Annotated in this window: 42 protein-coding genes, 1 tRNA gene and 1 pseudogene (1 of these 44 running past the window's edge); 23 read left to right on the forward strand and 21 right to left on the reverse strand. The window is 59.9% G+C overall.

What is annotated here, in order from left to right:
* Window positions 1–825 precede the first annotated feature (825 nt).
* Complete coding sequence (locus tag B5G09_RS11225; RefSeq protein WP_087311743.1) at window positions 826–1,665, forward strand: hypothetical protein; 840 nt, start codon at window positions 826–828, stop codon at window positions 1,663–1,665.
* Window positions 1,666–1,729: 64 nt separating this feature from the next.
* Here the strand turns inward: B5G09_RS11225 and B5G09_RS11230 are convergent, their stop codons facing one another.
* Together B5G09_RS11230 and B5G09_RS11235 are read right to left on the reverse strand one after the other, a co-directional pair.
* The gene (locus B5G09_RS11230; RefSeq protein WP_087405222.1) at window positions 1,730–2,941 is read right to left on the reverse strand and encodes a site-specific integrase; all 1,212 of its coding nucleotides are present in this window, start codon (window positions 2,939–2,941) and stop codon (window positions 1,730–1,732) included.
* Window positions 2,942–3,104: 163 nt separating this feature from the next.
* Window positions 3,105–3,180, reverse strand: a tRNA-Lys gene (locus B5G09_RS11235).
* 249 nt (window positions 3,181–3,429) lie between these two features.
* Between B5G09_RS11235 and B5G09_RS11240 the strand changes: the two genes are divergently transcribed.
* The 9 genes from B5G09_RS11240 (at window position 3,430) to hutI (ending at window position 17,387) form a co-directional block, all read left to right on the forward strand.
* The gene (locus B5G09_RS11240) at window positions 3,430–4,620 is read left to right on the forward strand and encodes a saccharopine dehydrogenase family protein (protein WP_087311028.1); all 1,191 of its coding nucleotides are present in this window, start codon (window positions 3,430–3,432) and stop codon (window positions 4,618–4,620) included.
* A gap of 212 nt (window positions 4,621–4,832) precedes the next feature.
* A complete protein-coding gene (locus B5G09_RS11245) occupies window positions 4,833–5,390 on the forward strand; it encodes a cysteine dioxygenase (RefSeq protein ID WP_087405223.1) in 558 nt (185 codons plus the stop codon).
* Between the two features lie 367 nt (window positions 5,391–5,757).
* Window positions 5,758–6,897, forward strand: coding sequence for a carboxynorspermidine decarboxylase (gene nspC / locus B5G09_RS11250; RefSeq protein WP_087405224.1), 1,140 nt, complete (start codon window positions 5,758–5,760; stop codon window positions 6,895–6,897).
* Between the two features lie 36 nt (window positions 6,898–6,933).
* On the forward strand, window positions 6,934–8,250 hold the full coding sequence (locus B5G09_RS11255; protein ID WP_087405225.1) for a cysteate synthase: 1,317 nt from the start codon (window positions 6,934–6,936) through the stop codon (window positions 8,248–8,250).
* Window positions 8,251–8,444: 194 nt separating this feature from the next.
* Complete coding sequence (locus tag B5G09_RS11260; protein WP_087405226.1) at window positions 8,445–10,457, forward strand: TonB-dependent receptor; 2,013 nt, start codon at window positions 8,445–8,447, stop codon at window positions 10,455–10,457.
* 207 nt (window positions 10,458–10,664) lie between these two features.
* Complete coding sequence (gene ftcD / locus B5G09_RS11265) at window positions 10,665–12,365, forward strand: glutamate formimidoyltransferase (RefSeq protein ID WP_087405227.1); 1,701 nt, start codon at window positions 10,665–10,667, stop codon at window positions 12,363–12,365.
* Window positions 12,366–12,618: 253 nt separating this feature from the next.
* The gene (locus tag B5G09_RS11270) at window positions 12,619–14,640 is read left to right on the forward strand and encodes a urocanate hydratase (RefSeq protein WP_087405228.1); all 2,022 of its coding nucleotides are present in this window, start codon (window positions 12,619–12,621) and stop codon (window positions 14,638–14,640) included.
* Window positions 14,641–14,655: 15 nt separating this feature from the next.
* Window positions 14,656–16,140: a histidine ammonia-lyase gene (gene hutH, locus B5G09_RS11275; protein ID WP_087405229.1), complete on the forward strand. Its 1,485-nt coding sequence runs from the start codon at window positions 14,656–14,658 to the stop codon at window positions 16,138–16,140.
* Window positions 16,137–17,387, forward strand: a complete 1,251-nt coding sequence (gene hutI, locus B5G09_RS11280; RefSeq protein WP_087405230.1) for an imidazolonepropionase — start codon at window positions 16,137–16,139, stop codon at window positions 17,385–17,387. Before hutH ends, hutI begins: the two co-directional genes overlap by 4 nt.
* 179 nt (window positions 17,388–17,566) lie before the next feature.
* Here the strand turns inward: hutI and B5G09_RS11285 are convergent, their stop codons facing one another.
* The 3 genes from B5G09_RS11285 to B5G09_RS11295 form a co-directional block, all read right to left on the reverse strand.
* Window positions 17,567–18,397: an endonuclease/exonuclease/phosphatase family protein gene (locus B5G09_RS11285; RefSeq protein ID WP_087405231.1), complete on the reverse strand. Its 831-nt coding sequence runs from the start codon at window positions 18,395–18,397 to the stop codon at window positions 17,567–17,569.
* Between the two features lie 15 nt (window positions 18,398–18,412).
* On the reverse strand, window positions 18,413–19,663 hold the full coding sequence (locus B5G09_RS11290; protein ID WP_087405232.1) for an MFS transporter: 1,251 nt from the start codon (window positions 19,661–19,663) through the stop codon (window positions 18,413–18,415).
* 69 nt (window positions 19,664–19,732) lie between these two features.
* Window positions 19,733–20,308, reverse strand: a complete 576-nt coding sequence (locus B5G09_RS11295) for a helix-turn-helix domain-containing protein (protein WP_241147649.1) — start codon at window positions 20,306–20,308, stop codon at window positions 19,733–19,735.
* On the opposite strand from B5G09_RS11295, the gene B5G09_RS14390 reads away from it, so the two are divergent.
* The 7 genes and pseudogenes from B5G09_RS14390 to B5G09_RS11320 all read left to right on the forward strand — a co-directional run bounded on the left by B5G09_RS14390 (window position 20,291) and on the right by B5G09_RS11320 (window position 26,372).
* Entirely contained in the window at window positions 20,291–20,677 is a 387-nt protein-coding gene (locus tag B5G09_RS14390) for a hypothetical protein (protein WP_241147650.1), read from the forward strand. The two genes, B5G09_RS11295 and B5G09_RS14390, sit on opposite strands and share 18 nt — an antisense overlap.
* Before the next feature lie 50 nt (window positions 20,678–20,727).
* On the forward strand, window positions 20,728–20,937 hold the full coding sequence (locus tag B5G09_RS14395; protein ID WP_241147651.1) for a hypothetical protein: 210 nt from the start codon (window positions 20,728–20,730) through the stop codon (window positions 20,935–20,937).
* The gene (locus B5G09_RS14400) at window positions 20,934–21,179 is read left to right on the forward strand and encodes a hypothetical protein (RefSeq protein ID WP_241147652.1); all 246 of its coding nucleotides are present in this window, start codon (window positions 20,934–20,936) and stop codon (window positions 21,177–21,179) included. Before B5G09_RS14395 ends, B5G09_RS14400 begins: the two co-directional genes overlap by 4 nt.
* Window positions 21,176–22,978, forward strand: a pseudogene (locus B5G09_RS14555) (efflux RND transporter permease subunit). Before B5G09_RS14400 ends, B5G09_RS14555 begins: the two are co-directional and overlap by 4 nt.
* Before the next feature lie 2 nt (window positions 22,979–22,980).
* Complete coding sequence (locus B5G09_RS11310) at window positions 22,981–24,279, forward strand: TolC family protein (RefSeq protein WP_087405234.1); 1,299 nt, start codon at window positions 22,981–22,983, stop codon at window positions 24,277–24,279.
* Between the two features lie 108 nt (window positions 24,280–24,387).
* On the forward strand, window positions 24,388–24,948 hold the full coding sequence (locus B5G09_RS11315) for a helix-turn-helix domain-containing protein (protein ID WP_241147654.1): 561 nt from the start codon (window positions 24,388–24,390) through the stop codon (window positions 24,946–24,948).
* 197 nt (window positions 24,949–25,145) lie between these two features.
* Window positions 25,146–26,372 (forward strand): permease, encoded by a 1,227-nt coding sequence (locus B5G09_RS11320; protein ID WP_241147655.1) that lies wholly within the window; start codon window positions 25,146–25,148, stop codon window positions 26,370–26,372.
* Between the two features lie 181 nt (window positions 26,373–26,553).
* On the opposite strand, the gene B5G09_RS11325 is transcribed toward B5G09_RS11320, so the two are convergent.
* The 5 genes from B5G09_RS11325 to B5G09_RS11345 all read right to left on the reverse strand — a co-directional run bounded on the left by B5G09_RS11325 (window position 26,554) and on the right by B5G09_RS11345 (window position 33,692).
* Window positions 26,554–28,605, reverse strand: coding sequence for a family 20 glycosylhydrolase (locus B5G09_RS11325; protein ID WP_087405236.1), 2,052 nt, complete (start codon window positions 28,603–28,605; stop codon window positions 26,554–26,556).
* A 286-nt stretch (window positions 28,606–28,891) separates the two neighbouring features.
* Window positions 28,892–29,794, reverse strand: coding sequence for a hypothetical protein (locus B5G09_RS11330; RefSeq protein ID WP_087405237.1), 903 nt, complete (start codon window positions 29,792–29,794; stop codon window positions 28,892–28,894).
* Complete coding sequence (gene ppk1 / locus B5G09_RS11335; RefSeq protein WP_087405238.1) at window positions 29,794–31,848, reverse strand: polyphosphate kinase 1; 2,055 nt, start codon at window positions 31,846–31,848, stop codon at window positions 29,794–29,796. Before ppk1 ends, B5G09_RS11330 begins: the two co-directional genes overlap by 1 nt.
* Before the next feature lie 9 nt (window positions 31,849–31,857).
* Window positions 31,858–32,937 (reverse strand): glycosyltransferase family protein, encoded by a 1,080-nt coding sequence (locus B5G09_RS11340; protein WP_087405239.1) that lies wholly within the window; start codon window positions 32,935–32,937, stop codon window positions 31,858–31,860.
* Entirely contained in the window at window positions 32,937–33,692 is a 756-nt protein-coding gene (locus B5G09_RS11345) for a UDP-2,3-diacylglucosamine diphosphatase (protein WP_087311042.1), read from the reverse strand. Before B5G09_RS11345 ends, B5G09_RS11340 begins: the two co-directional genes overlap by 1 nt.
* A gap of 308 nt (window positions 33,693–34,000) precedes the next feature.
* On the opposite strand from B5G09_RS11345, the gene ftsH reads away from it, so the two are divergent.
* The 3 genes from ftsH (at window position 34,001) to B5G09_RS11360 (ending at window position 37,840) form a co-directional block, all read left to right on the forward strand.
* Window positions 34,001–35,869, forward strand: coding sequence for an ATP-dependent zinc metalloprotease FtsH (gene ftsH / locus B5G09_RS11350; protein ID WP_087405240.1), 1,869 nt, complete (start codon window positions 34,001–34,003; stop codon window positions 35,867–35,869).
* Window positions 35,870–35,980: 111 nt separating this feature from the next.
* Window positions 35,981–36,619, forward strand: a complete 639-nt coding sequence (locus B5G09_RS11355) for a nitroreductase family protein (protein WP_087405241.1) — start codon at window positions 35,981–35,983, stop codon at window positions 36,617–36,619.
* A gap of 141 nt (window positions 36,620–36,760) precedes the next feature.
* Window positions 36,761–37,840, forward strand: a complete 1,080-nt coding sequence (locus B5G09_RS11360; protein ID WP_087405242.1) for an alcohol dehydrogenase — start codon at window positions 36,761–36,763, stop codon at window positions 37,838–37,840.
* A gap of 118 nt (window positions 37,841–37,958) precedes the next feature.
* On the opposite strand, the gene B5G09_RS11365 is transcribed toward B5G09_RS11360, so the two are convergent.
* The 9 genes from B5G09_RS11365 to B5G09_RS11405 all read right to left on the reverse strand — a co-directional run bounded on the left by B5G09_RS11365 (window position 37,959) and on the right by B5G09_RS11405 (window position 49,996).
* Window positions 37,959–41,093, reverse strand: a complete 3,135-nt coding sequence (locus B5G09_RS11365; RefSeq protein ID WP_087405243.1) for a DUF4906 domain-containing protein — start codon at window positions 41,091–41,093, stop codon at window positions 37,959–37,961.
* Between the two features lie 10 nt (window positions 41,094–41,103).
* On the reverse strand, window positions 41,104–42,891 hold the full coding sequence (locus B5G09_RS11370; RefSeq protein WP_087405244.1) for a hypothetical protein: 1,788 nt from the start codon (window positions 42,889–42,891) through the stop codon (window positions 41,104–41,106).
* Window positions 42,892–42,916: 25 nt separating this feature from the next.
* The gene (locus tag B5G09_RS11375) at window positions 42,917–44,113 is read right to left on the reverse strand and encodes a fimbrillin family protein (RefSeq protein WP_087405245.1); all 1,197 of its coding nucleotides are present in this window, start codon (window positions 44,111–44,113) and stop codon (window positions 42,917–42,919) included.
* Between the two features lie 15 nt (window positions 44,114–44,128).
* Window positions 44,129–45,073 carry a fimbrillin family protein gene (locus tag B5G09_RS11380; RefSeq protein ID WP_087405246.1) on the reverse strand — a complete coding sequence of 315 codons (945 nt, stop codon included), beginning with the start codon at window positions 45,071–45,073 and terminating at the stop codon, window positions 44,129–44,131.
* An 84-nt stretch (window positions 45,074–45,157) separates the two neighbouring features.
* A complete protein-coding gene (locus B5G09_RS11385) occupies window positions 45,158–46,249 on the reverse strand; it encodes a fimbrillin family protein (protein ID WP_087405247.1) in 1,092 nt (363 codons plus the stop codon).
* 45 nt (window positions 46,250–46,294) lie between these two features.
* Complete coding sequence (locus B5G09_RS11390; protein ID WP_087405248.1) at window positions 46,295–47,341, reverse strand: DUF5119 domain-containing protein; 1,047 nt, start codon at window positions 47,339–47,341, stop codon at window positions 46,295–46,297.
* Window positions 47,338–48,435 (reverse strand): DUF3575 domain-containing protein, encoded by a 1,098-nt coding sequence (locus B5G09_RS11395; RefSeq protein WP_162608268.1) that lies wholly within the window; start codon window positions 48,433–48,435, stop codon window positions 47,338–47,340. Before B5G09_RS11395 ends, B5G09_RS11390 begins: the two co-directional genes overlap by 4 nt.
* 630 nt (window positions 48,436–49,065) lie before the next feature.
* Window positions 49,066–49,605, reverse strand: coding sequence for a flavodoxin family protein (locus B5G09_RS11400; RefSeq protein ID WP_087405250.1), 540 nt, complete (start codon window positions 49,603–49,605; stop codon window positions 49,066–49,068).
* Between the two features lie 7 nt (window positions 49,606–49,612).
* Window positions 49,613–49,996 carry a nuclear transport factor 2 family protein gene (locus tag B5G09_RS11405; protein ID WP_087405251.1) on the reverse strand — a complete coding sequence of 128 codons (384 nt, stop codon included), beginning with the start codon at window positions 49,994–49,996 and terminating at the stop codon, window positions 49,613–49,615.
* Between the two features lie 153 nt (window positions 49,997–50,149).
* On the opposite strand from B5G09_RS11405, the gene B5G09_RS11410 reads away from it, so the two are divergent.
* The 3 genes from B5G09_RS11410 to B5G09_RS11420 all read left to right on the forward strand — a co-directional run bounded on the left by B5G09_RS11410 (window position 50,150) and on the right by B5G09_RS11420 (window position 55,858).
* Window positions 50,150–50,506, forward strand: a complete 357-nt coding sequence (locus B5G09_RS11410; RefSeq protein WP_087311055.1) for a helix-turn-helix domain-containing protein — start codon at window positions 50,150–50,152, stop codon at window positions 50,504–50,506.
* Window positions 50,507–50,627: 121 nt separating this feature from the next.
* The gene (locus B5G09_RS11415; RefSeq protein WP_087405252.1) at window positions 50,628–54,938 is read left to right on the forward strand and encodes a CusA/CzcA family heavy metal efflux RND transporter; all 4,311 of its coding nucleotides are present in this window, start codon (window positions 50,628–50,630) and stop codon (window positions 54,936–54,938) included.
* An 11-nt stretch (window positions 54,939–54,949) separates the two neighbouring features.
* Window positions 54,950–55,858, forward strand: a complete 909-nt coding sequence (locus tag B5G09_RS11420) for an efflux RND transporter periplasmic adaptor subunit (protein WP_087405253.1) — start codon at window positions 54,950–54,952, stop codon at window positions 55,856–55,858.
* Between the two features lie 281 nt (window positions 55,859–56,139).
* Here the strand turns inward: B5G09_RS11420 and B5G09_RS11425 are convergent, their stop codons facing one another.
* Together B5G09_RS11425 and B5G09_RS11430 are read right to left on the reverse strand one after the other, a co-directional pair.
* Window positions 56,140–56,370, reverse strand: coding sequence for a hypothetical protein (locus B5G09_RS11425; protein WP_087405254.1), 231 nt, complete (start codon window positions 56,368–56,370; stop codon window positions 56,140–56,142).
* Window positions 56,371–56,707: 337 nt separating this feature from the next.
* Window positions 56,708–57,671, reverse strand: partial view of a glycoside hydrolase family 65 protein gene (locus B5G09_RS11430; protein ID WP_087405265.1) — the end only. 995 nt of this gene lie beyond the right edge of the window; only the last 964 of its 1,959 coding nucleotides appear in the window; its start codon lies beyond the right edge, outside the window — the gene reads right to left on this strand; its stop codon occupies window positions 56,708–56,710.

Raw genomic sequence — 57,671 nt, forward strand, 5'->3', positions numbered from 1 at the left:
AAAGTAAGAGAGTATGCTATCATTAAATGGAATATTCCAATAATGAGAAAACAGCAAACAAGTTTTCAACTCTCAAATCTTGCTATCCGTTTCTATTCTGCTTTCCATATTTTTTAATCCTGTAATTGTATTTATAAAGGAAATCTTCATTTCACACTCAAAAAATGTGGTAACCGATAAATGGAGAGCAGTTTCAATCACGAAAAATAGATTCACCACTTATTAAGATGAATACTTTTTTTAGCGATATTTTTTAACGCGCAAAAATGCGTGAATAAAAAAATGGGCAAAAAAGTTTTTCACCACACAAGTTGTGAGAAAAAAATTATCGCCAAAAATCGCGAATCGCTTTTTTGATGAAAAGTTTTTTGGCAAGAATAAATTATTCTCACTATTACATGGTGTGTCGTTAAAAGTGCCTGTTTTTAGTGAATGCACTTTTTAACGATTCCATATTTTTTGATTCTGAAACTATCTTATTAAAGGGAATGTTCATTTCGCACTCAAAAAATGTGGAAAGACAGCGCAAAGAAAAGGCAGACGAATCTGCCCTTATAGGAACTGCTCAATTTGTAGTGTGGGTTTCTTTACTGAATTGCTCTGCAAAGATATAAAATATTTAACCAAAAGTCAAGTAATTGACTGATATTTTTGGCATATAATCTGAATCAGCCCGTGTGTCGTTGATAACTCGCTATTTAATAGGATATAACGATTATATTTAGACCTTTGCCCTGCCACAAGGGTATTCTTTGCGGTCTGTAGTCTTTGGGCAAGGATTGCAGCCATAGCCCCTCTGCATAAAGGACAGAGTAAGTAAAGACCATGAAAAAGATGGTTATTTCAAAGGATGACGCCCAGCGTCAGTTTGCATTCGTTAAGGGAAACCGCCCTGTAAATGTCAAAATCGTGAAGCAGAAAGAAAAATCCATGAAAGCCTATGGGCAATTGACGCCTATCACGGTAACTGATGGCGAAAAGGTAATTCAGATGGGTGGCCGTCTGGTCGATTTGAAAGGGCGTGAAATTTCCAACGAGGATGCAGGAAAGTATTACGCCGTATTGGACGGTCAGCACCGATTGGTAGCTTATCAGAATTTAGAGTTGGATTTGAATGACCTTGTGATTTGCGAACCCCTCAATGCTGAATTATCCATTACGGAGGTCATTGCACAAATGAATATCTGCACCACCGTTTGGAAAAAATCGGATTACATGGCCGCACCTGCCATGATGCTCAAAGAAGCCAACGAAGTGTTCGATTTCGCCATGTTCCTGCATGGCAAGGCGTGTCCACTTTCCACAATTTCGTTGTGGTGTTTCGGCAAGAACACTCTGCAAGCTAAAGACTTGGTGGAGTGTCTTAATACGAAACAGTTGCCTAAAGTCTTTGAGGATGAAACGTGGTTTCGTTCCAGTAGCAGGTGGTATAAGGCTGCACAGGGAAAGTTTAAGGATAAATTCCTTATGAACAGATATTTAATCGACTTTATCATCAAGCAGCAGAATCCCGATGAGGATTTCGAACAGTTCACGGTGGAAATGGAGCAGAAAATCAATGCCTTAACACGCGACCAAGCTGACCAGATTATGAATCCTCGCAAAATGATAGGCGTGGCACGGGAGCAGTTGATTATGGATATGCTGACACAGTATCTCGGTTAAAAATGACAATTGTATAAGGTTTGTGGAGGTCGGGATTATTATTGGTTCCCGACCTCCTTTACCTTTACAATAAGTGTTGCATGGCCTCGTCAATTTGTGAGTTCTCGAATGAATCGAGGTAGATTTGCGTGGTCGAGAGATCGGAGTGTCCCAACGATTCGGAAATCAGAGCCACGCTTACCCCTGACCGTTTCAGGACGGTTGCGTATGTATGGCGGGCAACATAGGTCGTCAAAGGAACCTCCAATCCGATCAGTTTTCCCAGCACTTTCAATTCTCGATTGATTTTTGCCAGCACCTTATGCGTTCGATTGAAAATCTGTTGTGGTGTTCGATGGACATTGCGATTGAGAATCGGAAAGATATAGTCGTCTTTTGCATGCCCTGTCTTGCTGTACTTCTGGATAATCTGCAAGGCGTTCGGCACCAGCTGGAAGGATAACAGCTTCTGGGTCTTGTGTCGGGAGTAGTAGATTCTCCCGTCCACAATGTCACCATAGCACAGGGTGGCCATATCCGTAAAGTTGATGCCTGCCGTAAAGTAGGAGAACAGGAAGATGTCCTTTGCAAATAGGGTGTATTCGGTTTTGTGGCTGGGTTCGATCTCCAATGCCATCAATTTCTGAATATCACCTTTCGTGATGGCGCGCTTTCTTGTTCGTGTCCATAAACTGCCGACCTTGTACTTGGCAAACGGATTGACCTTTTGGATAAAGATTCCATCGGCAAGAGCCTTGTTGTAGGCAGCCTTGAAGATGGCGAATTTTGTGGCTATGCTGTTGCTGGCATTGCCGTTCTTCCGCAGGAACAGTTCGAAATCCCGCAAGAAAGTATGGTCAATCTCATCGAAACGGATATTCAACGAGCGGAATTGAGCCAGATGAGAACATAAAACGCGGTGCTTGCTGGCCGACGCGTATTTGCCGAGCGTTTCCAAGCGTTCGATTATCTGTTTCAGATAGTCGCCAACTGTGCAGTTTATCCGTTTGCCGTTTTGTCCGAATAGATTTTCAAACGTGACGGGAATCTCCATGATTTCCAGACGCTGGATTCGCTTCTCATACTCCTTGATCTTGGCTGTTATCTGGAACTGGACATTGTCCCTGTCGGGGCAGTCTTCGGTCACCTTTTGCGCCTTGGCATCCCAATGTGCTGGGGCTACGGAAACGCCCAGCCCGATGCTCTTTTTGCGTTTTCCCTGAAAAAAGAGGAGGCATAGGGGAGAGGTGGAATCCTTGTAAACGATGCTTTTGCGACATATAACTTTGAATGTCATTTGATTGCGTGTTCTATGCAGTCGGATGGCAGGCTTTTTTAATGCGTACCCTAATGCGTACCCTGTGTCCGAAAAAGGGCGTTTTTTGAGGTTCAAAACAAGGATTCGGGGTAGGGCAGAAAAACAAAAAGAGTCGATAATCGACTGATTATCAACTCTTTTCTGGTGAACCCGCTGGGGCTCGAACCCAGGACCCCAACATTAAAAGTGTTGTGCTCTACCTACTGAGCTACGGATTCTCCCGTGCCAAAAGGGTGTGTTCCCGTTTTGGTGGTGCAAATGTACGGATTTATTTTGAATATCCAATACTCCGGACGTTTTTTTTGCAAAATCTTCCTCCCGTCGGTATGCGGGTTCGGACTTGTGTCTCGAAAGTTGTTCTGTTCCGACCGGCAGGGTGAAATTTCCCGCGCCGATTTTGTTTTGCTCGAAGAAAAAGATAATTTTGTACTCGGAAAAAGCAAATTTACTTCTAAACCTTGTGAAATATGTGTAAAGCGCTGATTATCGGAGCCGGAGGCGTCGGAACGGTGGTGACCCAGAAAATCGCTGCCAATCCGGTCTTCACGGATGTGATGCTGGCCAGCCGAACCAAATCCAAATGCGATGCCATTGCCGCGGCCATCGGAGGCAACCGCGTGAAAACCGCTGAGGTGGATGCCGACAACGTGCCGCAGTTGTGCGAGCTCTTCCGGGCCTTCAAACCCGACATCGTGGTCAACGTGGCACTCCCGTATCAGGACCTGACCATCATGGATGCCTGTCTGGAGTGCGGCTGCAACTACCTCGATACGGCCAATTACGAGCCCAAGGACGAGGCGCATTTCGAATACTCCTGGCAGTGGGCCTATCAGGACCGTTTCAAGGCTGCCGGTCTGACGGCCATCCTGGGCTGCGGTTTCGACCCGGGTGTCACGGCCATCTTCACGGCCTACGCCGCCAAACATCATTTCGACGAGATCCACTACCTCGACATCGTCGACTGCAATGCCGGCAACCACGGCATGGCCTTCGCCACGAACTTCAACCCCGAGATCAATATCCGCGAGGTGACCCAGAAGGGCCGTTACTATGAGAACGGCCAGTGGGTGGTGACCGAGCCCCACGAGATCCACCGCCCGCTGCACTATCCCGAGATCGGCGAGCGTGAATCGTATGTCATCTACCATGAGGAGCTCGAGTCGCTGGTGAAGAACTATCCGACGATCAAGCGGGCCCGTTTCTGGATGACCTTCGGCAAGGAGTACCTCACGCACCTGCGCGTGATCCAGGATATCGGCATGGCACGTATCGACCCGATCCTCTACAACGGGGTCGAGATTGTCCCGATTCAGTTCTTGAAGGCGGTGCTTCCGGATCCCAAGTCGCTGGGTGCCAACTACCACGGAAAGACGTCGATTGGCTGCCGCATCCGCGGTGTGAAGGACGGCAAGGAGCACACTTACTATATTTACAACAACTGCGATCACGAAGAGGCCTACAAGGAGACCGGTACGCAGGCCGTATCGTTCACGACGGGTGTCCCGGCGGCTCTTGGTGCCTCGATGTGGGCCAAGGGGCTGTGGCGCGGAGCCGGTGTCTTCAATGTCGAGGAGTTCGATCCGGATCCGTTCCTGGCCGAACTGGGCGAGCAGGGGCTTCCCTGGCACGAACTGTTCGATGTCGATATCGAGGTCTGACGGTCGCAGCGGCGGCAAACAAGGGGTTCCGGAACTTCGGAACCCGGGATCGACGGACGGGAAACACTCCTGTCCGTCTCTGTTTTTGCCCTGCGGTCCGAAATGGGAGGCCCCAGGTACGGGTCCGTCGCCAAATTAGGTATTTCTACTGACCGCCGGACGGGGAAATTCCGCTATTTTTGTCGGCAAAAGCGATAAAACCATACCCGAACATGCGACCCGAAGAGACTGCTACACTCGCAACGCGCTACCACGAAGCGTGTGACATGCGTACCGACTACCAATCGTTTTTCGACCGACTGCTGGCCATTGCCACCGACGCTCCGTTGAGCCCCGCGACGGGCGAACGGATCCGGGACTACGTGATGCCGTGGCTCGAGAACCATTCGCTGGAGTCGTTCGACCGCTATTCCGACCGCAATTACGTGCGCACCTACCTGGGCCGTTGTCCCCGCACGCATTGGGAAGCGCTTGTCATGAGCTGGAAACGTGGCAATGCGACGACCATCCACGGTCATCCGGCCTTTGCCGGCTACCACTTTGCCGACGGTGTGTTCCGGGTCGAGATTTTCGAACCGGCCGGCCACGGAACCGCCCGCCGCATCGGGGAGCAGATCATCGACCGCCGGGAGTGTCTCTTTGCCGTCGGCGAGCCGGGACGGTTCGACAACCACCTGCATCGTATCACCTGTCTGAGCGAGACGGGCCACAGCCTGCACGTCTATTCGGACGATGCGTTGCAGGGCCAGACCTTCACCGAGACGGAGTAGGAGTGCCCGGGCCCCGACCGGTTCTCGGACGGACCCTGCAGTCGGGGCGATGCGGCGGAGTCCGATGACCGGAGTTATCCCTCGGAGCCCAACCCTCGGCGTCCAGCACCCGGAACCCAACCCTCGGAACCCAACCCTCGGCGTCCAGCACCCGGAGCCGACTGCCGGCTTCCCGTGCGGAGGCTTGCCCGGCGCCGATACGTATAAATACCTATTTCTCCAAAAACCGATACACGGAAGTAGGGTTTTCGCAATGATTTTCCTATTTTTGCATCTGTTTTGAACGTTTCCGTTGACCATCCGGGCCGGGTGATCGTGTCGGGGCCGAAACGGAGACGTTGGTTGAAATCCATTTGAAAACCGCTCGATGATTGACTTTCTGAAACTGCCTTCACCCTGTTACGTCCTTGACGAGACGCTGCTGGATCATAATCTGGAGGTGATCGACCGCGTGCGCCGCGAATCGGGTGCCGAGATCATCGTCGCACTGAAGGCCTGCGCCATGTGGAGCATCTTCCCCGAGTTGGCGGCTCACTCCGATGGAGCGACGGCCAGTTCGGCCGCCGAGGCGCGGCTTGTACTGGAGGAATTCGGCAGTCCGGCCCACACCTATGCCCCCACCTATACGGATCACAACATCGACGAGATCCTGCGCTGCAGCAGCCATATTACCTTCAACTCCCTTACGCAGTATGAACGTTTCGGACAGCGGGCGCTGATCAACGGTCTCTCGTGCGGACTGCGCATCAATCCCGAGTATTCGCCCGTCGAGACGGATCTCTACAACCCCTGCGTGGCGGGTTCGCGTCTGGGCGTTACAGCCGAACAGCTGGCTGCGCACGGCGGACTCCCCGAAGGGATCGAGGGCCTTCATTTCCACGTTCTGTGCGAATCGCGTCCCGAACACCTGCGGCTGGCGCTGGAGGCCGTCGAACGCCATTTCGGACCGTACCTCGACCGGGTCAAATGGCTCAACATGGGCGGCGGCCATCTGATGACGCACGTCGACTACGACTGCGACGCGCTGATCGCCCTTTTGAAGGAGTTCCACGTACGCCATCCCCATCTGCGGCTGATTCTCGAACCGGGCAGCGCTTTTACGTGGCGTACGGGCTATCTGGTCTCGACCGTCGAGGATATCGTCGTGAACGGCGGCGTACGCACGGCGATGCTCGACGTGTCGTTTGCCTGCCACATGCCCGACTGCCTCGAAATGCCCTACAAGCCGGCCATCGTCGGGGCGCACGATCCCGCCGAGGGGGAACCCCGCTGGCGGATGGGCGGCACGAGCTGCCTGGCCGGCGACTACTACGGCGACTGGGCCTTCGACCACGAACTGAAGGTGGGCGAGCGGATCGTCTTCGAGGACATGATCCACTATACGATGGTCAAGACGACGATGTTCAACGGCGTGGAGCACCCGTCGATCGTCATCGTACGGCGCGACGGCCGCGTGGAGGTCATCCGCCAGTTCGGCTACGAGGATTTCAAGAGCCGGATGTCCTGACCTTTCAAGAGAGAAACAAACGGAAAAACAAGATAGATGGAAAAATTTGTACCTACCTCTTATACGCTCGAATGCGTGGCTACGGGCCGCGAGTTCGAGGATACGGGCTGGATGCTCTCCGACCCGCAGTGCAAGGAGCCGTCGCTCATCCGCGCACGGTATGCCAAGAAACAGCTCGAGGTGAAACCCGCCGAATGGGGGCTGTACCGTTTTGCCGACTGGATGCCCGTGCGGCGGATGCTGCAGGGATCGTCGGCCCCGGTGACCTACCGCAGCAAGGGGCTGGCCAAACACCTGGGGCTCGAAAATCTCTGGATCACCTTCAACGGCTACTATCCGGCCATCGGCGCCACGATGACCACCTGCTCGTTCAAGGAGACCGAAGCCTACTCGGTGTGCGGACGTGCGGCCGCGGACGAGAAGCGGGTGCTGGTCGTTGCGTCGGCCGGCAATACGGCCCGGGCCTTCGCCAAGGTCTGCTCGGACAACAACATCAAGCTGCTGCTGTCGGTTCCCTATGACAACATCAGTGCGCTGTGGTTCGAGAAACCGCTGAATCCCTGCGTGAAGCTGATTTCGTGCGCGGCCGGCGGCGACTACTTCGATGCCATCCACCTGAGCGACATTGCACTGAAGGGCGACGGATTCTATGCCGAGGGTGGTGCGAAGAACATCGCGCGCCGCGACGGCATGGCCTGCACGGTGCTGTCGGCCGTGACGACCATCGGTCGCATCCCGGACTACTACTTCCAGGCCGTGGGCAGCGGCACGGGTGCCATTGCCGCCTGGGAAGCCAACCTGCGCCTGATTGAGGACGGCCGTTTCGGCAAGAACCTCATGCGGCTGATGGTGTCGCAGAACGCACCGTTCGTGCCGATGTACGACGCCTGGCAGGCCTCGTCGCGCAAGATGCTGCCCTACGCGGACGACAAGGCGCGCCGCGATGCGGAGATCATCGACGCCAAGGTGCTCTCGAACCGCAAGCCTCCCTACAGTCTGGCCGGCGGTCTGTACGACGCGCTGAAGGCCACCGGCGGCGATGTCTTCGCCGTGACGAACCCCATGGCCCGCAAGGCCCGCAAGCTCTTCAAGGAGCTGGAGGGGATCGACATCTACTCGGCGGCCGGTGTGGCCCTGGCTTCGCTCGTCAACGCCGTGAAGGCCGGTCGGATCGATCCGCAGGCGACGATCATGCTCAATATCACGGGCGGCGGCGAGGAGCACTTCAAGGAGCACAACGACCTGTGGTATCTGCAGCCGAGCCACGTCTTCCCGCTCGAACCGAGTGTCGACGACGTCGTCTCGAAGGTCGAGGCGCTGTTCCGCGAACCCGCAACGGGCGAAGGCCTCTGATACAGGGCTTTCGGAGATACGGCGGCCGGGGCGTTGGAACGGCTCCGGACGAAAAAATGAAAAAGCGGCATATAAGCCGCTTTTTTATTTGCAGCGAATGATTACCTTTGTCGCCGGCAGCGGAGACGGTGCGAAGCAGCCGGAGCCGCCTCACTGCCGCAAATACAGTATTCACCCAAACTTTTTAACCATTTATGGAACACATCCAGGTACAGTTATCCCCCGCGGGGGCACGCTGGCGCCGATGGGATCGCAAGGGCTGGTCGGCCTTTGCGAGCATGCATCGGAGCGTGTCGATCGGGGTGCTCGCTGTCGGGATGTCGATCCTGCTGCTTGCGACGCAAGGCGCATCGGCGCAGACCGCCGACACGACTGCCGTCCTGAGGACGTTGCAGATCCGCGAGGTCGGGGTGACGGGGAGCCAGACGGCTCCCACGCGCAATGCCCAGTCGCATACTCCGCTTTTCGACCGAAAGGCTCAGGCCGCGGCGCCTCTCCAGACGTTGGAGTCCGCCTTGCGCCTTGCTCCGTCGGTCGATCTTCGCGAACGCGGCGGAAGAGGAGCGCAGGCCGATATCTCCGTACGGGGAGGCTCGTTCGACCAAACCATGATTCTTTTGAACGGCATCGACTTTACGGATGCCCGCACCGGACACCAGTCCCACGCGCTGCCGGTTGATCTCGATTGCATTTCGGGCATCGAACTCATTGACGGCGTTCCCGGCGTGGGGGCCTATGCCGGGGCGGTCAACATCCGTACGGCACCGCTGCGTCCGACCTACGCGCGTTTCGAGGGCTCGGGAGGCCAGTACGGCTACGGTTACGGCAACCTTTCGGGGGCGGTGACCGGAGAGCGGTATTCCGTTTTCGGTGCGGCATCGTACCGGCGCAGTGACGGCTACCGTCCCAATACCGATTTTTCGAACTGGAACGCCTTCATGCGGGCGACGTACGATGGCCGCCGGGCGGGTTTCTTCGACCTGCAGGCCGGATGGCAGGATCGCGATTTCGGCTCAAACGGCTTCTATGCCGCCTACAATCCCAACCAGTGGGAACACACCTCGACGGCCCTGGCCTCGCTGCACTGGACAAAGAGCGTGGGTCCCGTTGCGCTGGGGGCTGCGGTGAGCTACCGCAAGAATTTCGACCGCTACGACTGGACGCGCGGTACGGCGCTCAACCGTCACAATACGGACAATGCCGGAGCCAAACTGTGGGCCGATTACGCCTGGGCGGCCGGTACGACCACACTGGGCGGCAACTGGGCCTTCAACCACATCTACAGTACCAATTTGGGCGAACGGCTGTCGGTCCCCCGCGGAGACTATACCCGCGCCAAGGCCCGTCATACGGGCAACGTCTGGCTGCGGCACGCCCGCGCGTGGCGGCGGTTCGATGCGGCGGCATCGGTGGGGCTGAGCCTGACTCCCTACGGGTGTTCGGCGTTGTGGAGCCTCTCGGCGGGTTACAATCCCGCGGAGGGGCTTCGTCTCGAGGCCGGGGCGTGGCAGTCGATGCGCCTGCCGACCTTCACGGACCTCTATTACAGCTCGCCGGCCCAGATCAACAACCTCGATCTGACACCGGAACACGCCGTAAACTATCGCCTCGGAATCAATTATGCGAAGCGTTGCTGGAGCGTTTCGGCGCAGACCTACTACCGCCGCGGGCGTGATATCATCGACTGGGTGTGGTATGCCGATTCGCCCGAGAGCCCCGAGGCGTGGCGCGGCAAGTGGCACTCTGAACAGTCGAGCCGACTCCATACCTTCGGTGCCGAGATTTCGGGCGGCTATGCCGTTGCGGAGGGCTTTCTGCGGCGGGTGACCCTCTCGTACGGCTATCTCACGAACGACCGCAATGCGGACCTCATTGCCAAGAGCGCCATGGATTTCATGCGCCACAAGGCGGCCCTGGCTGTCGAAGTGCACTTCCTGCGGCGGATGTCGCTGGCGCTGACCGGCTCGGTCTACGACCGCAACGGCAGCTACACGGCCTATCCCGTCGTTGGCAATTCGTCGATCACCGAAACTCGCGACTACAAGCCCTATTTCCTGTTGGACGGACGTCTTTCGTGGGAGAAGGGGTGGTGCCGCCTCTATGTCGACGCGACGAATCTGACCGATACGCGTTATTGTGATCTGGGAGGTCTGCCGCTTCCGGGCCTCTGGTGCACGGCCGGTGTGGTGTTGACCTTCGGCAGGTAATTCCTCGCAGCGTCCACCGCGCGAGTCGGTTGCGATGACCGGAGAGCGGCGGACGACTGTTCCCGGCTGCTGACTGCGGGCCGCCCGAACTTCTCGGGCGGCCCTTTCTGTTTTTCAGTAAAACGGTGTGTTTTGTTTCCGGATTGTCGTGAAAATCCCGAAGATTTCGTATATTTGAAGCAAAAGAACCTTAAACGCTCAAGATTTATGCAGAAACGTATCGTGGAGTGCGTTCCCAACTTCAGCGAGGGACGCGACAAGGAGGTGATCCGGCAAATCGTCGAGGCCATCGAGACGGCCGCCGACGTCAAGGTCCTCGACGTGGATCCTGGCGAGGCTACGAACCGTACGGTTGTAACCTTTGTCGGAAGCCCCGAAGCGGTGGTCAAGGCGGCCTTCGCCGGGGTGAAACGCGCCGCCGAGCGTATCGACATGCGCCACCACAAGGGGGCCCACCCGCGCATGGGGGCGACGGATGTCCTGCCGCTGATCCCGATCGCCGGCATCACGCTCGAGGAGTGTGCCGAACTGTCGCGGCAGCTGGCCCGGCGCATTGCCGACGAGCTCCGCATCCCGACCTACTGCTACGAGGCGGCGGCGCTGCGCCCCGAACGGAAGAATCTGGCCGTCTGCCGCGCCGGCGAGTACGAGGCGCTGCCCGAGAAGCTCTCCCGCGAGGAGACGGCGCCCGATTTCGGGGCGCGTCCCTACGACGAAGAGGTGGCCCGCACGGGTGCTACGACCGTCGGGGCGCGCGATTTCCTCATTGCCGTCAACTTCAACCTCAATACCACCTCCACACGGCGGGCCAACGCCATCGCCTTCGACGTGCGCGAGAAGGGGCGTCCCGTGCGTGAGGGGAATCCCATTACGGGCAAGGTGGTGAAGGATGCGGCGGGCAATCCCGTCATGCGTCCCGGTACGCTGAAGGCCACGAAGGCCATCGGCTGGTTCATCGAGGAGTACGGCATCGCCCAGGTTTCGATGAATATCACCGACATCTCGGTCACGCCGCTCCACGTCGCCTTCGACGAGGTGTGCCGCAAGGCCGATGCCCGGGGGGTGCGCGTCACCGGCACGGAGATCGTCGGGCTGGTTCCGAAGCGGGCTCTTGTCGAGGCCGGCAAATACTTCCTGCGCAAGCAGCACCGTTCGGTGGGCATTGCCGAGGAGGAGATCGTGCGGCTGGCCGTCAAGTCGATGGGGCTCGACGATCTGAAACCTTTCAAACCCGAGGAGAAGGTGATCGAATACCTGCTGGAGGCCGAGGATCGGAAGAAACGGCTGGTCGATTTGACCTGCAAGGGGTTTGCCGAGGAGACGGCCAGCGAATCGCCGGCTCCGGGCGGCGGCTCGATTGCGGCCTATATGGGGGCGCTGGGGGCGGCGCTCGGCACGATGGTGGCCAACCTCTCGGCCCACAAGCCCGGTTGGGACGACCGTTGGGAGGAGTTCTCCGACTGGGCCGAGCGGGGGCAGACGCTGATGCAGGAGCTCCTGCACCTGGTGGACGAGGATACGGCCGCCTTCAACCGCATCATGGCGGTCTTCGCCATGCCCAAGTCGACCGACGAGGAGCGGGCGGCCCGCAGCGCGGCGCTGCAGGAGGCGACGCTCTATGCCACGGAGGTGCCGCTGCGCACGATGCGGACGGCCATGGAGGTCTTTCCGATCGTGCGGGCCATGGCCGCGGAGGGCAACCCCAATTCGGTCTCGGATGCAGGTGTCGGAGCGCTGGCGGCCCGCAGCGCGGTCTACGGGGCGCGGCTCAACGTGCGGATCAACGCCGCCGGGCTGAAGGATCGCACGAAGGCCGAGGCGCTGGTCGGCGAGGCTGACGAACTGGCGGCCCGCGCCTCGGAACTCGAAGCCGAGGTGCTGGAGCTGGTCGAGCAGAAGATCGGTTAGACGCCGGGAGCAGGCAGACCGGCGGCGGTTCTGTCGGCAACTCGCGGGTGACGCTCTGGCGGCAACATTCAGAAGGCGGTTCGGGCGATACACCCTGCTGACGGTATGCCGCCGACAGTCTGGCCGTAAGGTCCGTCTGCCGTTTGGACGAAATGCCTCGCCAACCGCGTGGCCGCAAAGTTCCGTCCGAGGTTTGGGTCTCGGATCCCGGCCAATCCGAAAATCAACGATAACCATAAAAACGAATCTCAATATGACATTGGAAGAGTTTCAAAACGACATCCGCGCGGGGATTCCGGACCGGCTGCCCGCCGCAAAGCCGTATGACAGGCAGGTCAACCATGCGCCCAGGCGCAAGGATATCCTCACGGAGGAGGAGAAGGTGTTGGCGCTGAAGAATGCCCTGCGCTACTTTCCGGCCAAACACCATGCGCTGTTGGCCCGGGAGTTCGCCGGGGAGCTGCGCAGGTACGGCCGCATCTACATGTACCGGCTGCGTCCCGATTACGAGATGTATGCCCGTCCGATCGACCAGTATCCGGCTCGCTGTCGTCAGGCTGCGGCCATCATGCTGATGATCCAGAATAACCTCGATCCGCGCGTGGCGCAGCATCCCCACGAGCTGATCACCTACGGCGGAAACGGCGCCGTGTTCCAGAACTGGGCCCAGTACCGGCTGACGATGAAGTACCTCTCGGAGATGACCGACCACCAGACGCTGGTCATGTATTCGGGCCATCCGCTGGGGCTGTTCCCCTCGCATCCCGACGCTCCGCGCGTGGTGGTGACCAACGGCATGGTGATCCCCAACTACTCGAAACCCGACGACTGGGAGCGCATGAATGCCATGGGCGTCTCGCAGTACGGGCAGATGACCGCCGGGTCGTACATGTACATCGGCCCGCAGGGCATCGTCCACGGCACGACCATCACGGTGATGAACGCCGCCCGCAAACGCTTCGCACCGGGGCAGACCGATGCCCGCGGCATGCTGTTCGTCTCGTCGGGTCTGGGCGGCATGTCGGGCGCCCAGTCCAAGGCAGGCAATATCTCGCAGGTGGTCTCCGTCATCGCCGAGATCAATCCCAAGGCCGCCCGGAAGCGTTACGAACAGGGATGGGTCGATGAGCTGCACGACGATCTGGATGAACTGATCCCGCGCATTCGCCAGGCTGTCAAGCAGAGGGAGGTCGTTTCGCTGGCCTACGTGGGCAACGTGGTCGACCTGTGGGAGCGGCTGGCTGTCGAGGATATCCGGGTCGATCTGGGCTCGGACCAGACGTCGCTGCACAACCCCTGGGCCGGCGGCTACTATCCCGTCGGGCTGAGCTACGAGGCCTCGAACAAGATGATGGCCGAGGAGCCGGTGCGCTTCCGCGAGTGCGTGCAGGAGTCGCTGCGCCGTCAGGTCGACGCCATCAACAAACTGGCCGCCCGCGGCATGTACTTCTTCGACTACGGCAATGCCTTCCTGCTGGAGGCGTCGAGGGCCGGTGCCGCCGTCATGGGCCGGGAGGGGCGGTTCCGCTATCCCTCCTACGTTGAGGATATCATGGGCCCGATGTTCTTCGACTACGGTTTCGGCCCCTTCCGCTGGGTCTGCACGTCGGGTCGCGAGGAGGATCTCGCCCAGACGGACCTGCTGGCGGCCGAGGTGCTCGAGGACATTCGCATGTCGGCCCCGGACGACATCCGCGGTCAGCTGGAGGACAACATCCACTGGATCCGTGAGGCCGGGCGCAACCATCTGGTCGTCGGTTCGCAGGCCCGCATCCTCTATGCCGACTGTGAGGGGCGCACGAAGATCGCGCTGGCCTTCAACCGTGCCATTGCCGACGGGCGTCTGTCGGCTCCCGTGGTGCTGGGACGCGACCACCACGACGTTTCGGGCACCGATTCGCCCTACCGCGAGACGGCCAACATCTACGACGGTTCGAACCGGACGGCCGACATGGCCGTGCAGAACGTCATCGGCGATTCGTTCCGCGGTGCCACGTGGGTCTCGATCCACAACGGCGGCGGCGTGGGCTGGGGTGAAGTGATCAACGGCGGCTTCGGCATGGTGATCGACGGTTCGCCGGAGGCTGAGCGGAGAATCCGCGAGATGCTCTTCTGGGATGTCAACAACGGCATCGCCCGCCGCAGCTGGGCTCGTAACGAGGGGGCACAGGCCACCATCCGCCGTCAGATGGAGCGTACGCCCGATCTGCAGGTGACGATGCCCCATGCGGCCGACGACGAACTGGTGCGCAACGCATTGAACAAAAACGAGTAACAACGATTATTTGATATGGAACATCATCATATCTCGGCGGAGCGGCTGACGCTGGCCCGCGTCCGCGAAATCATGGAACGCCACCTGAAGATCGACCTCTCGGAGGATGCCCGGCGACGCATTGTCCGCTGCCGCGAGTATCTCGATCGCAAGATGGAGAATCCCGATCAGCCGATTTACGGCATTACGACCGGCTTCGGGTCGCTGTGTGACATCTCGATCGGAGGCGACGATCTGGCGCAGCTGCAGCGAAATCTGGTCATGTCGCACGCCTGCGGTACGGGCGAACGCGTCCCTTCGGAGATCGTCCGTCTGATTCTGCTCTTTAAGATTCAGTCGCTGGCATACGGTTATTCGGGTGTGCAGCTGGCAACGGTCGAACGGCTCGTCGAGTTTTTCAACCGCGATATCCTGCCTGTGGTCTATCAGCAGGGTTCGCTGGGGGCCTCGGGCGATCTGGCTCCGCTGGCCCACATGAGCCTGCCGTTGCTCGGTTTGGGCGAAGTCGAGTGCGAAGGGCGTGTGAGACCCGCCGGCGAAGTGCTCGAGGAGTTGGGCTGGAAGCCCGTCGAGCTGCAGTCGAAGGAGGGATTGGCGCTGTTGAACGGTACGCAGTTCATGAGTGCCTACGGTGTCTGGTCGGTGATCGCCGCACAGCGGCTGAGCGAGTGGGCCGACCGCATCGGAGCCCTCTCGCTCGATGCCTTCGACGGCCGCATCGAGCCCTTCTGCGACGAGGTGCACAAGATCCGCGCCCACAAGGGGCAGCTCACCACCGCCCGCGCCATCCGCCACTGGCTGGAGGGCAGCGAGCTGATCGCGCGTCCGAAGAAGCACGTGCAGGATCCCTATTCGTTCCGCTGTATGCCGCAGGTACACGGCGCCTCGAAGGACACGATCGACTATGTGGCCGGCGTGCTTGAAACCGAGATCAACTCCCCGACGGACAACCCGACGGTCTTCCCCGAGGAGGACATGGTTGTCTCGGCCGGCAACTTCCACGGACAGCCCATTGCGCTGGCGATGGATTTTCTGGCCATTGCGCTGGCCGAGTTGGGCAACATCTCCGAGCGGCGGACCTATCAGCTGATCTCCGGAGCCCGCGAACTGCCGAAGTTCCTGGTGGCCAATCCCGGTCTGAACAGCGGTTTCATGATCCCGCAGTATACCGCGGCGTCGATCGTCAGTCAGACCAAGGGATTGTGCATGCCGGCGTCGGTCGACTCGATTCCCTCGTCGCAGGGGCAGGAGGATCACGTCAGCATGGGCTCGAACGCCGCCACGAAACTCTGGCGCGTGGTCGGCAACACGGAGCGCGTGTTGGCCATCGAACTCTTCAATGCCGCGCAGGCCATCGAGTTCCGGCGTCCCGCCCGCACGTCGCCTGCCCTGGAGCAGATGCTCGCTGATTATCGGCAGCGGGTCCCCTTCATTGACAACGATCAGGTGATGTATCGCCACATTGCCGCTTCGGTGGAATTTCTGCGTGAAGAACGATGAAACGGCTGTTGGTCAAGAACATCGGTCGCTTGGTCGGCATTCAGCCCGAGGAACGGCTGCGGATCTGCGGTGCGGAGATGGATCGGCTCGAAACACTGGCCGACGCCTGGCTGCTGGTCGAGGGAGAGCGGATCGCCGCTTTCGGCGAAATGGCTTCGCTGGACGGTGTCACGGCCGATGAAGAGGTCGACGCCGAAGGCGGAATGCTCTTTCCCTCGTTCTGCGATTCGCACACCCATCTGGTCTATGCCGGAAGCCGCGAGCAGGAGTTTCTCGACAAGATCCACGGCCTCTCCTACGAGGAGATTGCCCGGCGCGGAGGCGGGATTCTCAATTCGGCCGACCGGCTGCACGCCACCTCCGAGGAGGAACTTTACCGGCAGGCTATGGAACGCGTGTGGGAGATTATCGCCATGGGGACCGGCTGTGTGGAGATCAAGAGCGGCTACGGTCTTTCGACCGAGGACGAGCTGAAGATGCTGCGCGTCATTCGCCGCATCCGCCGGACGGCACCTCTCGAAGTGCGGGCCACGTTTCTCGGGGCCCATGCCGTGGCGCGGGCCTATCGCGGCCGGCAGGGGGAGTATGTCGATCTGGTCTGCCGGGAGATGATCCCGGCGGTGGCCCGCGAGGGGTTGGCCGATTTTGTCGATGTCTTCTGCGACGAGGGTTTCTTCACGGTGGACGAGACACGGCGCATTCTTGCTGCCGGTCGTCAGTATGGTCTGCGGCCGAAGATTCATGCCGACGAGTTGGCCGCTTCGGGCGGTGTCGAGGTCGGTGTTGCGTGCGGCGCCCTCTCGGTCGACCATCTCGAGCGGGCCGGCCGGGCCCAGATCGAGGCGTTGCGCGGTTCGCAGACGATGCCTGCGCTGCTGCCCGGGGCCGCCTTCTTCCTCGGGATGAGTTATCCTCCGGCCCGGGAGATGATCGCTGCCGGGCTGCCCGTGGCGCTGGCTTCGGACTACAATCCCGGGTCGTCGCCCTCGGGGAACATGCGCATGGTGGTCTCGCTGGCCTCGATCCGCATGCGGATGACGCCGGCCGAGGCCATTCACGCCGCAACGCTCAACGGTGCCTGTGCCATGGGGCTGAGTCGCGACTTCGGGAGCATCACCCCCGGTAAGGTGGCCAACTTCTTCGTGACGCGGCCCATGCCCTCCGTAGAGTTCTTCTCCTATGCCTATCAGACGCCGTTGATTCGGCAGGTCTTTCTCCGCGGCACCGGTCTAAGAGACCGGTTCTAGGGGCGCCGGCTTAAAAGCCGGTCCCAAGGTGGAGGGTGCCCGAGCCCGGGAAGTGGATACGGCCGCCTTCCGGTTCGCAGGCATGAGAAAACCCCGGTCGCATGTGTGACCGGGGTTTTTGTCGCAAGGACAACCGTAACGCGTGATCCGATGATGCGCGGCAGGCTGCGGCTGCGATCTCAGAGTGTGAAGACGATCTCGATCGGGTAGTGGTCCGAGAGGTAGGGCACGCCGTAGTTGCCGTCGAGCGTGGCGAAGCGTTCGCAATGCATCCGACCCCGGAAGTAGAGGTGGTCGATGACAATCGTATCGGGCGCTGCCCCGTATCCGTTATAGGTTCCCTTGTTGTCTGTCTGTTTGGCTTTTGCGCGGGCTGACTTCATCCATCGGTTCAGGGGCTTGAAGATCGGACTTTCGGTCGACGAATTGAAATCTCCACCCAGAACAACGGCCGATTTCCGGCCCGCTATCTCTCGGATTTTTTCGGTCAGCAGTGCTATTCCCTGCTCGCGCGCCATGCTTCCGCGGTGATCCAGATGCGTGTTGAAATAGAAGAAGCTCTTCCCCGATGCCTTGTCGCGCAGGTGAACCCACGTGGCCGTGCGGTTGCAGGCTCCGTCCCATCCCCGCGATACCTGATCCGGCGTCTCGCTCAACCAGAAGGTGCCGCTGTCGAGCAGTTCAAACCGGTCGCGCAGGTAGTAGATCGCCATTGTCTCGCCGCGGGTGGCGCCGTCGTCACGGCTGACTCCTACGCGCGCGTAGGCCGGGCACGCTTGATCGAGAAACTGAAGCTGGTCGGCCAGCGCCTCCTGGACGCCGAACAGATCCGGTGCCTCCTCGGACAACATCCGCGGAGTGGCTTCCCGGCGGTATTGCCACGAATTCGCTCCATCGTCGGCGCCGCTGTTGCGCAAATTGTAGGAGATCAGTTTCAACGTGACGGGTTCGGCCTGCGTCGGAAGCGCAAGCCCCGCTGCAAAGAGTAGCAGCATGGTGATACGTTTCATGTGTTTCATATTCAGTTAGTGGGTTATATGTTCAGTGGACTGTAATCCGGGACCCGCCGCGGGGCGTATGTCCGGCAGCAGCAGGGCGATGATGCCCAGCAGCGGCAGGTAGGAACTGGCCCGGAAGATGAACTCGATGCTCGTATGGTCGGCCAGCCAACCGAAAAAGGCCGAGCCGATACCGCCCAGTCCGAACATCAGTCCGAAGAAGATCCCCGAGATCATCCCCACCTTGTCCGGCATCAGATCGGTGGCATAGACCAGAATCGCCGAGAAGGCCGAGGCGATGATCAGCCCGACGAGAATCGACATCGTGATGGTCCAGAAGAGATTCAGGTAGGGCAGCGCCAGCGCAAAGGGCGCCGCGCCGAAGATCGAAAACAGAATGACGTATTTGCGCCCGTAGCGGTCGCCCAGAAAACCGCCCAGCAGCGTCCCGGTGGCGAAGGCCGCCAGATAGGCGAACAGGCACAGCTGCGACTGCTGGACCGTGACGCCGAAACGGTCGATCAGAAAGAAGGTGAAGTAGCTCGTCATGCACGACGTGTAGAAGTACTTCGAGAAGATCATTACGACGAGGATCCACATCGCATGGCGGATCTTCGTGCGCGGAAGCGTGCAGGGGGTGATCGTCCGGTTGCGGAGCGGTGTATTCGTCCCCGTGAGCATCAGGCTGTACCAGTTGCCCACGCGCAACAGCAGCACGGCGGCCAGCAGCGCTGCGCCGGCAAACCATCCCACGGCGTGTTGGCCGTAGGGCAGGACGATCAGTGCCGCCAGCAGCGGCCCGATGGCGGCACCGCCGTTGCCGCCGACCTGAAAGATCGACTGTGCCAGACTCTTGCGGCCGCCCGAGGCCAACTGGGCTACCCGCGAGGCCTCGGGATGGAAGACCGACGATCCTCCGCCGATGAGGGCTACCGTGGCGAGAATGGCCCCGTAGGCCGAGGTGAAGGAGAGCGCCACAAGCCCCGCCAGCGAAAGGCACATCCCCAGCGAGAGCGAGTAGGGTTGCGGATGGCGGTCGGCATAGAGCCCGACGAAGGGCTGGAAGATCGACGAGGTGATCTGGAATACCAGCGTGATGAGGCCGATCTGGGCAAAGGTGAAGCCGAAGCTCTCCCTGAAGATCGGATACATGGCCGGGATGACCGACTGGATCATGTCGTTCAGCAGGTGGCAGAAGCCGATGGTGAAGAGGATCGAGTAGGTCGTCTCCGCCTTGAGCGTCGGGTGTCCCTTGAGTGTGGTGAGCAGGCTTTTCATGACGGTAGATTTTTCGGCCGTAAAGATAGAAATTTTTGGGCAGATGACTCCCGAAAAATGCTTCCTCGTCTATTTGATCGACCGGTAGGCCGACGGGGTCATGCCGGTATGCTGCTTGAAATATTTGCCGAAAAACGACTGGTTCGAAAAGTGCAGGTAGTAGGCGATCTCCTGGATGTTCATGGTCGAGTACTTCAGCAGGTTTTTCGCTTCGAGAACCACATATTCATCGATCCATTCCGTGGCCGTGCGGCCGGTCGTGGTGCGCAGCAGCGCCGTGAGGTATTTCGGGGTCAGATGGAGCCGCTCGGCGTAAAAGCCCACGCTGCGCTCCTGCATGTAGTTGCGCGAAAGCTCCTCGATGAATGTGTTGAAATAGAAGGCATTGCGGCCGCGGGCCGTATCTTTGGCCTGTTTGTCGCCGGAACGTTGCCCGAGCTGGTCGTCGATCGCCCGGCAGATCCGGTAGGCCAGGGCCCGGAAAAGCGTGAGCAGAATCTCCTCCGACAGCGAATCGCGACGCTGCCGATGCCATTCGCCGGAGATCTCTTCGAGTGAACGCGTGATGTCCGACCACTCCTCGTCACTCAGGGTCAGACACGGATGCTCGCGAACCGCCATGAACAGGTGCAGAAGTTGTTTCATGTCGATGTGGATCCGGTTGATGAACTCCTCTTCACACAATATAAGGAATACGGAAGCCTTTTCCTGCGACTCCACCTGGACGATCCGGCCCGGCGGGCAGACAAACATCGTGTGGGAGACCAGCGTGCAATGTTTCAGGTCGGCAGTGATCCGGATCGAACCTTTGGAACAAAAAACAATGGGTCGGCCTTTCCCCTTCTCCCCGAAAAACCTTCCTTTGCACCAAAATCCAATGTAAAAAATTTCTTCGATATGAAACGTGCTGTTTTTGGAGCCCTGCTCCTGCTGGCGGCCGGCTGCTCCTCCTCGACGAATCCCTCGTCGTCGAACCCCGCGAGGACATCAATGCCGGTATTTATGTGGGTGTGATCGAGGAGCAGAACTCCGCTGCTCTCAGTTTCCCCGTCGCGGGAACCCTGATGAGAGTCTGTGCCGACGGGGGCGCCCGTGTCCGAAAAGGCGAACTGCCGGCCGAACTCGATCCTACCTCGGCCCGCCAGACCTTCGAGGCCGCCAGGGCCGCTTTCGAACAGGCCCGCGATGCCTCGCAGCGTCTGCAGCAGCTGACGTGCGCGCGTCGTTGGGCAACCGCGACGGACGGCTGCTTCCCGGAATGGTTTGTCGCGTGACGGTGACGCCCGCAACGGCCCTCGAGGAGATCGCCGTGCCCGTGAGGGCCGTACAGCAGGCCGGCAACGGGGCCCGTTTCGTATGGCGTGTACAGGGCGATTCGGTCGTCAGGGCCGATGTCCGCACGGGCCGCTTCGTCGAAAACGGCGTCGTGATCGAAGAGGGCCTCCGGGAGGGTGACCGCATCGTTGTCGACGGCATGCAGAAGATCGGTCAGGGTTCCAAAGTCGTCCTGCCATGAAAAGCTCGAACAACGTCATAGCCTGGGCCATGCGGAACTTCCGCATCACGTTCCTCATCATCGGCTGTCTGTTCCTCTTCGGAATCTATGCGCTGGGGCACATTCCCAAGCAGGAGTTCCCCGAGTATACGATCCGCCAGGGGGTGGTCGTCGGCCTCTATCCCGGCGCTACCTCCGAAGAGGTCGAGCAGCAGCTGGCCAGGCCCCTCGAACAGTTCCTGATGATCTACAAGGAGGTCAAACGCCACAAGGCCACCTCCACGTCGCAGAACGGCATGTGTTACGTGATGGTCGAACTCAACGACGATGTCAACAACAAGGACGAAGTCTGGTCGAAGATCAAACACGGCCTCGTCTCGTTCAAGGCCCAGCTGCCGGCCGGAGTCGTGGCGCTGGTGGCCGCCATCACCATTCCCCCTGTCGACGTTCATCTCCATCGGGGTGATGTATCTGTGCGGCATCCCGTTCAACACGGTGACGCTGGCCGCTCTGATCGTCGTGCTGGGAATGATCGTCGACAACTCGATCGTCGTCATCGACGGCTATCTCGACTACCTCGGACGAGGCTATTCGCGCTGGTATGCCGCCGTCGAGAGCGCCCGCGAGTTCTTCCCCTCGCTGCTGCTGGCGACGGTCTGCATCTGCATGATCTTCTATCCGCTGCTCTTCACCTTGTCGGGCATGTTCCGCGACTTCCTGAATTTCTTCCCCTGGACGGTGACGATCAATCTGATGGTCTCGCTGCTGCTGGCCGTGCTGGTGATCCCCTTCCTCGAGGTGCTGATCATCCCGGTCGTGCAACCCCGTCCGGAGGGTAAGGTCTCGCTGACGGACCGTGTGCAGAACCTCTACCGGCGGGTGCTGGCCTGGACCTTCCGCCACGGTTGGCTGACGATCTCGATGGGTATCGCTTCGGTGGTTGTCGCCCTGCTCATCGCCACGCAGCTCAAGTTCCGCATGATGCCCTTCGCCGACCGCGACCAGTTTGCCGTGGAGATCTATCTGCGCCCCGATACGCCCGTCGAACGGACGGCTGCCGTCGCCGACTCCCTCTACCGGATGCTGTGTGCCGACGATCGGGTAAAGTCCGTCACCTCGTTCGTAGGCTGTTCGTCGCCCCGCTTCCAGATGAGCTATGCCCCGCAGATCGCCGGAAAAAACTTTGCGCAGTTTATCGTCAACTTTCGGCCGATCTCCAGCGCGGCGTCAATGCCATGCGGAAAACGGCCGAGATCCGCAGCGTGATCGACAACGAACTCCGCTTGCCGCAAGGGGTTGCAACCGAGGTGGGAGGTGCCCGCGAATTCGATGAGGAGAACCTCCCGCCGATTATCTGCGGACTGGCCTTCTCGCTGGTCATCATCTTCTTCTTTATCCTCGTCAACTTCCGCAAGTTCGGCATCTCGCTGGTCATCATGGCCGCCATGTCGCTCTGTCTGTTCGGGGCGATGGTGGGGTTGTGGATCGCCGGATCTACGATCGGTCTGACCTCCGTGCTGGGATTCATCACGCTGCTGGGCATGATCGTGCGCAACGTCATCCTGATGTATCAGCACGCCGAAGACAAGCGCAAAACGTGCCACTGGTCGGCGCGTCTGGCCGCCTGCGACGCCGGCAAGCGCCGCATGGTGCCCATCTTCCTGACGACGGCCACGACGGTCGTGGGCGTGGTGCCGATGATGTTCGGAGGCAGCAGTTTCTGGGCGCCGGTCGGCGTGACGATCTTTGCCGGCGGCATTGGGTCGCTGATCCTCGTGGTGACGATTCTTCCGGTTCTCTATTCCAAAATCTACAAGTAGTGATGAAAACACGATTCATAGCTCTCTTTTTGACGGCGGGCCTTCTTTCCATCGGGCAGGCCGGGGCCCGGAGCCTCACGCTTGAGGAGTGCCGTCAGGCCGCCGTCGGGCACAACCGCACGCTGCAAGATGCACGCTTCGATCTCGAGGCTGCCCTGCAGACCCGTCACGAGGCCTTGACGAACTATTTCCCGCAGATTTCCGCTTCGGGCGGCGCCTTCCAGGCGCAGCACGGGCTGGTGCAGGCCGATTTCGGGCTGACGATCCCCCAGATGGGGACGATGAATCTGCCGATCTCGATGGTCAAGCGCGGCATGTTCGGCTGTGTGACGGCCGTTCAGCCCGTGTTCGCCGGTCTGAAAATCGTCAACGGCAACAAACTTGCATGCCTGGGCGAGGAGGTCGGGCAACTGCAGGTGCGGAAAACCGAAGGCGAGGTGCGCGAGCAGACCGATACCTATTACTGGCAGATCGTCGCCCTGAAGGACAACCTCTCGACCATCGGGGCCGTCGAACGCCAGCTTGCCGAGATCCACCGCCAGGTGGAACTCTCGGTCAAGGCCGGTCTCGTCACGACGAACGATCTGCTGCGCGTCGAACTGCGGCAGCAGGAGGTCGCCTCGAACCGCCTAAAGGTCGAAAACGGACTGAAGGTCATGAAACTCCTGCTGGCTCAGTATATCGGCGTCGACTGGCACGGGTTCGATGTGGCGGCCGCCGACTGGAGCGAACCCGAAGCACCGGGAGCCTGCTATGTTCCGGTCGAGGAGGCCGTCGACCGGAGGGTCGAGTATCAATTGGCCGAAAAGAACGTTGAGGCGCAGAGGTACCAGACGCGCATGGAGCGCGGCAAGCGCTTGCCGACGGTCGGTGTCGGGGCCGGGTATCTCTACTACAACATGACGGAGAAGGATGTCGACGACGGGATGGTTTTTGCCCAGGTGTCGGTGCCGATCTCCGCGTGGTGGGGCGGGGCTCATGCCCTGAAAAAGGCCCGGATCCGCGAGGATCTGGCCGAAAACGACCGTCTGCAGGCCCGTGAAATGCTGGCCGTGGAGATCGAAAAGTCGTGGAGCGACCTGCAGGAGGCTTATGCCCAGATTGTGCTGGCCCGGCGTTCGGTCGACTCCGCAACGGAGAACCTGCGCGAGAACCGCAATTTCTATCAGGCAGGAACCGCTCCGCTGACCGATCTGCTCGATGCCGAAACCCTCTACACCCAAAGTCGGAACAACCTGACGTCGGCCTTTGCCGCCTATCGTACGGCGATGGCCCGTTATATGCGGGTGACGGGTCGCTAAATGCTCCGAACGGCTCCGGATGGCTCCATACGGCGGGCTGCGGGCGGTGGTCGGACTTCGGTTGGGCCGCCGCTCGTTTTTTCGGAGGTTTTCCCTATCTTTGCCGACGTGGTACTGCGCATCAAAAACATGGTCTGCGACCGCTGCGTGATGGTCGTCCGCACCGAACTCGAACGGTTCGGCTGCCGGGTTGTATCGGTCCGGCTGGGCGAGGTCGAGATCGTGGGGGAGTTGTCGTCCGAACGCAAGGCCGGGTTGGCCGCACGGCTCGAGGCGCTGGGCTTCGAACTGTTGGAGGATCGGCGCGAACGGTTGATCGAGGCCGTCAAGCGTGCCGTGATCGAGCTGGTGCGCGGTTCGGAGGTGGTGCCCGACGTGCGGCTGTCGGACTATCTGCAGGAGCGGCTGCGCGTCGACTACCGTCAGATCAGCGCCCTCTTCTCCGAGACCGAGGGCCGTACGGTCGAGAAGTATTTCATCGCCCAGAAGATCGAACGCGTCAAGGAGCTGCTCGTCTACGACGAACTCCCGCTGGCCGAGATCGCCTTCCGGCTCGGCTATTCGAGCGTCGCCCATCTGAGCGCCCAGTTCAAGCAGGTCACCGGGTTGACCCCGAGCCGATACCGGCAGTCGGGCGGCGGACGAAGGCAGACGCTCGACAAGGTATAGTCGATCGGTGTCGGGGGGGGGGTGTCGGGCCGTTCATGGCGGTCGGCGCATCGTGAAGGGCGGCGTGCGGGGCTTCGTCAGGGAAGGTGCCCCGGTGGCTCTCTCCCTCGAAAAATCCTGTAACGAATATCGGGAAATCTGTAACACCGCGGCGGAGAGGGTTGGTTACCTTTGCGGCGTAAAAACTACCGCTTCTCATGCAGGAGTATCTCATGCCGTTCGTGGCGCTGCTCAACGAAATGTCGCCCTATCTGCTGCTCGGCTTCCTGATTGCCGGGTTGCTGCACGCCTTCGTGCCCGGGCGGTTCTATGCCCGTTATCTGGCCCGCAACAACTTCCGCTCGGTGGCGCTGGCCGCCCTGTTCGGCGTGCCGCTGCCGTTGTGTTCGTGCGGGGTGATCCCCACGGCCATGGCCATGCACCGCGAGGGGGCCTCGAAGGCCGCCACGGTCTCGTTCCTCATTGCGACGCCCCAGACCGGCGTCGACTCCATTCTGGCAACGGCCGGACTGCTCGGCCTGCCCTTTGCGCTGCTGCGTCCCGTGGCGGCCTTCACGACGGCGCTGGTCGGCGGTGCGCTGGTCGGTGCTGCCTGCCGCGACGAGGCTCCGTTGAGCTGCACCGCCTCCGCCGAAGCGCCGAAGCGGTTGTCGTTCCTCGGGCGCTGCCTCTCGGCGCTGCGTTACGGATTCGGCGAGATGATGCAGGACATCGGCCGCTGGCTCGTCATCGGGCTGCTGCTGGCCGGAGCCATTACGATCTTCGTGCCGGATGACCTCTTTGCCGTCTCGGCGCAGCACCCGCTGTGGGGCATGCTGCTCGTGCTGGCGCTCGCGATCCCGATGTATCTCTGCGCCACGGGTTCGGTGCCCATTGCGGCGGCGCTCATGCTCAAGGGTCTCTCGCCCGGTGCCGCGCTCGTGCTGCTGATGGCCGGACCGGCCACGAACATGGCCGCCATTCTGGTCATCGGAAAGGTCCTCGGACGCCGCACGCTGCTGCTCTATCTGGCGGCCATCATCGTCGGGGCCATCGGTTTCGGTTTGGCGATCGACACGCTGCTGCCTGCCGAGTGGTTTCAGCCCCTGCAGTCGACGATGATGGCCGGTCATTGTTCGCATGCCGCGGCCACTCCCTGGTGGCAGGTCGCATCGAGCATCCTCTTCGTCGTGCTGCTCGCCGCGGCTCTCTTCAAGCGCTATCGCAAAGCCAAAACCAATACGGATATGAAAAACACGTTCAAGATCAAAGGCATGATGTGCAACCACTGCAAGACCAACGTCGAACGGGGACTGTCGCAGGTCGAGGGTGTGACGTCGGTCGAGGTCGATCTGGCGGCTGGAACGGCTCACGTCGAGGGAACGTTCGACCCGAAGAAGATCATTGCGGCCATTGACCGGCTGGGTTACGAGTACGTCGGATAGGTGTTGCCGTTACGCGATGGTCGGCTGTGCCGGAGGGCAGGGCTGACGAACGAAAAGCGCCGGCTCCGGAGATCTCCGGGGCCGGCGCTCTGTTGGTCGGGGTGTCGGGATGTCGGGACGTCGGGGTGTCGGGATGTCGGGACGTCGGGGTGTCGGGTGGCGGGACGTCGGGGGCGGCGGGTCAGCGGACGATGATCTCGTCGGTGAAGAGCCAGCCGCCCGGACGGTCGTTGCGCCAGGCGCGGTAGCGGACATAACGCCCCCGGGCCTCGCCCTGCCAGCCGAAGGCACGGTATTCGGGGCGTTCGGCCTCTTCGGGGTAGTCGTTCGTCAGGGTGGCCAGCGTGCGGAATTCGCGGCCGTCGTCCGAAACCGCAATCTCAACCCGCATCGGAAGCCATACCCACGCCGAAAACCACTGGATGAAGTCCGCCGTGATCTCGTGCAGAGGCTTCGTCGTGCCAAGATCAATCGTCACGTCAATATCATCGAGAAATCCCTGCCAGCGCGTACCGTAACTCCATGAACCGCGCAGACCGTCGGTCAGTGCCGTCTCTCCGCCGGCCGCATACTGATCCCGCCATCGTGTGGCGTAGTCGACCCGGCAGCCGCGGGCCAGATGATCCGTCTCGGTGAGCGATTCAGGGCGTTCGCCCGCTTCGTGTGCGAGGTCGAAGGCGTTATAGCCTGCCCGGCGGATCCGCTCGGTGAGGTCGAGCGCCCGGCGGTGAAAATCGTCGAAATTCTTCTGCCCGGGTTGGCTCCACGCTACCTCGGCCAGCGCGAAGAGGCGCGGGTAGAGCATGTATTCAGCCTGTTCGGGGGTCGGGATGTATTCGGTCCAGAGGTTGGCCTGCACGCCCCGGATCCATTCGCGGCCGGGCATCGCATCCGGCGCCGGATCGTACGCGTAGACCTTGCGCAGCGGCAGATAGCCCGAGAAGGCCTGCGGCTCGGTGGTGGGATTGTCCTGGTAGCCGTCGAAGTAGCAGTGCGACCCCGGGGTCATCACCACCTCGTGGCCCGCTGCGGCGGCTTTCCGTCCGCCCTCCTCGCCGCGCCACGACATGACCACCGCATCGGGTGCCAGTCCGCCGTCCAGAATCTCGTCCCAGCCGATCAATCGCCGGCCGTGTCCGGCCAGAAACCCGTTGATGCGGTGGACGGCGTAGTTCTGCAGTTCGTCGACCGATGCCAGCCCCTCACGGCGCATCCGTTCCCGGCATTTCGGACAACTCTTCCAGCCCTGCTTCGAGGCTTCGTCGCCTCCGATGTGGATCCACTCCGAGGGGAAAAGCTCCATGACCTCCGTGAGAACATGTTCCAAAAATTCGAATGTCGCCTCGTTGCCGATGCAGAAGTCGCCCGTCGCATAGGGTTTGCCCGTGCAGCTGAGTCCCGGATAGACCGCCAGCACCTCCTCCGAGTGGGCGGGCATCTCGATCTCGGGAATCACGGTGATATGCAGCGAATCGGCCAGAGCCACCACCTCGCGGATGTCGGCTTTCGTGTAGTAGCCGCCCGAGGCTTCCGGATCGTCGCGCCGACAGTAGCGGTGGCCGCCGTCGCGCCATTGCTGCCACGTCGCGCCGCGACGCCAGGCTGCCACGTCGGTCAGCTGCGGGTAGCGGTCGATCTCGATCCGCCAGCCGGCTCCGTCCGTCAGATGCCAGTGGAAGCGGTTCAGCTTCAGGCGGGCCATCATCCGCAACTGTTTCTTGACGAACTCCTTGTCGAAAAAGTGTCGTGACACGTCGAGGTGCAGGCCCCGGTACGGAAAGCGCGGTGCATCGGTGATCCGCATGCAGGGAAGTTCCGCGCCGTAGTGATCATAGAGCTGCTGCAGCGTTTGCAGACCGTAGAAGAGGCCCGCTTCGCCCCGCGAGAGGATCTCCACACCGCGGCGCGTGATCTCGAGCCGGTAGCCCTCCTCCGATTCGGGCAGTGAGGCGTCGTCGCTGCAGGCCAGCCGCAGTTGCGGAAAACGGACCGGTTGTCCCTCCCGGCTCGGATCGGCAAGCGGAAGGCCGGTGGTCACGATCCAGGCGGCAAGGGCTTCCGAGTCGGGAGATTCGATCTCGACATGGAGCGGGCGTTCGAGATTCAGCACGCCGCCGAGCGGTTCAGTCTCTTGCGGTTGCGGAATGATGCAGGTATCGAGCGGTGCCGTCTGTCGGCAGGAGAGGTTCAGCAGCAGGGGCAGCAGAAGCAGCCATCGTGCGGTTCGGTTCATCGGTCGGTCGTTTTAGTAGGGTAGTTACAGACAAAGATAGAAATTTTTGTCCGGTTGCCACCCACTCAGAAATAAAATTCCGACTGCAGCGCATGGATCGTCTCCTTGTCAAGACGAATCGCCCCCTCCCCTCGCAGGCCAGCCAGCCGAGTGCCGGCAGAAGCTCCTCGGCGGTGAGTGTCGTCCGGGCGGACAGCTCGGCGAGGGTGATGCAACCTGCGGTGCGCAATTCGCGGTCGATGCGACGGGCTTTTTCCGCAAGCGGGCGATTGTGCTCTTCCATGGTTTACCGGTATGGGAGATTATATTGGCGGTAAAGTTGTCGGATGATGCCGTCGGCCAGTCCCTGTCGCGGAACATCGATCGTCCCGATCCGGCAGAGGCGTGTCACGTCGGTGAAGATCCCAAGAGCCGGAACAATCACCTCCGCCCGGCTCTGATTCAGGTAGAACTGCTCCATGCGCTGCACGACATTCAGACTCCGCAGCCGCTCATAGAGAGCCGTGAGCTCCTTGGCGCGGATCGCTTCCCGGGACCGCTTTTCGAGCAGCTTGTGCACCTTGTTGATGTTGCCGCCCGAACCGATGATGACCGTCGGACGGTAGGCCTCGGCCATTCGGACCAGCCACTCCTCGAACCGTTTCCATTCGGCCGGGTCGGTCGCCCCGCTCAGGATGCGGACCGTCCCGAGGCGGAACGATTCGGCCGCCTGTTTCCGCCCCAGGGCGTAGACGACGATCTCGGTGCTGCCGCCGCCCACGTCGACATAAAGGTAGCTTTTCGTCGGATCGAGACGCTCCTTGAGTCCCCCGGCCGCAAAGATCGTCTCGGCCTCCTCTTCGCCGCTGATCGTCTCGACCGTGATGCCGCTGCGAAGCCGCACGCGTTCGAGAATGTCGCGGCTGTTGGCCGCCTCGCGCATGGCACTGGTGGCGCAGGCGCGGTAGTCGCGCACGCCGTAGGCCCGGAGCAGCGCCGCAAATCCCTGCATGGCGTCGCACAGCGCCTCGGCACGGTCGTTGCCGATATGCCCCCGCAGGAAGACGTCGTCGCCCAGACGGACGGGAACCCGCACGAAGGCAGCCTTCTTGTACTCCGTACGCTGATCCTCGTATTGTTCCACATAGTCGATCAGCAGCCGGATGGCGTTCGAGCCGATATCGATGGCTCCGAAAGTCTCTCGATTCATCATTTTTCCTGTTCCTTGTAAAAGTCGTAGAGGGCGGTCTGGCTGCGGAGGCGTTCGGCTCCGGGAGCCGCTTCAATATGGGGGTTATGCTCCTGGTCGGCCAGGTCGCGGGCCTTGACGTTGTCGGCCCACTGCAGGTCGAAGACCCGGTGGAGACATTGCAGAATCTGCCGGTCGAGGATCGGTGTGCAGACCTCGACCCGCCGGTCGAGGTTGCGCGACATCCAGTCGGCCGATCCGATGTAGGCCACCTCGTCGCCGCCGTTGGCGAAGAGGTAGAGCCGGGCGTGTTCGAGGTACTTGTCCACGATGCTGATGGCCCGGATGCGGTCGCTCATCCCCTGGACCGCAGGCTGCAGGCAGCAGGCCCCGCGCACGATCAGCCGGATCTCCACGCCGGCTCGCCCGGCCTCGTAGAGGCGTTCGATGATCCGCTCGTCGGTCAGCGAGTTGCACTTGGCCCGGATGTAGGCCGGACGGCCCTTGCGGGCATTGCGGATCTCGCGGTCGATGAGTTCGGTGAAGGCGTCGCGCATGTAGTAGGGCGAGACCAGCAGGTGCTTGTAGCGGTAGCGCTTGTGGCTGTTCATCAGAAAGCCGAAGACGTTGCGCACATCCTCGACAATGCCCCGATGGGCCGTCAGCAGACCGTAGTCGCTGTAGATGCGCGCCGTATCCTCGTTGAAGTTCCCGGTGCCGATGTAGGCGTAGCCGCGCAGGCCCGATCCTTCGTGACGCTCGATGAGCACGATCTTGCTGTGCACCTTCAGATCCTCGATCGTATGCAGGATGCGCACCCCTTCGCGTTGGAGCAGATCGGTGTGTTCGATGTTCTGCTCCTCGTCGAAGCGCGCCTTCAACTCGACGAGCACGGCCACCTGTTTGCCGTTCCGGGCGGCGTTGACCAGGGCGTTGATCACCTTCGAGTGTTCGGCCGTGCGGTAGAGCGTGATGAAGATGCTCTCGACGCGCGGATCAATCGCCGCCTCGCGCAGAAAGTCGATGAAGTGCTGGAACGGGTGGTAGGGGTAGTTGAGAAAGAGGTCGCGGCGCCGCACCACCTTCAGAATGCTCTGGAAGGGGTGAATGTCGCGATGGTGCAGCGGCTCGGGATTGGCCGTGAGCAGCTCGGGACGCACCCGCGGAAACTTCATCAGATCCTTCATCAGGTGGTAGCGTTCGCCCGGAGCCAGCATTTCGGGTTTAAGTTTCAGCTTGCCGACCAGTACGTCGAGCAGATCCTGCGGCATTTGACGGTCGTAGATCAGGCGGATCGGAGAGCCGTAGCGACGCTCCTCGACCCCTTCGGCAATGCGTTCGAAGAGACTCTTCGAGACGTCGTCGTCGATCGTCAGTTCGGCGTCTCGCATGATCTTGAACGTATGGGCCGAGATCCGGTCGTAGGTGAACATGAAGAAGATGTCGTCGATCATCAGGCGGATCACGTCGTCGAGAAAGATCACGTCGCTGTACCCCTCCTCGGAGGGGAGCACGACGAAACGCGGACAGGCCGAGCTGACCGGAATGCAGACGACGGCATAGCGGGTCGAACGCTCCTCGTCGCAGGTCATCTTCACGCCCAGATAGGCGTTTCCGTCGGGAAGGAAGGGAATCTTGACCGATTTGCGCAGGATGAGGGGCACGAGACGCGGCGAGACCACCGTGGCGAAGTAGTCGCGGCAGAAACGCTGCTGCGACTCGGAGAGGTGTTTTTCGTCGACGACGCGGATGCCGCACGCCTCCATCCGGCGGAGAATGTCGCGATAGGTCGAGACGAAAAGCTCCTGCCCGCGGTCGGCCCGGCGGCTCACCGCCTCGAGCAGGGCGGCCGGGGTATATCCGCCAAGCAGCTGTCGGTTGCGTTGCTTGCGCGAACGCTTCAGCCGCATCAGGTTGGCGATGCGGACCCGGAAAAATTCATCCTGGTTGTTGGAATAGATGCCCAGGAACTGCAGGCGCGAGAGCAGCGGAACGCTCGGGTCCTGCGCCTCCTGCAGAACCCGTTCGTTGAACGAGAGCCAGCTCAACTCGCGGTTGTTGAACGAATAGTCCATATCGGGATTTTACGATCGGGTCAGAAGTTGCAGAAAATGCCCTTCGGCCGAGTCGACCCAGCGGCGGAACCCCGGATCGGGTTGGGGCCGGCAGGCGAGAAAGGCGTTGAATCGGTCCAGGTCGAAACGATCGGCCGTAATGCCGGCCCCCGAGGCGGCCGCATCGGCGGCATTGATCCGCTGTTCGATGTGGGCCGGGATGAGCATCATCGGCTTGCCGTGGTACATCGCCTCGCAGACCGATTCGAATCCGGCCGTGGTGACGTAGCCCCGGCAGCTGCGCATCATGTCGAGAAAAAGCCGGTCGTCGAGTCGGTGAAGAACCAGACGCCCCTCGGCGTACCACGTCTCGGGCGAGAGCGGATGGTCCCAGAAGACGTGGACGGAACATTGGGGATGGTTGCCGCACCAGCTGCGCAGATCGCGTGCAAAGCCGTTGTTGACCATGTATCCGAGGATGAAATCCCCGTTCGATGAAACGCCGCTGAGGGCTTCGCGGCGCAGCAGCGGGGGTACGACACGGATGTGGTGGCGAGTGTCGGCCTCGTCGGGCCGGAACGAGAGGGCCAGCAGTTCCGAACATCCGCAGGCAGTCAGTCGGGCATGAAGCCGCAGCAACCGCCCCTGGATGCCGGTGTGACGGGCGAAGGGATAGCGCGAGTGGTTGAGCAGAAACTGGTGGGCGATGCCCGTCATCGGAATGTGGATCCCGAAGCGGCGGACGGTCAGGCTGGTGAGCAGTTCGTAGAAGTTCACGATCCGGTCGGGGCGCAGTTCGCGGATGCGGTCGCGGATCAGGTGCATGCTGCGGTCAAAGGCCCTGGCGCGGCGCGGCGAGAGGTTGCACAGCAGCGTGCGCAGCAGGCTGACGCTGCGGTTCGAGCGGTCGAAGGCAAACTGCGGAGCCTCGAATTCGGTGATCGGAAGGCCGATTTTCCGGACAAAGAACTCCGGCAGACGCCGCTCGGGGCTGCGCCCGACCAGCACCCCGACGATCTCGTGACCGTGGCGGCGCAGCATCGAGGCCAGCGACAGCGCCTGGGTCAGGTGGCCGCGCCCCTCCCCCTGAATGACAAAGAGATAACGCATTACCGTTCGGGTTTGTCCTCTTCGTAGCGGAGGATCCGCCACGTGCCGTCGTAGTCTTCGGCCAGAGCTGTCAGCGACTCGACCCAGTCGCCCGAATTGAGGTAGAGCATCTCGCCGATCATCCGCTGGTCGGCCTGGTGGATGTGTCCGCAGATGACGCCGTCGCACCCCTTCTGCCGGGCCACACGGACCAGATGCTGTTCGAAGTCGCTGATGTACGAAACCGACGCCTTGACCTTCTGTTTGATCCGCTGCGAGACGGAGTAGTAGGGCAGGCCGCGCCGCTGGCGGCGGCGGTTGTAGAGCCGGTTGACCCACATGAGCAGCGAGTAGCCCACGTCGCCCGCCTTGGCCAGCCACCGCATCGAGGAGGTCACGTGGTCGAAGACATCGCCGTGAAGCACGTAGTAACGTTTCCCGCAACTCGTGTAGGTGTAATCCTTCTGAATGGAGATGTTGGCGAACTGAAGCGGCAGGATGCGGTCGAGAAAGTCGTCGTGGTTGCCCCGCAGATAGATGATGCGGGTGTCGTGCTGAAGGTCGAGCAGGCGGCTGATGAAGTTCGTATGGCGGCGTTTCCACTTTTCGCGCCGTCCGCGCAGAAGCTCCCAGCCGTCGATGATGTCGCCGCAGAGGATCAGCGTGTCGCAGGTATGGTACTTCAGAAAACGGTTGGCCTCCTTGGCTTTCGACCATTTCGACCCGAGGTGGACATCGGACATTACGATGGTCTTGAAGTGTTTGGTTTCGGACATCTCACTATTCCTGTTGACACGACAAAGGAATGCGAACGTTTTTTCGCCCGTGCGACATGAATGTGACATTGTTGTGACAAACCGGTGGGGTGGAATCTTCGGTGCGGAGTTCCGGCCGGGCCGTGCAGCCTCCGGGGCCGGGCCGGTGTTGTCAGGGTCATTGCTTCGCACGGGAAACCGATTTTGCTGCGCGGATCAGCAGCCGCCAGGACCATTTGGCGAATATTTCGACACTCTTGATGGCAAATCGGGGATTGTTTCCCGCCGGAAAAGCGGATCTTTGTGGCCGAATCAAACAATTTCGACGCATGAACAACAAACAGGAAACACCAACGCCCGCTCCACGCCGCGGCAATCCTTTTCCGGCAATTTTGTGGGGCGTTTTGATCGTGTTGTTTCTCAACGCATTCGTTTTTCCGCTTTTCAGCCCGGGGCGGATCACCACGACCGATTACGGCACCTTTGTCGAGCAGGTCAATGCCGGCAAGGTCTGCGAGGTGATGATCAAGAGCGGCCAGATCTACTTTACGGCCCGGACCGACGAGGGCAAAACCGCAACGTTCCGCACCGGAGCCGTCGAAGATCCCGAACTGGTTGACCGGCTGCTGACGGCCTCCAGCCCGAACGACAGCGGCAAGATCTCCTTCACGGAGGTTGTCCCCGAGGAGAATTCGCCGATTCTCAACTTTATTCTGATGTGGATCCTTCCGGGACTGATCTTCTTCATGCTCTGGAAACAGGCCAGCCGGAGCATTCAGGCCCGCATGGGAGCCGGCGGGAATTTCCTTTCGTTCGGCAACAGCGGAGCCCGGATCTACGCCGATTCGGACGTGAAGACCACGTTTGCCGACGTGGCCGGTCAGGACGAGGCCAAGGAGGCGCTGACCGAGATCGTCGACTTCCTGCACAATCCGAAGAAATACGCCGAAATCGGTGCCACGCTGCCGAAGGGCGCCCTGCTGGTCGGTCCTCCGGGAACCGGCAAGACGCTCATTGCACGTGCCGTGGCCGGTGAAGCCAAAGTGCCGTTCTTTGCCCTTTCGGGGTCGGAGTTCGTGCAGATGTTCGTCGGCATGGGTGCGGCCAAGGTCCGCGACCTCTTCAAGCAGGCCTCGGAAAAGGCTCCGTGCATCATCTTCATCGACGAGATCGACGCCATCGGCAAGCGCCGCGACTCGACGTTCGGCGGCAACGACGAACGCGAACAGACCCTCAACCAGTTGCTGACCGAGATGGACGGCTTCGACGGCCGCAAGGGCGTCGTGATTCTGGCCGCCACGAACCGTCCCGAGAGCCTCGATCGGGCGTTGCTGCGTCCGGGACGTTTCGACCGCCGCATCCAGATGGAGCTGCCCGATCTCGAGGGGCGCAAGGCCATTTTGGAGGTGCATCTGGCCAAGGTGAAACACGACGAGGTCGATCTTTCGATCGTGGCGCAGGCCACGGCCGGATCGTCGGGGGCCGAACTGGCCAATATCGTCAACGAGGCGGCGCTGCGGGCCGTGCGGCAGGGGCGCCGCTCGGTGACGACGTCCGATCTCGAGGAGAGTGTCGAGACGGTGCTGGCCGGGGCGCAGAAGAAGCATTCGGTGCTCACCGCCGAGGAGAAGCACATCGTTGCCTGCCACGAGATCGGCCATGCGCTGGTGGCTGCCCTGCAGACCGACTCGGCGCCGGTCCACAAGATCACGATCATTCCGCGAACGTCGGGAGCCCTTGGCTATACGATGCAGGTCGACGAGGGCGAACAGGTGCTGCTGAGCCGCGAAAACCTCTTCAACCGCATTGCAACGCTGACGGGCGGACGTTCGGCCGAGGAGCTGGTCTTCGGAAGCATCACCACCGGGGCCTCGAACGACATCGAGCAGGCCACGCGGCTGGCCCGCGCCATGGTCACCCGCTTCGGCATGAGCGACAAGTACGACATGATGGGGCTCGAGACGGTCAACAACGCCTATCTGGGGGGCGACAATTCGCTGACCTGCTCCTCGGAGACGGCCGCCGATATCGACCGTGAGGTGTTGCGCATCGTGAAGGAGGCCCACGGGAAGGCTCGGGAGATCCTCTCGTCGCACCGTGCGATCCTCGACGAGGCGGCCGACTATCTCATGCAGCGCGAGACGATCACCGGCGAGGAGTTCATGCGCATCGTCCGCAAACACACCGCTGCGGCCTGATCCGCGCCGACGACTCCGTCTTTCGATCCCGAAACCGCCCGCCCGGTTTCGGGATCTTGCTTTTCCGCCGGGGATTTTGTAATTTGCGGCGGCAAATCATTCTGAACATATATGGCTGACAACTACCTGGGACGGAAGATGGAGGAGTATCGGGCGCGGGCCGAGGCTCCCGTACACCGGCCCGCCGTGACACTTACCAGACTCTTGCTCCGCAATCGCAGTTACCGGGGGTATGATCCCCGTTTTGTGGTCCGGGAGGACCAGTTGCGGACCCTGATCGAGGTCAATACCCGCATTCCGTCGGCCCGCAACCAGCAGGTGCTGCGCTTCCGGCCGGTCCTTGCCGACGAGGCGCCGCAGCTGCTGCCGCTGATCCGCCTCGGGGCGGCGCTCCCCGAACTGCACCTTCCGCTGCCCGGCACCGAACCCAACGCCTTCATCGTCATCTGTTCGACGCTCCCCGAAGATCGCTATGTGGATATCGACCTCGGCATCTCGGCGCAGAGCATGCTGCTGCGGGCTGCCGAGATCGGGCTGAACGGCATCTGCATCGGGGCTTTCAACCCCGCGCGGGTGCGGGAGACGCTCGGCCTGCCTCTCGACCCGCTGCTGATTCTGGCCATCGGCCGGGGTGCCGAACGGATCGAACTGACCGAGATCGCAGCCGGCGAAAGCCATGCCTATTACCGGCGCGAGGGGGTGCACTACGTGCCGAAGGTCCGTCTCGACGATCTGCTGATCGGCCGCTGATCAGCCTTTCGGTTCCAACTCCGGCTCCCTCCGTGTCGCTCTCTTCCCTCCGGGATTGGCGAACCTGCTGAATTCCCTTCTTTTTTTGGTGCAATATCGGACGCGAATGGTTATCTTTGTGCGCAGATAAATGAGGTATTCATGTTAGCCTGCACGTATGTTGAAAAGGGGCGTTTCGAGCTGCTCGACAAGCCGATGCCCCGTTTGCTGGATCCGCACGATGCGCTGGTCCGCGTGACGCTCGGCAGCATCTGCACGAGCGACCTGCATATCAAACACGGGAGTGTGCCGCGGGCCGTTCCGGGCATCACCGTCGGACACGAGATGGTCGGCGTGGTGGAGGCCGTCGGGGCCGGTGTGACCACGGTCCGTCCGGGGGATCGGGTGGCGGTCAACGTCGAGACCTTCTGCGGCGAGTGCTTCTTTTGCCGCCACGGCTACGTGAACAACTGCTCCGATCCCGACGGCGGCTGGGCTCTCGGCTGCCGGATCGACGGCGGTCAGGCCGAATACGTGCGGGTGCCCCATGCCGATCAGGGTTTGACCCCGATTCCCGCCTCCGTGAGTGATTCGCAGGCGCTGTTCGTCGGGGACATCCTGGCTACGGGCTTCTGGGCGGCGCGCATCTCGGAGATCACTCCCGAAGATACGGTCCTGATCCTCGGAGCCGGCCCGACGGGGCTCTGTACGCTGCTTTGCGTGCGGCTTCGGCAGCCCAGGCGGGTGATCGTCTGCGAACGGGATCCCGAGCGGCAGCAATTCGTCCGCGACCATTATCCCGAGGTGCTGGTGACAGGTCCGGCCGAATGCCGCGACTTTGTCCTCCGTCACAGCGACCACGGCGGAGCCGACCGTGTGCTGGAGGTGGCCGGCGGTGAGGATACCTTCCGTCTGGCGTGGGAGTGTGCACGTCCCAATGCGATCGTGACGGTCGTGGCGCTCTACGACCGGCCGCAGGTGCTTCCGCTACCCGAGATGTACGGCAAGAACCTCACCTTCAAGACCGGCGGCGTCGACGGGTGCGACTGTGCGGAGATCCTCCGGCTGATCGAGGCGGGCAAACTGGATACCACGCCGTTCATCACGCACCGTTACCCGTTAAGCCGGATCGACGAAGCCTATTACCTCTTCGAGCACCACGACGACGGGGTGATCAAGGTGGCCATCGAACCCGATTCCGATGAAGGCTCCCGGAGCGGAGGTCGGAAATGCTCCTTTTGATTCCGGAACCCGGCTTGACGTCCGCGGATGGTGAAAACGGAAAAGCCGGGAGGCAGATCGAAGGATCTGCCTCCCGGCTTGTTTTCCGGAAGAGTTTGCGGTTGTTCCGCCCGTCGGTTTATTTGATATCTTTCACGCAGCGGATCGAGGTGGCGTTGCTGGGCTGTGCGATGGTAACGTGATTGCCGGTGCAGTACCACGATACGCCCCAGTCGTAGAATTTGCCCAACTCTCCGAGTGAATAGGAGGTATTGACGAGCGAATACCGGTTGTTCCACCAGCTCTTATTCACATCCGACGTGATGTAGTTCGACATCAGACTGGCCTCACGGATATTCGGAGTACGGTATCCGTCGGGACAGGGCGAATCGCCGCGTTCGATCATATCTTTCAGGGCGTTGTAGCCGCCGCCGGTGAAGGTCACCAGCGGACCGGTTTCGAATGCGGAATAGACGCGGGCCGATTCCGAGTACTCGTCGCCGGGTTCCAGTTCGCGGGAGGTGTAGTAACGGGTCGATTTTTTGTTGACCCGCGACATGTCGAACTTGTAGACCGATGTGGAGTTATTGTTCTCCTCGACGGTTTGAAAGCGGATCGAGTATTCGGGCATGTGGTCGACGTCGTTCATGGCGGCCACGGCTTCGGACTCGCTGGCGGGGTCCATACCCAGGTTGCGGACACAGCGGACGGTGTATCGGCCTGGTTTTGCATTGTTGCCCGTGCTGTATTGCTGGTAGGCACTCGTCGAGAGTCCCTCCTCGGCCCAGAGCATGGTGGGGTAGTTGGCCAGATCGGAGCCACCCCAACGCGTACTGCTGATGATGTGGCGGCGCCAATAGATCGAACCGTTTTCGTCCCTGTCATTCTTTCCGTAACCGTTGTAGCGGTCGTAGAGTTTGGCGTTGTTCGAGAGGCCCTGATCGCCGACGTAGAGCGCCGTCAACTGCTGGATCGACGCCAGATACCATTTGATTTCCGAGGCCTCGATGACGCCGTCGCCGTCTTCGTCGCGGTTGCGCATCAGACAGGTATAGCGGGCTGTCGCAATATTGTCATCGTCCTTGAGGAAGAGTTGTTCATGGTCGTTCTCGCGGTCGTAATCGAGGTAATCGTTCCACTGCTTGTAGCTGAAGTTCCCGTTTCCGTCGGTCAGTTCCCAGAGTCGGACCGTGTTGTAGAGTCCGTTCGAGCGGGAGGTATTGCCGAAGTTCTTCTGGTTGTAGGACACGGTACCGTGGCGTTCGGTGCGGTTGTAGAACCAGAGGTGTCCTTCGGTTTCGTCGATTGTCTCGCCGCCCCAGGCCGTGCTGAGCTCCTCGTTCGTGGTGTCGAAGATCGACTGGATCGAGTGCTGACGGATGGTCACGACGCTGCCGGTCGTAGAACTGTCGCCGTCGGCGCTGAAATCCGTGTCGCAGAGGATGTGCATCGTACGGTTGGGCTGGTTGATGAACTCCTTCCAGAGCGTCGACCTTACCTCGCCCGAGATGGGGTCCTTGTCGTAGTAGTATTCGTCGACGAAGATCGTGGCGTAGATCCGGTAGCGGTTGTAGATGTCCGGACGGTCGGGGTATTGCCGCTTGAGTTCGGGATCTTCCTCCAGACGGAAGTCGTTCGGCCGGTTTTTATCGAAGAGGGTCTTCTGCTCGCGGATGTAGCTGCAGAATTCGATGACGTCCATCACCTCGTCGGGGTGGTAGCTCCGGTTGCGGTGGCTGTACTGCCCCGAGGGCTCGATCTCGTTGATGCGGAACGTCACCCACTTGTAGTCCAGACCGTTCGGGATCTCGGCGCCGTTGACTACCTCGGGCATGCCCTCGCGGCCGAACGGAGTCTTTACGTACCAGGTGACATCCTCCGAGGTGATCGACTCCTGGTCGAAGGCGAAGACACGCTGGCCGTAATGGGCGTCGAAGGTGTAGATCGACTCCTTGGCGATGTAGACGTGTCCCGTGGCGCCGGATTCATTCTCGACGTTGGTCGACACCTCGACCTGAATATTCTCCACGCCCTTGATGGTGACGGTATAGGTGTAGTGCGTGTTGCGCTTGACACCGAAGTCGCTCAGGTCGTTGGCAATGTCTCCCAGGTGGATGTAGTAGACAACCGAAGCGTTGAGTGTCTGAGTTTTGGCCTCCGAGCTGACGTCGACATCCATGACCACTTCGCCCTTGATGACCAGATAGGTGGCCGTCTCGGGGGCATACTCCCACAATCCGTTTGTCGTATCGTAGGCCCCTGCCTCATCCTTGATCCGTTTGTCGCGCAGATGGTATTCCGGAACGCTCTTTTTGGCTGCGGGCCGGTTTTCGTAGGCATAGAACGAGAACCCGTAGACGGGAGCCGTGACAGTCGTCTGCGTTCCGTTGCCGTTGACGTAGGAGAAACTCTCTTCGGTCTGGGTTTCGAAGTTGACCTCGGGGCTGTCGAAGAATCCGCTATCTGCGTCGTAGCCGCCCGCGTCCGTAACGGGATGTTCGACCAGGAACGAACCCTTGGGCAGGTTGACAACATGCCACGATTCGGGAGTGAACCCCTTGATCCGCTGAATGGTCTCCGTACCTCCGTCGTCGACGAGGGTTTCGTTGCCGACGGCGGGACGGATGCGGACTTCGATCTTCGAATCCATGCGGGTCAGCGGTATCTCGACGCTGCCGCCCGTTTGGGAGGTGATTCCGTTTTCGGTAATGGTGATGTTTTCGGCCAGACCCGTCATGGGAAACATGCCGTTGCGGGAGGTGATCTCCTGATTGAGCACGGCCGCCATGGCCTCGAGTTCGGCGCGCGTACGGATGAAGCTGAACTTATCGGCCGAGATGTTGAACATGTCGGTATCGAGGTTGGCCACCAGGTAGAAGGTACCGCCCGAGAGCTGGGGAATCTTCATGCGTATCGTACCGCGGGTCTGCTCGCCTTCATTCATGAGGTTGTCGACCATCCAGCAGTTGACGTTGGCCGCAACGACCTCAGAGCGGGTCGACCGTTTGTTGTCGTAGTCGAAGTAGTGGCCGTAGACGCGGTTCCCGTTGCGGTCGAAGAGGAAGACATAGAGGTTCGTGACGCGCGATTCGGCAATCAGCCCGAGCGTCGAGCGGGTGGTGACCTGAATTTTCTCGAAATCGGTATGCCCGAAGTCGAGCGTGGCCCAGACCTCGCCTTCGCCGACCGGCGAAGCGTCGAGTTCAGGCTCCTTGACGCAGCCTGCGGTCAGCAGACCGAGCGTCGACAGACAGAGTATTATGAATCGTTTCATACGCGCAGAATCAATTGAAGGTTATCTCGCCGCCGCCGATTTCCCAGTCGTTGACGTAGAATTCGAAGTCGCCCTTGTCGGGGTTGTACGACACCTCGACCAGCACGCGGATGAAGTCGTTGCGTTGGATTTCGTGCACGTCGCTCACCACACCGCTCGCCTTGTCGATGGTCCTGAGCACGACTTGCTGCCGGCTGCCCAGTCCTTGCTGCGGTTCTACGGGATAGAGTGCAAACTGCGACCATGAGCCGTTGCCGTCCCATCCGACGACCGTAGCGGTAGAGGTGTCAGCCCGGACGTTGATGTAGGCATTGGTTCCGTAGCGGTTTCTGTAATAGTCCGAGATGAAGAGGTAATAGTTGCCGGACATGATGATGGAGTAGCTATTGTCCCGGCCTGCCTGATCGACCATCCCGAGCCGGTAACTTTCGGTTGTGCCTGATATGGTGGTGATTTTGTCGATGTAGTCGCCGGTTTGGACGTTTTTCAGGTAGTAGCCCGATCCGTTTCCACTCCATACGAGTTCCCAGACATAGTTGTAGTAGTAGTTTGCGCCGGCGCACCGATCGAGAATCTGCTGGGGAGTCCGGCTGTCGGTCGAAGCGTATACCTTGTCGTTTTCGACATAGAGGTAGTTGTCGGCGTCGCTGCGTTTGATCAGGAAGTAGGGACCCTGTGCCTGCATGTTGCCCAGCGAGGTGACGGGTTGTCCGCCGTTCTTGAGTTCGTAGCGGGTGAGGTCCTTGTTTCCGTAGTTGACCCCGATCGTGTAGGTGTAGTTGTTCACCTCGTCGCGGCTTTCGTAGATCAGTCCGTCGAAGAGCGTCGTGACTCCCATATCCTTGGTGACGACGGTATTTTCGACGAAGGGAACGAGTGCATTTGCGTCGGTTGTGATCGGAGCACCCTTGCCGCTGTTTGCGTTTACGACCGCATCGGTGTAGTTTTCGCCGTCGGCCCGCGAGAAGAGGTAGCAGGCCGACTGGGTGAAGTTGTCACTCAGCGAGAGATCCTCGACCGTCAGCGGCAGTTCGCTGTAGTTGCAGATGTCGATTCTCAGGCGGGCGCACGTGTGCTTGAGTTCGGCGCTCATGCGGTTCGTACCGGAGATCAGATTCAGCGTCTGCATGTTGCTCAGCGGAATGGAGACATTCCCGGGGCGTACGTAGGGGGCGTATTGCTGGTTGTTCTGGTCGGTTTTGACGGGGATTTGCAGCACCAGATCATAGAAGTTGCCGCACTCCTGGCGGAAGTTGCTGATACCGGTTGCCGGCGTTTTCCGGTAGCGATCGATCAGGTCGCTGATCTGCCGGGCGATTCCGGAGTTCCCGAACTGATCCGATTCCGAGTAGTTGGCCACGGCGAGCAGGAGATAGGTGCCGCGGGTCAGTTTTTCGGCCAGTCCATGTTTCGGATCGTTGTAGTTGAACGTCACGCGGACCACCTTCCCGGAGGTCAGCGCGGGATCGACCTCGCCGGTAGCCTCGTTGACAAAGCCGTTTTCGGCATCCCGATCGTCGTATGTCTGCTCGTCGGGATAGATAGTGCGGTAGGCCACGAGCCGGTTTTCGAGGTAGTTGATCAGGAAGAGCGAGACGTGGCGGATGGTGTTGTCGTCGGCGTCGTTGGTCCGGGATGCGGAGGCGATCAGGGCCGAGAAGTCCGACGTCAGGACCAGACTGGCCGGTTCGCGGGGCGAGTCGGGGGTCACGGGACTGGCCTCTTCAGCCTGCCGGCACCCGATGAGGGCCGCCAGGAGCATCGGAACGAGATAGCGTATGGAGAGTTTGCCGTACATGATGGTTGCTGAATTTGGGGCGTTGTCAGAAGACGATGCTGTGTGACGATTCGCGTTCGTTCCAGTCGGCGACCGTCAGATCGAGGATGAGGTTGGTTTCGGTGATCGAGATCGTATAGGTATACCGTTTTCCGGGGAGGTATTCCGTACTTTCGACCACGGAGCCGTCGCTGGCCTTGATGCGCTCGGTCACCTTGGGAATGGAGACACGATAGACGCCCTCTTCGCCGCTCTGGGTCGTGAAGCAGAACTGCAGGTTTCCGGACGATTGCTGGGGGAGGATCAGCACCCAGCCGTTGTTTTGAGCGAAGAGTTCACCCTCCGAGGTCCCGGTCCGGGTGTAGGCCATGGCCGGGGTTGAGGTTCCGGCCGCGGGGTCCGCCGAAAATTCGACACCCGAGTTTTTCCAGTAATAGATCCGTTCGGTGACGGGCGGATTGTAGCCGTTGATCCAGGAGATGCTCTCCTCGTCGGTCTCCGATCCGTAGGCGAGGATTCCGGAGGTGGCGAAGTCGCGCGAACCGGCGTTCTGAAGCCAGCACGAAGTAAGGTAGTCGGTGTTCGAATAGGTGGCCTTGACGAGGAACCGGACGGCCGCCAGACCGTGGCTGAATCGGAGTGCGACGGGCTGATTGAGGTCGACCTGCGGATCGGTCGTGTTGACGTAGTTGTAGGCCAGCAGCAGATCCTCCTGCATGTCGTGGGTCGGGTATTCGATGACGAAGGTCGAGGCCGTGGCCGACGAGATGACGTTGTCGCCGATCTGCTCGGGGTAGTAGGCGCGGAACTTGTATTGGCCGCCCTTGAACCAGTAGAGGTCGTTTCCTTCGTAGTTCCAGTCGCTCCATGGGTTCCCGTTGGCCTTTTCGGCATAGATGAGCCGGGTGCCCGCAAAGATATTGCGGTTGGTCTTCTCGTTGCCCTGGCTGTCGGTATAGGTGTAGTCGGCCCAGATACCGATGGCCTGACCTTCGCCGCCGTTCCCGGTCGGGGCGCAGGCCTGTTCGAGGGTGATCCAGTCGCGATCGGTGTAGGGATTCCCCTCATCGTCGAATTCGGGGCCCACGAGCGAGCGGGAAGAGGGAGAGTCGACGCTTTCCACCTTCCAGCTGATGGGCACGGTTCCGGCTTCGGGCATCGAAGCTCCTCCGGTATCGGGGTTGGAGCAGCTCCACGCCGCAACCGAGAGGATCGGAATCAGGTATTTGAATGTTCGTATCATGCGTGTCGGGCGTTTTTATTCGAGTTGTGAGGGATTTTCGGGAATTACCTCGACGCCGGCCGGGCTGACGGCCAGCGTGACGACGTAGTGGCGGCCGGCTTCGAGCGTAATCTTGAGGGGCAGGTCCTTCTCCTCCTGGTTGAGACGGCCGCCGGCCGGGGTCACAAACTGATAGACGACGTTGATCGTGCCGTCGAGCTTCTGGGGGATGATGCGCCGTGCGGAGCCGACGATCTGCGGCGTATATACCGCCTCCTGATCGCCTTCGAAGAAGAGAAGACGCTCATCTGCCGGATCCTCGAGCGTCCACTTCGGCTCTGGCAGCGACTGGAAGCGGCCCTTCAGCGCGATTCCGGCGAGCGTAATGCTGCGGACATAGACGCGTGTGGATTCGTACCCCGAGACGCTGCGCACCCGGAAGTCGACTTTGCAGAGTGCGGGGATCATCGGCAGAGGGATGATCCCGCCGTTGTGGCTTTTGGCCAGATCGGTCTGGGGCTCGGTGTAGTGGAGGTCGCCGGGGTCCGACGAGGTGTCCACTTCGTCGAAGACGACGCCTTCCGACGGAGTGCAGGCCGTGGCGGCCTCGAACGGTGCAAACCCGATGCAGGAGAGCGTGTACTGATCCGACGGCCAGTCCAGTTCCGGGTCGGGATACCAGAGGTTTCCGTTCCGGACGAGACGTTCCATGGCCAGATAGCTGTCGGCGCTTTTGGCTTCGGCTTTCCAGGAGGACTCTTTGTCGAGCGACCAGCCGCTGACCCCGAAATGGTCATCGATGGAGTAGGCTGCGGCGTCGTCCTCCGGGGCGGCGTCCGAGCGTACCTGTGCCTGCATGACGGGTTCGAACGCGAGCCTTACGACGGGATCGTGATGGTCGCGGTCTTCATTCACGCAGCCGGCGCCGATCAGCGAGGCGGCTGCCGAAGCGAGAAGGATCCGAAAGAGTGGGTTTTTCATGCTTGTCAGGTCTTTAGGGCCTGCGGCGGGTATCACCCCGTCCGCAGGCAAATTGCGGAACAAGTGTTCGCTTCCGCGGGCGGATTACAGTTCGATGTCGGGCTCGACGGTCACATCCTCCCAGTTCTCGACAATGGGAGCGAAGGTGATCTTGTCCAGACCGAAGATAATGCGGTAGGTGTAGCGCTTGTTGGGCTCCCAGGCCTTGGCATTCGTCGTGCTGTTCAGATTGAAGGTCTCCGTAGCCTCGATCGCACCCGAAGCGTCCGTTCCATAGGTGTAAACAATCTCGACAACGGCAGCGGTGTTGCTTTCGAACGACTGCGGAAGCAGGATCAGATCGGCAGCGCCCGTGGGCTCCGTGTAGGTCTTATCCTCGGGTACGGCGAAGTCACCCGTGAATGCGACATACTGGGCATCTGCATTGCCGGTTGCCGTCCAGGCGGGAGTGCGGGTCGTCGAACCGCTTCCGTCGGTCAGCGTCTCGTTGAAGTTACCGGCATTGTAGACATTCTTGATCGTGATGCTCTTGATCTTGAAGTCGATGTCGGCTCCCGTCGAGTAATTCTCCTTGGTGCCGACCTTGAAGACGATCGACGACAAGGCGTGGTGGAAGACGATGTCGACCCCGTCATAGGTATTCGTAGCACTTCCCGAATAGTTGTTGTCCGAGCTGGTACGGTTGTAGGCACGGTCGCTGTACATCAGGTCGTACTGATCGCCGATTGCGGGAACCGTAAATCCGGCGATCTGCAGACCATTGGCCGTGTGGGTGTAGGTACCTGCGGCATCGGCAGGCGAGTAGGCGGCAAAGGTCAGCTTACCGGTTTTGGGCCAGAAATAGTCCGTCTCCGGAGCCCAGGTGTTGCCCTCTTTGGCTACCGTGATGGGTTTGCCGTCCTTCTGGGTCATGTAGTTGGTCCACGCGTTGCCCGAGTCACCGAAGGTGGTGTAGTCACCTTGGTGATACCAACCCCAGACGTTGAACGACTCTTTCTCGGGATAGGCTGCCGAGTTGTCGATCTCGCCCGGGATGGCACGGGTCGTGGCGCCTACGGCCGGGGCTTCGAACGTGATCTTCGAGTCCGACGCACCGAACGTGTCGGCCGGTTCGTTCTTCACGCAGCCGGAGAGCACGATGCCCGCCGCAGCTGCCAAAAGCAAAACTTTTTTCATAAAATAGGGTGTTAAATAAATGAATAGAGAGAATATTATAAGATGTCAGATGATGATGTCGGTTTCGATGTCTTCCCAGTCGTCGACGCCCGGAGCGAATCCGTCTCCGCTTCCTTCGGGCTCTTCGGGTTCGGGAATGTTGAGCACCTGGTCGAGCAGGATCCACTGGTGTTCGATGGCATCGGGTTCGGAGAATTTGTCCGTAATGTCGATCGTGGTGGTCAGGGCGCGGCCGTCGGTGGTGCGGACGTCAAACGTAATGGAGAGTTCGTTGTTCACGTCGGGCAGCTTGCCGAAGGTGTGGAATGTCGTGTAGATGAACGGTTCGTTGGTATCGAGGCCTCCGCGGTGCATTTCGAAGTAGACCGTAACGGGATCCTCCTCGCGGGCCTGCCCGTCGTTGAGCGTGGCCGAACCGGCCATGCCGGTAATGAGGCCGGCGGCCGAAGAGATCCATTGGGCCCCCTTGACGCGGACCTGCAGGTAGTATGAAAGGACGATGCTCTGGGCCGTAAAATGGTCTCCTGCGGCGTTGTAGAGTGTGTCGACATCCTCCCTCGGGGCGATCGACACTCCGGAGTTCCGGTCCATGAAGAGGTGGTCGGGGCCGTAGACGATCCGCTCCTCGTCGCCTCCGGCGCGCACGGAGAGCGAGTGCCGCAGCACGGTGGAGATTTCGTTCGTTCGGGCCACGGCTTCGTGGTAGAGGTGGCTCTGATCGATGATCGTTGTCTCGGTTCCGAAGTTGTAGGTCAGCAGCCGGTAGTCGCCGGGTTCGGCTACGATGTAGCCGTCGTAGTAGACGCCGCGGGCATCGGTATGTCGGTTGCGCAGGTAGCGTTCGGCGGCGATTTGACCGGTTGTCAGATCGTAGAGGGCGACACGGAACATTTCGGGTGTCGCGTAGTCGGGTTTGACGAGCGAGGGGTTGTAGAATCCCGTCGTGACGTTCTTGATCTCCTCGTCGATGTAGACCCGGACGTAGTGCGTATTGCCGGCGTCCACGAGCGGACGGCGTTCGCAACGGGTCGTGAGCAGGGTCGTCGCAAACAGAGCGGCGGTCGTGAGCAGTAAAGTGATCGAGCGTTTCATCGGTTACCTCCTTTCACCTTGGTTTTGACGAGCAGGGGCACGCTGAGCGCCACTTCGATCTTCGTGGGACCGAAATAGTGCCAGACACCCGATTTGTTGCGGTCGCGGATCAGCAGTTCCCAATCATCGGTGGGGTTGTAGTGGCGGTAGGGGATACGCGCATAGCCGGCCGAGATGGAGAATTCGAGATTGACGCGTTTGGCAATGGGCATGGAGTATCCGTAGGTGAGACCCGCGCTGAAGAATTCGCCCTGATAGCAGAAGGTCTTGTTGGCCTGCAGGTCGAACTTTCCGCCCATGCCGTAGAGTCCGAGGAAATGACCGACCAGGGCATCTCGCTGGACTCTGCGCGGGGTTTCGGGTTGGGTTTTGGGCTTGAACCACCAGCGGAATTCGCCGCCGAAGGAGAGCAGCTGCAGACAGTAGCGGTTGCTGCCGGTGAGCCACCAGGGGCAGTGGTGTTCGTAGAGGATCGAGAATTTTTCGTTGAAGGGAACCTCGATTGCGAAGTTGAGCGCCGTTGCTGCATCATACAGCATATTGGTCTTCAGCGCCACGACGGTTCGTTTCTTCCAGGCGGCCGTATCCTGCTGCCCGATGCCGGCAAGGGGCAGCAGCGGACTCCTGGCGGGCTCTTCCACGGCGAACTCCACCGGTTTGCCTACGGGATTCTGCTGCGGCTTCTGCCAGATGCAGATCCAGGTGGCCAGACGCAACCGGGGCATGTGGTTGCGGATAATATATTTATAGGTGTAACCGTTGTCGAGTTGCTGAAGCCTCCATTTTTTGGTATCGTTCCGCACGGGAGCTTCGAGGATGGCGAGGACCTTGTCGCGGTCGTTGCGATGGTAGTTGGCCTCGAGTTCCCGGGTCAGCCCCTCCCAGTTTTCGTTCATCGGGCAGAGCCGGATGCGGTCCGCGTTGAAATTCCGCTCTTCCGGGATGTGCGCAAGGACGAAGCGTCGGGCGGCTTCGGCGCGTTTGCGTGCCAGCCAGACGTTGTGCTCGTAGACGCCTTCGGGAGAGGCGTAGGCATAGATGGTGATGCTGTCGATGTGCGGTGAATTGGCCAGATAGTGCCGGATTCGGTCCATCTGCCACCGGTTGTCGAGATATTCGTCATCAAGATCGATCCGGTCTCTCCAGTAGTAGAGAGCGAATCGGTCGACGATACACGATGAGTCAGCCTTTATCGGGTCGGAAAAATTCCCCCCCCCTCCACGGGATGGAGCCGGTATTTCCCGACTCATGGCCGGAAGAGCAAGACCCACCAGACAAATGAGTGCAAGTGTCGTATTGATCCGCATAAGAAAGTAACTTCTTCTCCGGAAATACTGAGCCACTGTCATTCATCACGCATCCCGGAGGAAATTACCTTTTCTCTCGGGCTGAGTATAGGTCTCGGAGGTTTAGGACTGCAAAGATACTAAATATTCCTGTAATGATCAATTTTTTCTTCTCCTAAATGGTTCTTTTTTATATTAATGCGAAAAACAGGCCATAAAATGAAAGAAAAAGTTGCGAAAAGTTTCGAAAGAAACCGTTTGAAGGATTTGAACGGCTCTGATTTGGGCGCCGGTCTGTCCCGCGGTACCGCTGTCGGGCCCCGCTGCGGGATATTCATCCGGTTCCCGTGCACCTAAAAGGCGGGCGCTCACCGAAGGCCCGGATCTCGGACTCTTCGCATGAGCGCCCGTCAGGACATCACCGGGTCGGTTCGTCACTCAGAACTTTCCGGCCAGTTCGGCGGCCTGTCGGCAGCCGTTGGTTCGGTCGATGTCGCCTTCGTTCAGCACGCCCGGGATGAGCACTTCGCCGACCATCTCCCATTGGAGCAGTGCTGCGGTGCGTTCCATCGGGATCCGCACGCCGTCCAGCACCGTCATCTCCTCCTCCTCGCAGCAGGCGATCAGGGCGCATTTTTTGCCGGCGACGGACTTCCCGCCCACGACGAGCGAGAAGAGACAGTCGATCACCGCCTTGATCTGTGCCGGAATGGAGTACCAGTAAACGGGCATGGTGAAGACGACGGCATCGGACGTGAGGATCGACGAGGCGATGGCATCAAACTCTCCGTTGAACGAGCAGGCCTTGCCCGTCTTGTAGCAGGTCATGCAGGCGTGGCAGCCGCCGATCTTGAGGAAGGCGGCGTCGAAACGTTCGACCGAGTGCCCGAGTTCGCGGGCTGCGCGGATGAAGGCATCGGTCATGGCAAAACTGTTGCCGTTTTTGCGGGGACTTCCCGTGATTACCGTCATTTTCATGGGGCTCTTATTTTTGAATGGTATCCGAATTCTGGTTGTAGGCCTTGGCCACGCAGCGCCATTCACCGTCGATCTTCATCAACAGCAGGTAGTCCGTGAAGTCGATGCGTCCGCCCCATTTCTCCTCCAGCACGCGCACGACGGCCAGTGTCTCCTCGACGTCGAGGACGTCGATGCGCGCCTTGAACGACTCTCCGGCCGGTACGGTGTCAACGTTGTGGTAGAATTGCTCGATGGAGCCGTGTTCGAGCCGGCCGTCCAGATAGCCGAACAGCACGGCCTCGTCGATAAACAGTTCGCGGGCCGGGCGGCTGTTGCCTTCGGCGACGCTCTGCACGAATTTTCGGGCGGCCGCTTCGACGGCCCGATACGTTTCGATGCTTGCTCTCATGGGAAACAGGTATTGGTTTTACACGGACAAAATTACGCAGAACCGGCCGGCGAATCAAGTACCGAAAAATGTTTCGGCTACTGAAAAATTATTCGGTATATCCCTGATATCGGGGGATATTCCTATCTTTGCGTTGAGAAAAGAAGGAGTGCCATGTACGAACGCAAGATACCCGTAGATCTGGATTGCCCGCTGCGGCTGACGATGAGCCTGATGGACTCGAAATGGAAGTCGTGTATTCTGGACGAACTGCGCCACGGGGCGCTTCGCCCGAGCGAGCTGCACCGGAATCTTCCCGAGGCGACCCCGCGGGTTCTGGACCTGCAGCTCAAGGAGCTGGTCGAGGACGGTCTGGTGACCAAGACCATCTATGCCGAATTGCCGCCGCGTTCAGAGTATGCGCTTTCGGAGCTGGGCGCAACGCTGCTGCCGATCATCGACTCGATGATCGAGTGGGGGCAGCGCAATGCCGCGCTCTTTGAGCGTAAATACGGCCGACAGCGGCTGTAAGTTGTTGCGGTTCGGGGGGGGGACTGAAGACCGTCAGGACGGAAAATGGTATTTTCCGCCTTTTTTTTGCACCATGTGACGCTTGATTGTGTATTTTTGTGCGAATCCATATTACCACAGTATGTTTAAAACCATAGTTCGCTTTGCGGTTACGAAAAAGCTCTTCATCGGGTTGACGATGCTTTTCCTGCTTGCGGGAGGCATCTATGCGATGTTGACGTTGCCGGTTGATGCCGTGCCGGACATCACCAACAACCAGGTGCAGATCGTGACGGTTTCACCGACGCTGGCTCCCCAGGAGGTTGAGCAGCTGATCACCTTCCCGATCGAAGTGGCGATGAGCAACATCATGCATGTCGAGGAGATCCGTTCCGTGTCGCGTTTCGGGTTGTCCGTCGTGACGGTTGTCTTCAAGGAGAGCGTTCCGATCCTCGATGCGCGCCAGTTGATCAACGAACAGATCCAGACCGTGGCCGGCGAGATCCCGCCCGAACTCGGCACGCCGGAGATGATGCCCATCACCACGGGTCTGGGCGAAATCTACCAGTATACGCTCGATGTGGCTCCGGGCTACGAAGACCGTTACGACGCCATGGAGCTGCGTACGATCCAGGACTGGATTGTCAAGCGACAGTTGTCGGGCATTCCGGGCATTGTCGAGATCAACAGTTTCGGCGGTTACCTCAAACAGTACGAGGTGGCCGTGGATCCCGATGCGCTCTATTCGCTCAACATCACCATCGGGGATGTTTTCGAGGCGCTGAGCCGCAACAACCAGAATACGGGCGGCAGCTACATCGAAAAGGTCAACCGGGCCTACTACATCCGTTCGGAGGGAATGATCTCGTCGCTGGACGACGTGCGACAGATCGTCGTGGCCAACCGCGGCGGCATCCCGATCCATGTGAGTGATGTGGCGACGGTGAAGTTCGGTTCGGCCAAACGCTTCGGCGCCATGACGCGCGACGGCAAGGGCGAATGCGTGGGCGGCATCGCCATGATGCTCAAGGGTGCGAATGCCAACGTGGTGACCCGGGAGTTGGAGTCGCGGGTCGCGAAGATCCAGAAGATGCTGCCGGAAGGGGTCACGATCTCGCCCTATCTGAACCGTTCGGAGCTGGTCAACCGCAACATCTCGACCGTCATCCGCAACCTGATCGAGGGGGCGATCATCGTCTTCATCGTGCTGATCGTCTTCCTGGGCAACGTCCGGGCCGGACTGATCGTGGCGTCGGTGATCCCGCTGGCGATGCTCTTCGCCTTCATTCTCATGCGGCTGTTCGGGGTTTCGGCCAACCTGATGAGTCTCGGCGCCATTGACTTCGGTATCGTGGTCGACGGTTCGATCGTGATTGTCGAGGGTATTCTGGCCCACCTCTACGGCCGTCAGAACCTCGGCCGGACGCTCTCGCGTCATGAGATGGACGAGCAGATCATCTCGGGCGCGGGCAACGTGGTGCGCTCGGCGACCTTCGCCGTGATCATCATCCTGATCGTCTTCTTCCCGATCCTGACGCTGACGGGCATCGAGGGCAAGTACTTCACGCCGATGGCCAAGACGCTGGTATTCTGTATTATCGGAGCGCTGTTCCTCTCGCTGACCTACGTGCCGATGATGTCGTCGCTCTTCCTCAAGCGGCGCATCCAGGCCAAGCCGACGCTTGCCGACCGCTTCTTCGTATGGCTGAACCGCATCTACCAGCGGTGTCTGAGTGTCTGCCTGCGGTTCCGCTGGACGACGGTCGGCGTGGCGGTGGCGGCCTTCATCGGGAGCCTGCTGCTCTTCACGCGTCTGGGCGCCGAGTTCATCCCGACGCTCGACGAGGGGGACTTCGCCATGCAGATGACCCTTCCGGCCGGAAGCTCGCTCACGCGGAGCATCGCCGTCTCGGAGCACGCCGAGCAGATCCTGATGGACAACTTCCCGGAGATCAGGCATGTGGTGGCGAAGATCGGTACGGCGGAGGTCCCGACCGACCCGATGGCCGTGGAGGATGCCGACGTGATGATCGTCATGAAGCCCTTCGAGGAGTGGACCAGCGCCACGTCGCGGGCCGAACTGGTCGAGAAGATGAAGGCGGCGCTCGATACGATTCCCGACGTGGAGTTCAACTTCAGCCAGCCGATCCAGCTTCGCTTCAACGAGCTGATGACCGGTGCCAAGGCCGATATCGCCATCAAGCTCTACGGCGAGGATATGGCCGAACTTTACGCCAAGGCCAAGGAGGCGGCGCGGTATGTCGGGCAGGTTCCCGGCGCTTCGGACGTGCTGGTCGAGCAGGCCATGGGTCTTCCGCAGCTGGTGGTCGACTACGACCGTGCGAAGATCGCCCGCTACGGCATCAATATCGAGGAGCTGAACAGCATCATCCGCTCGGCCTATGCGGGCGAGACGGCCGGGACGGTCTTCGAGAACGAGCGGCGCTTCGATCTGGTCGTACGGCTTGACCAGCGCAAGGTGGCCGACCTGAACCTCGATCGGCTCTTCATCCGCACGTCGGACGGCATCCAGCTTCCGGTGAGCGAGGTGGCGACGATCGATCTGGTGAACGGTCCGCTGCAGATCAACCGCGACGCCACGAAACGGCGCGTGGTGATCGGGGTGAACGTGCGTGATGCCGACATCCAGCAGGTGGTGGCCTCCATCCGGGAGAGCCTCGAGCGGAACGTCTCGCTCAAACCGGGCTACTACTTCGAATACGGCGGACAGTTCGAGAATCTGCAGAATGCCATCCGCACGCTGCTGGTGGTGATTCCCGTGGCGCTGCTGCTGATCCTGCTGCTGCTCTTCTTCGCCTTCAAGAGCGTGACCTACACGCTGGTGGTCTTCTCGACGGTGCCGCTGTCGATCATCGGCGGCATTCTGGCCCTGTGGCTGCGCGGACTTCCGTTCAGCATCTCGGCCGGAGTGGGCTTCATCGCCCTGTTCGGCGTGGCCGTGCTCAACGGCATCCTGATGATCAACCATTTCAATGCCTTGCGTGACATGACACCCTATCCACTTTCGACGCGCCGCGTCATTGCACGCGGTACGCAGCATCTGCTTCGTCCGGTCTTCCTGACGGGTCTGGTTGCCTCGCTGGGCTTCGTGCCGATGGCCGTGGCCACGACGGCCGGAGCCGAGGTGCAGCGCCCGCTGGCCACGGTGGTGATCGGCGGACTCTTCGTCTCGACGCTTCTGACGCTCTTCGTCGTTCCGGTCTTCTACCGGCTGGTCGGTGAGGCGCCGCTGCTTCGTCGCCGCACGTTCCTGCGCCGCTTCTTCCCGATGCTGTTGCTGCCGATGCTGCTTGTGCTGCCGACCGAGGGGCACAGCCAGCAGCGGGTGACCCTCGATGAAGCGGTCGCCATGGCCGTGGAGAACCATCCCCGCCTGCAGTCGGCCGAGGCGTCGATCGAACGCAGCCGGGCCATGCGCGGCGAGTCGTGGGAGCTGGCTCCGACGACGGTCGACTACTCCTTCGGCCAGCTCAACGGAACGGAGCGTAACGACCGGGAGATCAGCATCACCCAGTCGGTGGGCTCGCTGCTGACCCCCTTCTACAAGAATGCGCTGGTCCGCCGGCAGATCGAAACCGGTGGTCATTACAAGGAGCTGGTTCGCCGCGAGGTCGTGGCCGAGGTCAAGCGGGCGTGGTCCTACTACCTCTATACGCAGGAGCTGTGCCGGCTCTATGCCGACCAGAATACGCTGGCCACGGAGCTTTCGCGCACGAGCCGGCTGCGCTACGAACAGGGCGACATCACGCGCCTGGAGTTGAGCATGACGGCGACGATGGCCGCCGAGATGCGCAACAGGCTCTTCCAGGCCGAGGAGGAGCACAAGGTGGCGGCCGCGCGTCTGCAGTGGGCCTGCTACTCGGATCAGCCGCTTGCGCCGGCCGATACGACCCTTCGTCAGTTCACCCCGACGCCCGAGGTTTCGGCCGATCTTCAGCGCAGCTACTACGACTCGCAGGTGAGCGAAGCGGAGGCCCGGGTCAAGGTGGAGAAGAGCCGCTTCTTCCCGGAGTTCTCGCTGGGTTACCAGCGGCAGAACATCCTTCCGGACAAGGGGCTGAACGCCTATGTGGTGGGCGCATCGTTCCCGATCTTCTTCAATTCGCAGCGCAGCCGGATCCGCCAGGCGAAGGCCGATGCCCGTATCGCCCGCAACGAGGCGGAGATGAACCTGCGCACGGTGACCAATCGGGTGACCGAGCTCGAAGCCTCGCTGCGGCGTTACGGCGAGAGCCTGCGCTACTACACGGAGTCGGCGCTTCCGGAGGCCGAGACGCTCATCCGCGCCGCCAAGCTCCAGTTGGCCAACAGCGAGACGAGCATTGCCGAATATATCCTGAGCCTCAATACGGCGCTTGAGATCCGCCGGGGCTACGTCGAAACGCTCAACCAGTACAATATTGCCGCACTCGAATACGAATTATACCGCTAAAAACAAGCCTTATGAAAAAGATATTTCTTCCCTTGACCCTGCTGCTCGGGGCCTGCTCGAATTCGGGGACCTCGTCGACGGCCGCCGATCCGGTCTCCGCGGCCGTTCAGACGGCCGATACGGTCGAACTTGCGGCCTCTGAGCCGGCCGACGACGCGGTGGATGCGGCGTCGGGAGCCACGTCGGTTCCGAATGAAACGCTCTTCAATGGAACGCTGGCCATTCCGCCGCAGCACCGTGCCACGGTGACTCTGACCATGGGTGGATCGGTCCGGAGCACCACGCTGCTTCCCGGCGCCTATGTCAAGCAGGGCGACGTGTTGGCGACGCTCGAAAATCCGGAGTTCATCACCCTGCAGCAGACCTACCTGGACAGCCACGCGCAGTACGAATACCTGCGTACGGAGTATCTGCGTCAGCAGACGCTTTCGCGCGAGGAGGCCTCTTCGCAGAAACGCTACCAGCAGAGCCGTGCCGAGTATCTCTCGATGCGCAGCCGCATGGAGGCTGCCGCCGCTCAGCTGGCCTTGCTGGGTATGGATACGACCCGTCTGCTGAGTCGGGGGATTGCGCCGCTGCTGGAGGTCAAGGCGCCGATCAGCGGCTATGTGGCCGACGTGAAGATGAATATCGGCCGCCATTTCGACGTGGGCGAGCCGCTGTGCGAGATTGTCGACAAGCGCGAAATGATGCTCCGTCTGACGGCCTATGAGAAGGATCTGCCGCATCTGATGATCGGTGATCAGGTCGAGTTCCGTGTCAACGGCATGGACCTTCAGACGTTCCATGGTACGGTTGCGATGATCGGTCAGCAGGTCAACAGCGAAAACCGCTCGATCGACGTCTACGTGCGCATTGCGGAGCAGAATCCGCAGTTCCGCCCGGGCATGTACGCCACGGCCCGCATCCGGCGCCGCTGATGCGGATCGGCTCCTCCATCGGTGCCGTCCCGGATCTTTGCCGACGCTTCGGACGAAGACACTCAGGCAGCCGCATATCGCAATTAAAAACCCGCTGGGTTCAGAATATTATAGCCTAATTCACTAATTTGCAGGGGCTTGATGTGCGATTTTCTTATCCGGTCACAAATCAGTCACAAATCACTGTCGTTATTTGACAGGGGTTTGTCTGCATTAGACTCGATGTAAAATTATATTATTTTTCTTAAATGTACAATTTAATTTGTGACTTACGAATATGTTTATTCCAGCGTGATTTTCCCAAATCTTAATTCTGCTTTCAGAATTTCATATACATAGGCCGAACTCACTATGTAAAGTCCCGTATTCGGATCGGAGAGTTTGGCAAAAGTCTCCGAATTGTGAAATACGGAAATCGCATCGGTCATTTTTATTCCCTTGTCTTCCATCAAATAGGCGGTGATGTCTTTGCTGATTCCTTCGATCAGATATTTGATTCTTTTATCATTCATAAGGCTTGAGGTATTTAATGGCTCTATCCGTATGAAAGAAATATTACATGAAAGGTCTTCCGCACGGGTGATCGCAGCTATACGATAGAGTTCCTGAGAACAATGGCTGGTTCTGCTGCTGATAATTGGCAAAACAGTTATGGATAAGGAATCGCCCTTGAGACCGATGACCCGAATCGGCCAAGATCGGTAATCAGTCCCCGATTGAAAGAGAAAAAATTCAGATCAACACGCTTAGCGTGTTGATCTGAATTTAAGGATTAGTATATGTATAACTGAAAGATCTGAGGGACCCTTCCCGGACACACTTTTTGAGATACTGCCAGGTTTGCGAATATCAGTGTGTGCGTGTGTAGCTTTTTCTGTCAGGGCCGACACCTTTTACGGTCACTCGTTTCCAGTGTTTCGGCAGAGCTGAAGGATTTTGTGTGATTCCCTTATCCGAGATATCCAGGCCGCAAAATCCATTGATTACAGCCTGAAGCATTCCTCCAGCCCCTGTTGCAAAGTAACAGTTGGTAGAGCCTGCATATTCTGCCGTAATACCGAATGGAGGAACGCGGTTCGGTTGATAGCATTTAATGAACAGTTCATATGCTTTCTCTCCATCACCCAGACGAGCATGTTGTAGTGCGAGTATGGAGTATGACATGGCTGGTCCGGCATCAATTCGTGGCTCGTAATATTCCAGATCGCGGCGAATATCTTCCTTGTTTGTGACGATCCCGAGCGGGTATGCCAACAGATTTGCATCAGCTTGTTTGATCAATCTGCCGTCGTACCCTTCGTATTCGCGGGTCGTTCCGTCCTCAAAATGGGGAATACGGATCTTTTCAGCTATTTCCGTCCATATTCCGGGGGCTTTTTCCCCACATAGGCGGGCTGCTTTTACAGCTGCCTGCAATGCTTTCATTACGGCGCCATTGGTGAAAGCATTGTCATCTACTCCTTCCGCGTATTCATCAGCACAGACGACATTGCGAATCGAATATGTATTGTCTTTATTTCGTTCGACTCGGCTTGTCCAAAAATCTGCGACTTCACGTAGAAGCGACCATCCTTCCTTGCGTAGCCAGTTGAGATCGCGTGTCATGCAGTAGTAGTTCCATGCTGCGATTCCGATGTCAGCAGTGATGTGGTGTTCAAAAGGTCCGGTCAAAGCCCAAGTAGGACAAGCTTCCTCTCCGGCATCATCGCTTTCCCAGGGGAACATGACTCCCCTGTATCCGTAGGCAAGAGCCTTGTGTCTTGCACCAGGCAGACGGTCAATGCGGTAGTTAATCATCGATTCGGCAATACCC

It is taken from the genome of Alistipes sp. An54, assembly GCF_002159375.1.
GTDB classification, from domain to species: domain Bacteria; phylum Bacteroidota; class Bacteroidia; order Bacteroidales; family Rikenellaceae; genus Alistipes; species Alistipes megaguti.

What these genes read in the sequence shown, in the direction of transcription:
- B5G09_RS11225 (WP_087311743.1), top strand. Translation starts at nt 826, where the DNA reads ATGAAAAAGATGGTTATTTCAAAGGATGACGCCCAGCGTCAGTTTGCA.
- B5G09_RS11230 (WP_087405222.1), bottom strand. Translation starts at nt 2,941, where the DNA reads ATGACATTCAAAGTTATATGTCGCAAAAGCATCGTTTACAAGGATTCC.
- B5G09_RS11240 (WP_087311028.1), top strand. Translation starts at nt 3,430, where the DNA reads ATGTGTAAAGCGCTGATTATCGGAGCCGGAGGCGTCGGAACGGTGGTG.
- B5G09_RS11245 (WP_087405223.1), top strand. Translation starts at nt 4,833, where the DNA reads ATGCGACCCGAAGAGACTGCTACACTCGCAACGCGCTACCACGAAGCG.
- nspC (WP_087405224.1), top strand. Translation starts at nt 5,758, where the DNA reads ATGATTGACTTTCTGAAACTGCCTTCACCCTGTTACGTCCTTGACGAG.
- B5G09_RS11255 (WP_087405225.1), top strand. Translation starts at nt 6,934, where the DNA reads ATGGAAAAATTTGTACCTACCTCTTATACGCTCGAATGCGTGGCTACG.
- B5G09_RS11260 (WP_087405226.1), top strand. Translation starts at nt 8,445, where the DNA reads ATGGAACACATCCAGGTACAGTTATCCCCCGCGGGGGCACGCTGGCGC.
- ftcD (WP_087405227.1), top strand. Translation starts at nt 10,665, where the DNA reads ATGCAGAAACGTATCGTGGAGTGCGTTCCCAACTTCAGCGAGGGACGC.
- B5G09_RS11270 (WP_087405228.1), top strand. Translation starts at nt 12,619, where the DNA reads ATGACATTGGAAGAGTTTCAAAACGACATCCGCGCGGGGATTCCGGAC.
- hutH (WP_087405229.1), top strand. Translation starts at nt 14,656, where the DNA reads ATGGAACATCATCATATCTCGGCGGAGCGGCTGACGCTGGCCCGCGTC.
- hutI (WP_087405230.1), top strand. Translation starts at nt 16,137, where the DNA reads ATGAAACGGCTGTTGGTCAAGAACATCGGTCGCTTGGTCGGCATTCAG.
- B5G09_RS11285 (WP_087405231.1), bottom strand. Translation starts at nt 18,397, where the DNA reads ATGAAACGTATCACCATGCTGCTACTCTTTGCAGCGGGGCTTGCGCTT.
- B5G09_RS11290 (WP_087405232.1), bottom strand. Translation starts at nt 19,663, where the DNA reads ATGAAAAGCCTGCTCACCACACTCAAGGGACACCCGACGCTCAAGGCG.
- B5G09_RS11295 (WP_241147649.1), bottom strand. Translation starts at nt 20,308, where the DNA reads ATGAAACAACTTCTGCACCTGTTCATGGCGGTTCGCGAGCATCCGTGT.
- B5G09_RS14395 (WP_241147651.1), top strand. Translation starts at nt 20,728, where the DNA reads ATGAGAGTCTGTGCCGACGGGGGCGCCCGTGTCCGAAAAGGCGAACTG.
- B5G09_RS11310 (WP_087405234.1), top strand. Translation starts at nt 22,981, where the DNA reads ATGAAAACACGATTCATAGCTCTCTTTTTGACGGCGGGCCTTCTTTCC.
- B5G09_RS11320 (WP_241147655.1), top strand. Translation starts at nt 25,146, where the DNA reads ATGCAGGAGTATCTCATGCCGTTCGTGGCGCTGCTCAACGAAATGTCG.
- B5G09_RS11325 (WP_087405236.1), bottom strand. Translation starts at nt 28,605, where the DNA reads ATGAACCGAACCGCACGATGGCTGCTTCTGCTGCCCCTGCTGCTGAAC.
- B5G09_RS11330 (WP_087405237.1), bottom strand. Translation starts at nt 29,794, where the DNA reads ATGAATCGAGAGACTTTCGGAGCCATCGATATCGGCTCGAACGCCATC.
- ppk1 (WP_087405238.1), bottom strand. Translation starts at nt 31,848, where the DNA reads ATGGACTATTCGTTCAACAACCGCGAGTTGAGCTGGCTCTCGTTCAAC.
- B5G09_RS11340 (WP_087405239.1), bottom strand. Translation starts at nt 32,937, where the DNA reads ATGCGTTATCTCTTTGTCATTCAGGGGGAGGGGCGCGGCCACCTGACC.
- B5G09_RS11345 (WP_087311042.1), bottom strand. Translation starts at nt 33,692, where the DNA reads ATGTCCGAAACCAAACACTTCAAGACCATCGTAATGTCCGATGTCCAC.
- ftsH (WP_087405240.1), top strand. Translation starts at nt 34,001, where the DNA reads ATGAACAACAAACAGGAAACACCAACGCCCGCTCCACGCCGCGGCAAT.
- B5G09_RS11355 (WP_087405241.1), top strand. Translation starts at nt 35,981, where the DNA reads ATGGCTGACAACTACCTGGGACGGAAGATGGAGGAGTATCGGGCGCGG.
- B5G09_RS11360 (WP_087405242.1), top strand. Translation starts at nt 36,761, where the DNA reads ATGTTAGCCTGCACGTATGTTGAAAAGGGGCGTTTCGAGCTGCTCGAC.
- B5G09_RS11365 (WP_087405243.1), bottom strand. Translation starts at nt 41,093, where the DNA reads ATGAAACGATTCATAATACTCTGTCTGTCGACGCTCGGTCTGCTGACC.
- B5G09_RS11370 (WP_087405244.1), bottom strand. Translation starts at nt 42,891, where the DNA reads ATGTACGGCAAACTCTCCATACGCTATCTCGTTCCGATGCTCCTGGCG.
- B5G09_RS11375 (WP_087405245.1), bottom strand. Translation starts at nt 44,113, where the DNA reads ATGATACGAACATTCAAATACCTGATTCCGATCCTCTCGGTTGCGGCG.
- B5G09_RS11380 (WP_087405246.1), bottom strand. Translation starts at nt 45,073, where the DNA reads ATGAAAAACCCACTCTTTCGGATCCTTCTCGCTTCGGCAGCCGCCTCG.
- B5G09_RS11385 (WP_087405247.1), bottom strand. Translation starts at nt 46,249, where the DNA reads ATGAAAAAAGTTTTGCTTTTGGCAGCTGCGGCGGGCATCGTGCTCTCC.
- B5G09_RS11390 (WP_087405248.1), bottom strand. Translation starts at nt 47,341, where the DNA reads ATGAAACGCTCGATCACTTTACTGCTCACGACCGCCGCTCTGTTTGCG.
- B5G09_RS11395 (WP_162608268.1), bottom strand. Translation starts at nt 48,435, where the DNA reads ATGGACCGAATCCGGCACTATCTGGCCAATTCACCGCACATCGACAGC.
- B5G09_RS11400 (WP_087405250.1), bottom strand. Translation starts at nt 49,605, where the DNA reads ATGAAAATGACGGTAATCACGGGAAGTCCCCGCAAAAACGGCAACAGT.
- B5G09_RS11405 (WP_087405251.1), bottom strand. Translation starts at nt 49,996, where the DNA reads ATGAGAGCAAGCATCGAAACGTATCGGGCCGTCGAAGCGGCCGCCCGA.
- B5G09_RS11410 (WP_087311055.1), top strand. Translation starts at nt 50,150, where the DNA reads ATGTACGAACGCAAGATACCCGTAGATCTGGATTGCCCGCTGCGGCTG.
- B5G09_RS11415 (WP_087405252.1), top strand. Translation starts at nt 50,628, where the DNA reads ATGTTTAAAACCATAGTTCGCTTTGCGGTTACGAAAAAGCTCTTCATC.
- B5G09_RS11420 (WP_087405253.1), top strand. Translation starts at nt 54,950, where the DNA reads ATGAAAAAGATATTTCTTCCCTTGACCCTGCTGCTCGGGGCCTGCTCG.
- B5G09_RS11425 (WP_087405254.1), bottom strand. Translation starts at nt 56,370, where the DNA reads ATGAATGATAAAAGAATCAAATATCTGATCGAAGGAATCAGCAAAGAC.